The 57,671-nt window shown below is 71.6% G+C and carries 38 protein-coding genes (1 of these 38 cut by a window edge); 7 read left to right on the forward strand and 31 right to left on the reverse strand.

The annotated features are described in order from the left end of the window. Positions 1-724 carry the 3' portion of a methionyl-tRNA formyltransferase gene (locus ACZ4UU_RS35945; RefSeq protein ID WP_471907590.1) on the forward strand. 230 nt of this gene lie to the left of the window's left edge, so the window shows 724 of its 954 coding nt (coding positions 231-954); its start codon lies beyond the left edge, outside the window; the stop codon is at positions 722-724. An 86-nt stretch (positions 725-810) separates the two neighbouring features. Beyond that, positions 811-1,827 carry an iron-siderophore ABC transporter substrate-binding protein gene (locus tag ACZ4UU_RS35950; protein WP_471907591.1) on the forward strand — a complete coding sequence of 339 codons (1,017 nt, stop codon included), beginning with the start codon at positions 811-813 and terminating at the stop codon, positions 1,825-1,827. An 88-nt stretch (positions 1,828-1,915) separates the two neighbouring features. On the opposite strand, the gene ACZ4UU_RS35955 is transcribed toward ACZ4UU_RS35950, so the two are convergent. From ACZ4UU_RS35955 to ACZ4UU_RS35995, 9 genes are read right to left on the reverse strand one after another with little or no spacing between them, the layout of a single operon-like run. Next, positions 1,916-5,383, reverse strand: coding sequence for a non-ribosomal peptide synthetase (locus ACZ4UU_RS35955; RefSeq protein ID WP_471907592.1), 3,468 nt, complete (start codon positions 5,381-5,383; stop codon positions 1,916-1,918). A gap of 27 nt (positions 5,384-5,410) precedes the next feature. Continuing rightward, positions 5,411-13,243 carry an amino acid adenylation domain-containing protein gene (locus ACZ4UU_RS35960; RefSeq protein WP_471907593.1) on the reverse strand — a complete coding sequence of 2,611 codons (7,833 nt, stop codon included), beginning with the start codon at positions 13,241-13,243 and terminating at the stop codon, positions 5,411-5,413. After that, positions 13,240-17,826 carry an amino acid adenylation domain-containing protein gene (locus ACZ4UU_RS35965; protein WP_471907594.1) on the reverse strand — a complete coding sequence of 1,529 codons (4,587 nt, stop codon included), beginning with the start codon at positions 17,824-17,826 and terminating at the stop codon, positions 13,240-13,242. Before ACZ4UU_RS35965 ends, ACZ4UU_RS35960 begins: the two co-directional genes overlap by 4 nt. Continuing rightward, positions 17,823-21,023, reverse strand: a complete 3,201-nt coding sequence (locus ACZ4UU_RS35970; protein WP_471907595.1) for an amino acid adenylation domain-containing protein — start codon at positions 21,021-21,023, stop codon at positions 17,823-17,825. Before ACZ4UU_RS35970 ends, ACZ4UU_RS35965 begins: the two co-directional genes overlap by 4 nt. Beyond that, positions 21,023-21,241, reverse strand: a complete 219-nt coding sequence (locus tag ACZ4UU_RS35975) for an MbtH family protein (protein ID WP_471907596.1) — start codon at positions 21,239-21,241, stop codon at positions 21,023-21,025. The genes ACZ4UU_RS35970 and ACZ4UU_RS35975 overlap by 1 nt, the downstream gene beginning before the upstream one ends. A gap of 3 nt (positions 21,242-21,244) precedes the next feature. After that, positions 21,245-21,700: an aspartate 1-decarboxylase gene (panD, locus tag ACZ4UU_RS35980; RefSeq protein ID WP_471907597.1), complete on the reverse strand. Its 456-nt coding sequence runs from the start codon at positions 21,698-21,700 to the stop codon at positions 21,245-21,247. Positions 21,701-21,734: 34 nt separating this feature from the next. Then, entirely contained in the window at positions 21,735-22,580 is an 846-nt protein-coding gene (locus tag ACZ4UU_RS35985; protein ID WP_471907598.1) for an alpha/beta fold hydrolase, read from the reverse strand. A 31-nt stretch (positions 22,581-22,611) separates the two neighbouring features. Then, on the reverse strand, positions 22,612-23,907 hold the full coding sequence (gene entS / locus ACZ4UU_RS35990) for an enterobactin transporter EntS (RefSeq protein WP_471907599.1): 1,296 nt from the start codon (positions 23,905-23,907) through the stop codon (positions 22,612-22,614). Then, entirely contained in the window at positions 23,904-25,229 is a 1,326-nt protein-coding gene (locus ACZ4UU_RS35995) for a salicylate synthase (protein WP_471907600.1), read from the reverse strand. Before ACZ4UU_RS35995 ends, entS begins: the two co-directional genes overlap by 4 nt. Positions 25,230-25,377: 148 nt before the next feature. On the opposite strand from ACZ4UU_RS35995, the gene ACZ4UU_RS36000 reads away from it, so the two are divergent. From ACZ4UU_RS36000 to ACZ4UU_RS36010, 3 genes are read left to right on the forward strand one after another with little or no spacing between them, the layout of a single operon-like run. After that, on the forward strand, positions 25,378-27,006 hold the full coding sequence (locus tag ACZ4UU_RS36000; protein ID WP_471907601.1) for a (2,3-dihydroxybenzoyl)adenylate synthase: 1,629 nt from the start codon (positions 25,378-25,380) through the stop codon (positions 27,004-27,006). Further along, positions 26,996-28,069 carry a FecCD family ABC transporter permease gene (locus tag ACZ4UU_RS36005; protein ID WP_471907602.1) on the forward strand — a complete coding sequence of 358 codons (1,074 nt, stop codon included), beginning with the start codon at positions 26,996-26,998 and terminating at the stop codon, positions 28,067-28,069. The genes ACZ4UU_RS36000 and ACZ4UU_RS36005 overlap by 11 nt, the downstream gene beginning before the upstream one ends. Next, positions 28,066-29,157: a FecCD family ABC transporter permease gene (locus tag ACZ4UU_RS36010; protein ID WP_471907603.1), complete on the forward strand. Its 1,092-nt coding sequence runs from the start codon at positions 28,066-28,068 to the stop codon at positions 29,155-29,157. Before ACZ4UU_RS36005 ends, ACZ4UU_RS36010 begins: the two co-directional genes overlap by 4 nt. Before the next feature lie 2 nt (positions 29,158-29,159). Here ACZ4UU_RS36010 and ACZ4UU_RS36015 read toward each other — a convergent pair whose 3' ends face one another. Further along, complete coding sequence (locus ACZ4UU_RS36015) at positions 29,160-30,149, reverse strand: hypothetical protein (RefSeq protein ID WP_471907604.1); 990 nt, start codon at positions 30,147-30,149, stop codon at positions 29,160-29,162. Between the two features lie 188 nt (positions 30,150-30,337). Between ACZ4UU_RS36015 and ACZ4UU_RS36020 the strand changes: the two genes are divergently transcribed. Next, positions 30,338-30,553, forward strand: a complete 216-nt coding sequence (locus tag ACZ4UU_RS36020) for a heavy-metal-associated domain-containing protein (RefSeq protein WP_471907605.1) — start codon at positions 30,338-30,340, stop codon at positions 30,551-30,553. A gap of 67 nt (positions 30,554-30,620) precedes the next feature. Beyond that, positions 30,621-32,930 (forward strand): heavy metal translocating P-type ATPase, encoded by a 2,310-nt coding sequence (locus ACZ4UU_RS36025; protein WP_471907606.1) that lies wholly within the window; start codon positions 30,621-30,623, stop codon positions 32,928-32,930. Between the two features lie 57 nt (positions 32,931-32,987). On the opposite strand, the gene ACZ4UU_RS36030 is transcribed toward ACZ4UU_RS36025, so the two are convergent. From ACZ4UU_RS36030 to ACZ4UU_RS36130, 21 genes are all read right to left on the reverse strand, one after another. After that, the gene (locus tag ACZ4UU_RS36030; protein WP_471907607.1) at positions 32,988-33,440 is read right to left on the reverse strand and encodes a phospholipase; all 453 of its coding nucleotides are present in this window, start codon (positions 33,438-33,440) and stop codon (positions 32,988-32,990) included. A gap of 105 nt (positions 33,441-33,545) precedes the next feature. Next, entirely contained in the window at positions 33,546-34,136 is a 591-nt protein-coding gene (locus ACZ4UU_RS36035; protein WP_471907608.1) for a hypothetical protein, read from the reverse strand. Positions 34,137-34,141: 5 nt separating this feature from the next. Beyond that, positions 34,142-35,008 (reverse strand): carbohydrate ABC transporter permease, encoded by an 867-nt coding sequence (locus tag ACZ4UU_RS36040; RefSeq protein ID WP_471907609.1) that lies wholly within the window; start codon positions 35,006-35,008, stop codon positions 34,142-34,144. Continuing rightward, on the reverse strand, positions 35,005-35,949 hold the full coding sequence (locus ACZ4UU_RS36045; protein WP_471907610.1) for a carbohydrate ABC transporter permease: 945 nt from the start codon (positions 35,947-35,949) through the stop codon (positions 35,005-35,007). The genes ACZ4UU_RS36040 and ACZ4UU_RS36045 overlap by 4 nt, the downstream gene beginning before the upstream one ends. Beyond that, entirely contained in the window at positions 35,946-37,229 is a 1,284-nt protein-coding gene (locus ACZ4UU_RS36050; protein WP_471907611.1) for an ABC transporter substrate-binding protein, read from the reverse strand. The genes ACZ4UU_RS36045 and ACZ4UU_RS36050 overlap by 4 nt, the downstream gene beginning before the upstream one ends. A gap of 71 nt (positions 37,230-37,300) precedes the next feature. Then, the gene (locus ACZ4UU_RS36055; protein WP_471907612.1) at positions 37,301-38,053 is read right to left on the reverse strand and encodes a cupin domain-containing protein; all 753 of its coding nucleotides are present in this window, start codon (positions 38,051-38,053) and stop codon (positions 37,301-37,303) included. Next, positions 38,047-38,964, reverse strand: a complete 918-nt coding sequence (locus ACZ4UU_RS36060) for a DUF6807 domain-containing protein (RefSeq protein WP_471907613.1) — start codon at positions 38,962-38,964, stop codon at positions 38,047-38,049. The genes ACZ4UU_RS36055 and ACZ4UU_RS36060 overlap by 7 nt, the downstream gene beginning before the upstream one ends. Further along, positions 38,961-40,076, reverse strand: coding sequence for a Gfo/Idh/MocA family protein (locus ACZ4UU_RS36065; RefSeq protein WP_471907614.1), 1,116 nt, complete (start codon positions 40,074-40,076; stop codon positions 38,961-38,963). Before ACZ4UU_RS36065 ends, ACZ4UU_RS36060 begins: the two co-directional genes overlap by 4 nt. Positions 40,077-40,328: 252 nt before the next feature. Continuing rightward, the gene (locus tag ACZ4UU_RS36070; protein WP_471907615.1) at positions 40,329-41,582 is read right to left on the reverse strand and encodes an ROK family transcriptional regulator; all 1,254 of its coding nucleotides are present in this window, start codon (positions 41,580-41,582) and stop codon (positions 40,329-40,331) included. A 12-nt stretch (positions 41,583-41,594) separates the two neighbouring features. Then, positions 41,595-44,138, reverse strand: coding sequence for a beta-galactosidase (locus ACZ4UU_RS36075; protein ID WP_471907616.1), 2,544 nt, complete (start codon positions 44,136-44,138; stop codon positions 41,595-41,597). Beyond that, complete coding sequence (locus ACZ4UU_RS36080) at positions 44,135-45,070, reverse strand: carbohydrate ABC transporter permease (protein WP_471907617.1); 936 nt, start codon at positions 45,068-45,070, stop codon at positions 44,135-44,137. Before ACZ4UU_RS36080 ends, ACZ4UU_RS36075 begins: the two co-directional genes overlap by 4 nt. Next, complete coding sequence (locus ACZ4UU_RS36085) at positions 45,070-46,020, reverse strand: carbohydrate ABC transporter permease (RefSeq protein ID WP_471907618.1); 951 nt, start codon at positions 46,018-46,020, stop codon at positions 45,070-45,072. The genes ACZ4UU_RS36080 and ACZ4UU_RS36085 overlap by 1 nt, the downstream gene beginning before the upstream one ends. Before the next feature lie 6 nt (positions 46,021-46,026). Continuing rightward, positions 46,027-47,310 carry an ABC transporter substrate-binding protein gene (locus ACZ4UU_RS36090; protein WP_471907619.1) on the reverse strand — a complete coding sequence of 428 codons (1,284 nt, stop codon included), beginning with the start codon at positions 47,308-47,310 and terminating at the stop codon, positions 46,027-46,029. Positions 47,311-47,507: 197 nt separating this feature from the next. Next, positions 47,508-49,244: a DNA polymerase/3'-5' exonuclease PolX gene (gene polX, locus ACZ4UU_RS36095; RefSeq protein WP_471907620.1), complete on the reverse strand. Its 1,737-nt coding sequence runs from the start codon at positions 49,242-49,244 to the stop codon at positions 47,508-47,510. A 156-nt stretch (positions 49,245-49,400) separates the two neighbouring features. Further along, positions 49,401-50,639, reverse strand: a complete 1,239-nt coding sequence (locus tag ACZ4UU_RS36100) for a DegT/DnrJ/EryC1/StrS family aminotransferase (RefSeq protein WP_471907621.1) — start codon at positions 50,637-50,639, stop codon at positions 49,401-49,403. A 176-nt stretch (positions 50,640-50,815) separates the two neighbouring features. After that, positions 50,816-51,943, reverse strand: a complete 1,128-nt coding sequence (locus ACZ4UU_RS36105) for a GNAT family N-acetyltransferase (protein ID WP_471907622.1) — start codon at positions 51,941-51,943, stop codon at positions 50,816-50,818. Positions 51,944-52,115: 172 nt separating this feature from the next. Next, positions 52,116-52,901: a class I SAM-dependent methyltransferase gene (locus ACZ4UU_RS36110; RefSeq protein ID WP_471907623.1), complete on the reverse strand. Its 786-nt coding sequence runs from the start codon at positions 52,899-52,901 to the stop codon at positions 52,116-52,118. Positions 52,902-52,996: 95 nt separating this feature from the next. Then, entirely contained in the window at positions 52,997-54,214 is a 1,218-nt protein-coding gene (locus ACZ4UU_RS36115) for an aminotransferase class V-fold PLP-dependent enzyme (protein WP_471907624.1), read from the reverse strand. A 5-nt stretch (positions 54,215-54,219) separates the two neighbouring features. Beyond that, complete coding sequence (locus tag ACZ4UU_RS36120) at positions 54,220-55,542, reverse strand: pyridoxal-phosphate dependent enzyme (RefSeq protein WP_471907625.1); 1,323 nt, start codon at positions 55,540-55,542, stop codon at positions 54,220-54,222. Beyond that, complete coding sequence (locus ACZ4UU_RS36125; RefSeq protein ID WP_471907626.1) at positions 55,539-57,041, reverse strand: type III PLP-dependent enzyme domain-containing protein; 1,503 nt, start codon at positions 57,039-57,041, stop codon at positions 55,539-55,541. Before ACZ4UU_RS36125 ends, ACZ4UU_RS36120 begins: the two co-directional genes overlap by 4 nt. A gap of 210 nt (positions 57,042-57,251) precedes the next feature. Beyond that, positions 57,252-57,662 (reverse strand): VOC family protein, encoded by a 411-nt coding sequence (locus tag ACZ4UU_RS36130; protein WP_471907627.1) that lies wholly within the window; start codon positions 57,660-57,662, stop codon positions 57,252-57,254. Between the last annotated feature and the right edge of the window lie 9 nt (positions 57,663-57,671).

The raw sequence follows: 57,671 nt of genomic DNA on the forward strand, positions 1-57,671 counted from the left end.
GCCCGACATCCTCGTGGCCAACAACTGGCGCACCTGGCTGCCGCCGGAGCTCTTCGACCTGCCCCCGCACGGCACGCTCAACGTCCACGACTCGCTGCTGCCGTCCTACGCCGGCTTCTCCCCCATCATCTGGGCGCTCATCAACGGCGAGGAGCGCGTAGGCGTCACCGCGCACCGCATGAACGCCGAGCTGGACGCCGGGGACATCCTGGTGCAACGCTCGGTGGCGGTCGGTCCGACCGACACGGCAACGGACCTGTTCCATCGCACGGTCGACCTGATCGCGCCCATCGTGCGCGAGTCGCTCGACCTCATCGACTCCGGCCGGGCGGCCTCCCACTGGCAGCCCCAGGACCGCAGCCGCGCGAGCTTCTTCCACAAGCGGTCCCTGGAGGACAGCCGCATCGACTGGCGGTGGCCCGCGGAGCGCCTGGAGCGGCTGGTGCGCGCCCAGTCGGACCCGTATCCCAACGCGTACACGTTCCACCGCGGACAGCGGATCAGGATCGTCTCGGCCGCCGTCTCCGAGGGCCGCTACGGCGGCACTCCGGGCCGCGTCTTCATCCCCGAGGGCGACGGTGTGGTCATCGTGGCCGGCGCGGACGCGCACAGCGGCCGGCACCCGGGACTGGCCATCCGGCGGCTGCGTACCGACGACGGCACGGAGTACGCGGCGAGGGACTACTTCCGGACGATGGGGGGCTACCTCACCACCCACCCGTGATCAAAGATCGCCAACTACCGTCAAACACAAAGAAGTTGTCCGAAACGCATTGCTAAGGCAAGGCTTACCTTGCTTTACTGGCGCGCATGTCGAGAAAGCTCCTCAGCACCCTTCTCACCGTCGCCCTGGCCGCCGCCCTGGCGGCCTGCGGCTCCGTCAAGGACGACTCGAACACCTCCTCCGACGCTTCCGGAGACGCGAAGGCGGACTCCTCGTCCGCCTTCCCGGTGTCCATCAAGCACAAGTTCGGCACCACGAAGATCACCAAGGCGCCCGAGCGGATCGTGGTGATCGGCAACGGCGGCACCGACGACATCGACGCGCTGTACGCCCTGGGTGTCACGCCGGTCGCGGTCTCCAAGGACGCCCTCAGCAAGGACGGCGTCTACCCCTGGCTGAAGGACAGGATCGACACCAAGAAGACCGAGCTGCTCGACACGCTGACCGCCGTCGACTACGAGAAGGTCGCGTCCCTGCAGCCCGATCTGATCCTCGCCACCTCCGACTTCACTCTGGACAAGGACTACAAGAAGCTCGCCGCGGTGGCACCGACCATCGGTTACGAGACGGCCTGGGGGCAGCAGACCTGGCAGGAGCACGTCCAGGTGGTCGCCCAGGCCGTCGGCAAGGAGGAGCAGGGCGCGCAGGTCATCAAGGAGACCGAGGACAGCATCGCCGCCGTGAAGGAGAAGCACCCGAAGCTCCAGGGCAAGACCTACAGCCTGTCCATCGGCAACACCCCGGCGAAGATCTTCACGATCGCCTCCGAGGACGACTTCGCCGCCAAGCTGATGAGCCAGGTCGGGATGGGCCTGACCTCGTCGGTGAAGAACATCAAGACGGTCAACGGCAGCCCGACGGGCGAGCTGTCCTTCGAGCAGCTCGACAAGCTCGACGCCGACCTGGTCGTCATCGCCTTCACCACACCGGATCTGAAGAAGGCGTTCGAGTCCAGTGACCTGGTGAAGAACATGGCCGCGGTGAAGGACGACCGGTACGTCGTCACCGACGTCGCGACCATCAGCCAGCTCCGCAGCCCGTCCGCGCTGGGCATCCCGTGGGCGCTGAACAACCTGGAGCCGGGCTTCGAGAAGCTCGACTGACCGTCCGCGCTCGACTGACCCGCCCGAGGGGGGCGACGAGGGAGGGGCGGGGCGCCTATGGCACCCCGCCCCTCCCCCTTGTGTCTTCTCAGGTGTCGCGCAGCGCGGAGTCGATCTCTTCCGCCGACATGTCCTCGATCTCCAGGTGGATCGCGGCGACCTGTTCGAGCCGCCCGGCGGTCTCCTCCTCGGCGGAGAGCCGCTTGGCCATGCCGCCCGCCGTGAGGGTCGCGAAGAGGGAGCGTACGGACACCTCCGAGGTGTCCAGCGCCTCCCGCAGCCGGCCGACGATCACGGTCGCGAGGACCGAGTCGCCGCCGAGGGCGAAGAAGCCGTCGTCGAGGCCGACGTGTTCGACGCCGAGGACGTCCTGCCAGACGCGGGCCACGACCGTCTCCAGGGCGGTGCCGGGGGCCCGGTGCCGCTCCGCCTCGTCCACCTGCCACAACTCCTGTACGGCACGGCGGTCGAGTTTGCCGTTGGAGGTGAGCGGGAGCTCCTCGGCCACGGTGATCCGGGCCGGGACCATGTGCGGCGGCAGTACGGAGCGCGCCCAGTCCCGCAACTCGTCCTCGGCCGTACCCGCGTCGGCGGCCACGGCGGCCGCCAGCTGCACGCCCTGCCCTCGGGTCAGCCCGGCGACTGCGCGTCGGACGGCGGGGTGACCCGCGAGCGCCGACTCCACCTCGCCCAGCTCGATCCGGAAACCGCGCAGCTTGACCTGGTGGTCGCGGCGGCCGAGGAACTCCAGGGTGCCGTCCGGCCAGTACCGCGCGAGGTCGCCGGTGCGGTACCAGCGCAGCCCGTCCGCCTCGGTGAACTTCTCGGCCGTACGGGACGGATCGGCCCGGTAGCCGAGCGCCACCCCCTCCCCGCCGATCCACAGCTCACCCGGCACCCAGTCCGGACAGTCCCGCCCGTGGCTGTCGACGACCCGGCAGCGGACGTTGCGCAACGGAGTCCCGTACGGCACCGCCCGCCAGTGCGCCGGTACTTGGCTGTCCGTCACCTCACAGACCGTCGAGTGGATCGCGGTCTCCGTCGTCCCGCCCAGCCCGGTGAACCGGCACCCGGGTGCCCGCTCGGCCAACCGCCCGGGCAGGTCGGTGCCAACCCAGTCGCCGCCGAGCAACACCACCTTCAGGCCGGTGAGTTCGCCGGGGGCGGTGGCGAGCAGGAACATGTCGAGAAGCGCGGGTACGCAGTTGAGGACCGTCACTCCATGGGTGCGGACGAGGTCGGCCCACTGGCTCGCCTCGCGCCGGTCGTCCTCGTCGATCAGCACGACGGCTCCGCCCTCGCTCAGCAGCCCGAAGACGTCGTAGACGGAGAGGTCGAAGTCCAGGGCGGACAGGGCCAGACAACGGTCGGAAGTGCCCACGCCGTAGCGGTCGTTGAGGTCCTCGATGGTGTTCATGGCGGCCCGGTGCGGGACTTCGACGCCCTTGGGCTCACCGGTGGAGCCCGAGGTGAACAGCACGTACGCGGGCTGCTCCTCGTCGACCGCGACCGGCCGCGCGAGGGGTGCGGCGGTGCGCAGGGCCTCCGCGACCGGCAGGGCGTCGAGGCCGACGTCCTCGAACGGGCGTCCGTCGGTCAGCGCGACACGGAACCCGGCGGTGGCGCGGATGCGGTCGCGGCGGGCGGGCGGCTGCTCGACGCCGATCGGCACGTACGCGGCGCCCGCCGCCAGCGCGCCGAGGACTGCGGTGATCTGGTCGGGCCCCTTGGGAAGGCTGACCGCGACCGTGTCGCCGGGCCGCACACCGTGCGCCACGAGGGCGGCGGCCGTACGCAGTGCGCGATCCGCCAACTCGCCGTAGGACAGGGCACCTTCGGTGGCCCACAGCAGGGCCGGGGCTTTCGGCCGCTCGGCGGCGCGTTCGAAGAAGCCCTGGTGGAGCAGCCGGTGGCTGCGCGGGCCCTCGGTGGAGTTCACCTTGGCGCGGACCGCCGACTGCTCGGCGGGCAGCAGAGCGGGGAGCGTGCGCTCCCAGACCGTGTCGTCGGTGCCGAGCCGGGTGACGAGCCCGTGGAAGGCGGTGAACATCGCGTCGACCAGGCCGGCCGGGAAGGCGTCCTCCCGGACGTCCCAGTTGACCAGCAGTCCGCCGTCGACCTCGGTCACCTGGGCGTCGAGGAGTACCTGCGGCCCCTGGGAGATGATCCAGGCGGGCTTGCCGAAGGACTTCCGCACGCCCGCGTCGAAGAGCTCGCCGAGGTTGAGGGCGCTGGTGAACACCACGGGTGCCAGGACCTGTTCGCCGCCCAGCCGGGACAGGTCCCGCAGGACCTCGACACCCGAGTAGTCGGAGTGCGCCGCGTCGGTGTGCATACGGTCCTGGAGGCGCCGCGCGTGTTCGGTGAACGAGCCCGGTTCGGTCAGGTCGACGTCGAGCAGCACCGAGCTGGTGAAGTCCCCGACGAGGAGGTCGATGTCGGGGTGCGAGCCCCTGCGGTCGAACATCGGGACGTTCAGCAGGAACCGCGGCTGTCCGCTCCAGGCCGCCAGCACCTCCGAGAAGGCGGTCGCGACCGCCATGGCCGGGGTCAGCCCGTGCTGGTGGGCGCGGGCGGTCAGCCGCCGCTTCTCGTCCGGCGGCAGCCAGTGGTGCCGACGGGTCACCCTTGTCGGGTCGGTGCGCTCGGCCTCGGGGACGACGGGGAGTTCGGGGGCGCTGGGCAGTTCGGGTAGCCGCTGCTGCCACCACCGCTGTGCCTGCTCGCGGCTCAGCCGCCGGACGTCGGCGCGCTCGGCGAGGTACTCCGGATAGCTGGTGCGGATGGGCGGGAGCGCTGCGCCGGGGTCCTCGTAGAGTTTGGCGAGGTCGGAGAGCAGCACCCGGTAGCTGAGCGCGTCCGCGGCGAGCATGTCCACGTCGACGTGCAGTCGGCTCGCCCCGTCCGGCAGCAGCGACAACTGCACGGAGAAGACCTCACCGGCGGCGATGTCCAGGCGGGCGTGCGAGGAGGAGTGGCGGACGTCCTCCAGTGCGGCCGCGGCCGCGTCGGCGTCCAGCGTGCGCAGGTCGTGGAGGACGGTCGCGGGGCCGGTGAACTCGGGCAGGATCTGCTGGCGGCCGTCGTCGGTGAAGCGGGCGCGCAGCATGCCGTGCCGGGCCGCGAGGGCCCGTACGGCCGTGTCGAGGCGGTCGGGGTCGACGCCGGGGCCGTCGAACTCGACGTAGAGATGGGCGGCGACCGAGCCGAGGGTGGTCTCGTCGCCGCGGCCGATCCAGTACGCGTGCTGCATCACGGCAAGCGGGAACGGCTCGCGGGGTTCGGGAGCGGGAGGTGGCGGGGCCGGGGTCTGTTCGGCGGCCGGGACGTGGGCCGCGAGCAGCTCCCGCCAGGCGCGCAGCGTCGGTTCCTTGGCCAGCTCGGCGAAGCTGACCCGGACGCCCCGCTTGCGCCAGCCGCCCGCGATCTTCATCAGGGTGATCGAGTCCAGGCCCCAGGCGATGAGGCTGTCGTCCTCGCTCGGCGCCGCCTCCGCGCCGAATGTGTCGGTGACCGAACGGAGCAGCTCGTCCGCGGTCGGGTTGTGCTGCGTCACCGGTTCCTCCGAAGTCGTCCGTGGGGCTCAGAATTCGTCGAGGTCGTTCTCGAAGTCGTCGAGGTCCTCCTGGGTCAGTTCGACCAGGGGGAGGTCCGAGGGGGTGAGGCCGCCTGCCGGGGTGTGCCGGGCCAGGCCTTGCAGGGCGAGTTCCCAGAGGCCGAGCAGGTCCCGTGCCTCGGCCTCGGTCAGGAAGGAGTCCGGCCAGGAGACGGAGACGTGCAGCCGGACGCCGTCCGTCTCCTCCTCGACGGCGACGGCGTTGATCTCCAGACCGAAGACGGTGGTCGGAGTCGGCACCCGGAGCATGGGGGCTTCGGGAGCGAGCTCCCACGGCTCCTCCTTCGAGCCGGAGGCGGTGAAGCGGCCCAGGTAGTTGAAGAGGATCTGCGGCTGCGGCAACTTCTCCAGGGCGGGCGCGGTGTCGGGGTTGAGGTGGCGCAGGAGGCCGTAGCCGATTCCGTGGTCGGGGACGGCGCGCAGCTGCTCCTTGATCCGCTTGAGCGCGATGCCCGCGGCCGGCCCTCCGGACAGCGCTTCGTCCACGTCCAGCGGGCCGGGGTCGATGCCGAGGGGGTGGAAGGTGGTGAACCAGCCGACGGTGGACGACAGATCGACGCCCTCGGCGATGCCGTCCTCGCGTCCGTGCCCCTCCAGTCCGACCAGCAGCGCACGGCCGGTCAGGTCACCACGCCGCTCCCGCCAGGCCGAGGCGGCGAGGGCGAGCGCGGTGAGCAGGACGTCGGGGACGGCTGCGTGATAGGCGGCGGGCACCTCGGCCAGCAGGGGCTCGGTGAGGGCGGGTGGCAGCACCAGGCTGTACTCCTGTGACGTGGCCCTGGCGTCATGGCTGCGGTCGATCAGCGGACGTGCGTCGTCCAACGCCCTTGTCCACCAGGCCAGTTCGCGCACCCGGTCGGGCTTGCGGGCCTCCTCGCCGAGGAGCCTGCTCCAGGTGCGGAAGGAGGTGCCGCCCCGGGGCAGGGCACGGCCGGACCGCCAGGCCTCGGCCAGGTCGGCCAGGATGATCCGCCAGGACACACCGTCGACGACCAGGTGATGGGCGACGAGCAGGAGGCGTCCCGAGTCGGTGAACCAGACGGCCTGGAGCATGCGCCCGGCCGCCGGGTCGAGCCGGGCCACCGCGGCGGCCAACTCGTCGTCGAGAGCCGTGTCCCGCACCTGGCTGAGCAGGTCGCCCGCACGGACCGCTCCTTCGGCCGGTACGACCAGCTTGTCCGTCAGTCGTGCGCGGAGCACGTCGTGGCGGTCCAGTACCGCTTGGAGTACGTCGACGGCGGTGTCGTACGTCAGATCCGGCGGGGTCACGAGCAGCACCGCCTGGGCGAGCCCGGCGTAGGAGCCGTCGGGGCCTGCCGTCCAGTGCATGATCGGGGTCAGGTCCGCCTCGCCGACCGGCTCGTCCCCGAGGGCTGCGTCGGCGGGCTCGGCGGAGGCGGCCGCCGCGAGGCCCGCCGGGGTGGGGGTCTGGAAGACCTGCCGGGGGCTGAGGTTCAGGCCGGCCTTGCGGGCCAGGGTGACCAGTCGGATGGAGACGATGCTGTCCCCGCCGAGTTCGAAGAAGTTGTCGTCGACGTCGACGCCGCTCAGCCCGAGGACTGAGGCGAACAACTCGCAGAGCAGGCGCTCGCGTTCGTCGGCGGGCGCGCGGGTCGGTGTGCCGGAGACCGGGGTCCGCGGTGCGGGCAGGGAGCCTCGGTCGACCTTGCCGGAGGGCAGGAGGGGGAAGGAGTCGAGGGCGGTGAGGGTGCGCGGCACCATGTGTTCGGGGAGCCGTTCGCGGAGCCAGCCGGGCAGGTCGCCCAGGTCGTCGGCGGCCAGGTAGTACCCGGCGAGCTGCTTGACGCCCGGGGCGTCCTCCCGGATGGCCACCACCCCGCGCCGGACGCCGGGATGCTGTTCGAGGATCGCCTCGATCTCCTCCAGCTCGACCCGCATGCCGCGGATCTTCACCTGGTTGTCCGCCCTGCCGAGGAACTCCAGGGTGCCGTCGCGCTGCCACCGCACCAGGTCGCCGGTGCGGTAGAGCCGTTCGCCGGGCGGGCCGAACGGGTCGGCCACCCAGTGGTCGGCGGTGCGGCGCGGGTCGTTCACATAGCCGCGGCCGAGGTAGACGCCCCCGGCGTACAGCTCGCCCGGCACCCCCACCGGCACCGGCTGCAGGCGGCCGTCGAGGACGTACAACCGCGTGTTGCCGTTGGGCCGGCCGATGGAGACGGCGCTGCGGATGGCGCCGGTGCGGTAGACGACGTGGCTGACGCCGATGGTGGCCTCGGCCGGTCCGTACCCGTGGTACATGACGGCCGGGCTCGCTGCGCGGAAGCGGGCGAACAGCTCGGGGGTGAGCACCTCGCCGCCGCACCACACGTGCCTCAGCGAGCCGGCCCGGCGGGCGAAGCCGTCCAGCTCCAGGAGCAGGTCGAGCATCGAGGAGACGAGGTAGGTGAAGGTCACCCGGTGACGCTCGACGGTGTCGAGGAGGTAGTCGACGTCGCGTTCGCCGCCCGGTTCGGCGATCACCACACGGCCACCGTTCACCAGCGGCAGGAAGATCTCGTTGATGGAGATGTCGAAGCCGAGCGGTGCCTTGAACAGGGCGGCGTCGTCCGTCCCGAAGCCGAGCAGCCCGCGCTGCCACAGCAGGCGGTGCGCGATGGCCCGGTGCCGGATCATCGCGCCCTTGGGGACGCCGGTGGAGCCGGAGGTGTGGATGACGTAGGCGAGGCCTTCGGGGTCGACGGGGACGTCCGGGTTGTCCGGATGCTCCGGGCCGTCCAGGCGCACCTCCACGAACGGCGGTGCGTCGTCCCCGAGAACGGCGCCGTCGCCCTGCTTGCCCAGGACCACCGTCAACGCCGCGCTCCGGCACACCTCGGCCACCCGGCGCGCCGGCCACGACGGTTCCAGCGGCACGAACGCCCCGCCCGCCTTCAGCACGGCGAGCAGTCCCACGACCATCTCCACCGAGCGGTCCAGGTGGATCCCGACGCGGCGCTCGGGGCCGACACCGAGTGAAGTCAGCTGCTGGGCAAGGCCGTTGGCGCGGGCGTTGAGCTCGGCGTACGTCAGTCGCGTCCCGCCCTCGATGCCGTACTCCACGGCCGTGACGCGAGGAGTCCTCGCCGCCTGTTCCTCGAACAGCGCGGTGAGGGTGGTGGCCGGCATGGGGTGCGCGGTGTCGTTCCACTCCCCCAGCGTCAGTGCCCGCTCGCGCGGGGTGAGGACGTCGGCGAGGGCCACGGGCAGATCCGGGCGCCGGGCCAGGCCGCCGACCAGCCGCACGAACCGCTCGACCATGTCCTGGGCGGTTTCGTCGTCGTACAGGTCGCGGCTGTACACGAGCGCACCGGTGATGCCGGCGCCGTCCGGCTGTTCGAAGACATGGAAGGCGAGGTCGGTCTTCGCGGTGTAGAAGTCGACGCGCGGTTCGCTGAGCGTCAGCCCCGCGAAGTCCCTTGTCGCCTGCGGGGCCTGCTGGTGCGCGAGCATCACCTGGAACAGCGGATGCCGGCCCATGGAGCGGGTCGGGGCGAGCATGTCCACGAGCCGCTCGAACGGCAGGTCCTGGTGGGCGTAGGCGTCCACGTCCGTCTCGCGCACCCGGGCCAGCAGGGTCCGGAACGTCGGGTCGCCGGAGATGTCGGTGCGCAGCACCAGGGTGTTGACGAACAGGCCCACCAGGTCGTCGAGGGCCGCGTCGCCCCGGCCGGCGACCGGGGTGCCGAGGGGGATGTCCGCTCCGGCCCCCAGGCGGCCGAGCAGGACCGCGAGGGCGGCCTGGAGTGCCATGAAGACGGTGCCGCCCGCCTCCGCGGCGAGGTCGCGCAGCGCGCGATGGACCTCGGCGTCGAGGGTGAAGTGCACGGCTCCGGCCCGGTAGCCGGCGACGGCCGGGCGAGGGCGGTCGACCGGGAGCTGAAGTTCTTCGGGTATCCCCGCCAACTCCCGTGACCAGTAGTCCAGTTCGGCGTCGGCGAGGCCGCCTTCGTCGAGCAACCGCCGCTGCCACAGCGTGTAGTCGGCGTACTGCACGGCAAGCGGCGGCCACTCTGGGCGGGTGCCGCGCAGCCTGGCCGCGTAGGCCGTCTCCAGGTCCCGCAGCAGTGGCTCCGCCGACCATCCGTCGGTGGCGATGTGGTGGACGAGCAGGAGCAGGATGTGCTCGTCGGGGGCGAGAGCGTACAGCGTTGCCCGTACGGGGATCTCGGCGTCCAGTGCGAAGGAATGGGCGGCGGCCTCGCGCAGCAGGGCGTCGACCTGCCCGGCCCGGGTCTGTACGACCTCGAAGGGCACGGTGGCCGCCGGCAGGATCCGCTGGTAGGGCGTGCCGTCGTCGTCCGGGTAGATCGTGCGCAGCGCCTCGTGGCGGGCGACGACGTCGTTCAGGGCCGTGCGCAGGGCGGCCGCGTCGAGCGGTCCCGTGAGACGGACCGGGGTGTGGATGTTGTACGTCGGGCTGGGTCCTTCCAGCCGGTACAGGAACCACAGCCTCGCCTGTGCGGAGGACAGCGGCACCGTGGCCGGGCGGGAGGCCGGCCGCAGCGCGGGGCGCTGTTCGGCGGCCGGAGCCTCCAGGAGCGGGGCGAGCGCGGCGACGGTCGGTGTGTCGAAGACCGCCCGCAGGGGGACGACGGCCCCCAGCTCGGCCCGGATGCGGGCTATCAGGCGGGTGGCCAGGACCGAGTGGCCGCCGAGGGCGAAGAACTCGTCGTGGATGCCGATCGTGGGCAGCCCGAGCAGGTCGGCGAAGAGGGCGCAGAGGGTCGCCTCCGCCTCGTTGCGCGGTGCCGCGGCGGTGGTGAGGTCGGAGAGGTCGGGGGCGGGCAGGGCCGCGCGGTCGAGTTTGCCGTTCGGGGTGAGCGGCAGCTCGGCGAGGATGACGACGACGGCGGGCACCAGGTGTTCCGGGAGCGTCGCCTTGAGGTCCTGCCTGACCCGCAACGGCTCCAGCGGGGCCCCGGGGCGGGGCACGGCGTAGGCGACCAGCCTCGGTTCGCCCGGCTGGTCCTGACGTACCGTCACGACTGCCTGCGACACGCCGGGCAGTGCGGCCAGGGCGGCCTCGGTCTCGCCGGGCTCGACACGGAAGCCGCGGATCTTCACCTGGTCGTCGGACCGGCCGAGGAACTCCAGTGCCCCCTGTGTGTTCCAGCGCACCAGGTCGCCGGTGCGGTAGAGGCGGGCGCCGGGCGGTCCGTAGGGGTCGGCGACGAAGCGGTCGGCGGTGAGGCCGGGGCGGCCCAGGTAGCCGCGGGCGAGCTGGGCGCCGCCGAGGTAGAGCTCGCCGGAAACGCCCGGTGGTACCGGGCGCAGGTGTTCGTCCAGGACGAGGGTGCGGGTGTTCCACACCGGGCGGCCGATCGGTACGGACCCGGCGGCGGACCTCGTCCCGGCGGCGCACGGCCAGGCGGTGACGTCGACGGCGGCCTCGGTGGGGCCGTACAGGTTGTGCAGTTCGGTGCCGGGCAGCAACTCGGCGCAGCGGTCGGCCAGTTCGGTGGGCAGGGCCTCGCCGCTGCACACCAGCCGGCGGAGCACGCCGCGTGCCCGCCCGGTGCCCGGCTCGTCGAGGAAGACGCGCAGCATCGAGGGGACGAAGTGCGCGGTCGTGACACGTCGTTCGTGGATGAGCTCGGCGAGGTAGCCGGGGTCGCGGTGGCCGCCGGGGCGCGCGAGCACGAGGACGGCCCCGGTGATGAGCGGCCAGAAGAACTCCCACACGGAGACGTCGAAGCTTGCCGGTGTCTTCTGCAGCACCCGGTCGCGCGGGCCGAGTCGGTACGTGTCCTGCATCCACACCAGCCGGTTGACGATCCCGGCGTGCGGGACGACTGCTCCCTTGGGCCGGCCGGTGGAGCCGGAGGTGTGGATGACGTAGGCGGGGTGCTCGGGGCGCAGGGGCTGCAGGCGGTCGTCGTCGGTGAGTTCGGCGGAGTCGAAGGCGGTGGTGTCCGTGTCGAGCAGGAGGAGTGGTACTCCGGGCGGCAGGATCCGTGCCGTGTCCGGGGCGGTCAGGACGAGTGACGGCTCGGCGTCCTCCACCATGAACGCCAGCCGCTCGGCCGGGTATCCGGTGTCCAGCGGAACATAGGCCGCACCGGCCTTGAGCACCGCCAGCAGCGCCACCACCAGGTCGGTGCCGCGGTCGAGGGCCACCCCGACGCGGTGCTCGGGGCCGACACCGTGGGAGATCAGCAGGCGGGCGAACCGGTTGGCGCGGGCGTGCAGTTCGGCGTAGTCGAGAGCGGGTCCGCCGTCGTCGGCGATGAGGGCGGGCGCGTCGGGGGTGCGGGCGGCCTGCCGGTCGAGGAGGTCGGTGAGGTGGGGGGCGGCCGGGACGGGGTGGTCGGTGGCGTTCCACTCCGCCAGGACCCGGCGCTGCTCGGTCTCGGTCATCAACGGCAGGCGTGAGACGGGGAGGTCGGGCTCGGTGAGAGCCGCCGCGAGGAGCGTCTCGAGGTGGCGGAGCTGCCGGTCGACGGTGGCCGGGGTGAACAGGGCGCTGCGATAGGTGGCCTCGATCCGCAGACGGCCGCCGGTGAGGAACGCCTCCAGGGAGAGGTCGAACTGGGTGGTGTCGTTGTGGACGGTCTCCCATTCGGCGGTCACCCCTGGGAACTGCGGCCCTTCGAGTCCCTGGGTGAGGAAGAGGAGCATGACGTCGAAGTAGACGGCGCGTCCCGGGTGCCGCTCCGGCTTCAGCTGCTCGACCAGCTTGTCGAAGGGCATGTCCTGGTGGGCGTATCCGTCCGTGCACAACTTCCGGACCCGTTCGACCAGTTCGGCGAATCCGGGGTCGCCGTCGAGGTCGGCGCGCAGGGCGAGGGTGTTGCCGAAGTTGCCGATCAGCTTTTCGAGGCCGGGGAGGTCGCGGTTCATGACGGCCGAGCCGATGGGGATGTCGGTGGCGCCGGTGGTGCGGTGCAGCGTGGCGGCCAGTCCGGCGAACAGCACCATGAAGGGGGTGACGCCCGCGTCGCGTGCGAAGGTGGTGAGCCGGTCGGTGACGGCGGGGGCGAAGGTGTGGAAGCGACGGTCGCCGTGCGCGGTGGGGTGGGCGGTGCGGGGGGCGTCGATGGGCAGGGTGAGGGGGCGGGGCGCTGGGGTCAGGGCGGTGCGCCAGTGGTCGAGGTGTCCGGCCAGGCGCTCGTCGGTCCAGGTGGTGTGCTGCCAGTGCGCGAAGTCGCCGTACTGTACGGGTAGTTGCTCCAGGCCGGCGTCCTCGCCGGTGGCTGCCGCGCGGTAGAGGCCGGTCAGGTCGCTGGAGAGTGCGTTGAACGTGCCGCCGTCCCAGGCGATGTGATGCACGGTCAGGACCAGGGTGTGGTCCTGCTCCGTCCGCCGGATGAGCAGGGTGCGCAGGGGGTGGTCGGCGGCGAGGTCGAAGGGGGTGGCCGAGGCGGTCCTGGCCAGGTCCGAGGCTTGTCGGTCCTGCTCCTTCTCCGGCAGGCCGCGCAGGTCGGCCGTGGCGAACTCCAGCTCCGCGCCCGCGTCCACGATCTGTTCCGGCGTGCCGTCCTCGGCGGCCGGGTGGCGGGTGCGCAGCACCTCGTGGCGTTCGATCAGGCCCTGCAATGCCGTACGCAGAGCGGGCGTGTCGAGGGGGCCGCGCAGGCGGATCGCGAGGCAGACGTTGTAGGCGGGGCTGGCCGGGTCGAGTTGCTGGAGGAGCCACATCCGGGACTGGGCGTACGACAACGGCAGTCCGGCCGTGTCCGCCGGGCGCCGGGGGATCCGCTCGGAGCGGGCCGCGGTGTCGGTCAGGCCCGCGCTCTCCAGCCTGCGGCGCAGGAGTTCGCGCTTGCGTGCCGCGAGGTCGGCGGTGGGGGTCTGCGTCACTGGTCGCCGCCTTTCAGAAGCAGTTCGAGGGACGTGGTCCACAGCGCGGCGAGCCGTTGGATCTCCGGCTCGGGGAAGAGCCGTTCCGGCCACTGCCAGCACACCGAGAGTTCGGCGCCGGTGATCACCGCGTCGACGACGAGGGCGTAGGGGGCGGGCATCTCGGGGTCGGCGCCGCTGCCCATGGCACCGGTCTCGGGTGCGCTGGTGAACACGGCGTTCTCGCGGCGCTCGCCGATGGTCATGCGGCCCAGGTAGTTGAACTGGATCTGGGGCTCGGGGAGTTCAGCGAGCTTCCGGTTCGCCTCGGGGTCGAGGTGGCGGAGCAGGCCGTAGCCGACGCCCTTGTCGGGCAGGGCGGCGAGCTGGTCGCGGACGCGGCGCACCTGGTCCGCTGCGGGCGGCGGCCCGGGGTCCAGCCGGACCGGGAAGACGCTGGTGAACCAGCCGAGGGTGCTGGACAGGTCGGCTCCGGGGACGAGGTGCTCCTCGCGGCCGTGGCCCTCCAGGGCGATCAGTACGGAGGGGTCGGGGGCGCCGCGCCAGGCCGGTACGGCGAGTGCCAGCGCGGTGAGCAGCACGTCCTGGACGGACGCGGTGGTCGTCAGGGCCTCGGTGATGTCAGGGCCCAGGGTGGTCCAGTGCCGGCGGACGGTTGCCCGGGTGTCGTGGGCGGGGTCCAGGGGGCCGGTTCCCAGAGATGGTTCGGGCCGGTCCAGCACGCCCTTCCAGAAGGCGAGTTCGGGTGACCGGTTCGACGCCGGCACCTGGAGCCCCTGCGCCCACTCCCGGAAGGAGGTGCCGACGGGCGACAGGTCCCTGCGCTCCCAGGCGGCGGCCAGATCGGCGACGAGCACGCCCCAGGACGCGGCATCGGTCACCAGGTGGTGCAGCACGACCAGGAGCCGCCCCTCGCGACCGAATCCGGCGTCGAACCACAGGAACCGCGCCACCGCCCCGACGGCCGGGTCGAGTTCGGCGACCAGCTCGTCCATCGCCTCCGGCACCAGGGCGCCGATCGCCGTGTGGTCCAGACGCTCGGCGCCGATCCGGCGTACGCAGTCGGCGGCGCCGACCGTGCCCGCGGGTGCGGCGTGGAAGCGCCAGGAACCGTCGGCCGCCCGGGCGAAGGTGGAGCGCAGCAGGTCGTGCCGGTCCAGGACGGACTGGATGGTGCGGTGCAGGCCGTCGAGGTCCATGTCGGGCGGGGTGCGCAGAAAGCGGGCCTGGCTGAGCGCGCGGAACGGGCCGCCCTGTTCGGTGAGCCAGGTCAGGACGGGAGTGAGGGGGATGTCGCCGGTTCCCGCGTCGGGGTCGTTGGTGCGGAGTTCGGTGCTGCCCGCGAGGCGCTCGGCGGTGGCCGCGTGTTCGGCGAGTTCCGCGACCGTGGGCCGCTCGAAGACATCGCGGGGCGAGATCGGCAGCCCGGCCGCCCGTGCTTGGCTGACCAGTCTCATCGACACGATGCTGTCACCGCCGAGGACGAAGAAGCTGTCGTGCACGCCGACCGCGTCCAGCCCGAGCACCTCGGCGAACAGCGCGGCGAGCCGCTCCTCGACCGGGTTCCGGGGCGGCTGCGCGGCCGGCCCCGCGGAGCGGGAGGGTGCCGGGAGGGCGGCGGTGTCCAGCTTGCCGTTGAGGGTGAGCGGGAAGCCGTCCACCGGGACGAAGGCCGACGGGACCATGTAGTCGGGGAGTACGGCGGCGACGGCGCGGCGCAGTAGTTCGGCTGTGTCGTCGGCTGTGTCCTCGGCCGGGGGTGCGGGCGTCGGCGCGGTGGGGTGTGCGGGCAGTGGTTCGGAGAGGATGACGTAGGCCACCAGGCGCCGTACGCCGGGCGTGTCCTCGCGGACGACGACCGCCGCGCGCTCGACCAGGTCGTGCTCCAGCAGCACCGCCTCGATCTCGCCGGGTTCGATCCGGTAACCCCTGATCTTGACCTGGTCGTCGACCCGGCCCAGGCACTCCACCAGGCCGTCGGCGGTCCAGCGGGCCATGTCGCCCGTGCGGTACATGCGGGCGCCCGGGCTGTCCGCGAAGGGGTCGGCGACGAAGCGGCCCGCGGTGGCGGCGGGTTGGCCGAGGTAGCCCCTCGCCAGGCCCGCTCCGGCCACGTACAACTCGCCCACCACGCCGACGGGCACGGGGTTGAGGTGGCCGTCCAGGACGTAGAGGGTGCCGCCGGCCACGGGGCGGCCGATCGCCGGTCGCTCGGTGAGGGCGAGGTCGCAGTCCGCCGAGTCGACGGTGCATTCGGTGGGGCCGTAGAGGTTGTGCGCGGCGAGACCGGGCGTGTCGCGCAGGGTGCGCCACAGGTCCGGGGGTACGGCTTCTCCGCCGACGCCGAGCACCTTCAGCCGGGCCTGCCAGTCGCCGCCCTGGGCGACGAGTTCGCCCAGCAGTGACGGGGAGAGCTCGATGAACTCGATGCGGTGCCGGGCGAGGAAGTCCCGTAGGGCGGTGGGGTCACGGCGGACGTCCTCCGGGACCATGTGCAGTTCGTGGCCGGCGAACATCCACAGCATGGGTTGCCAGGAGGCGTCGAAGGCGGTGGGCCAGGCGTGGCCGACGCGGAGGGCTCCGCCGGTTGCTGTGGAGGCCGGTTGGTGGAGGGCGTTGTTGTGGGCCGTGAAGAGGTTGGTTATGGCTCGGTGGGGGATGACCACGGCCTTGGGGCGGCCGGTGGAGCCGGAGGTGTAGATGACGTAGGCGGGGTGTTCTGGGAGCAGGGGTTGGAGTCGGTCCGCGTCAGTGAGGTCGGAGGCGGGGGTGTTGGCGAGACGCTGCTGAGTGTCCGGGGTGTTCAGGAGGACGGAGCGCTCGGGTGGAGACGACGGTTGGCGGCTGCGGGTCCCGCGCCCCTGAAGGGGCGTTGCGGTCGACGTCGTGATGAATGCGACAGGGCCGGCGTCCGCCAACATGCCGGCTGTGCGCTCCTCGGGCCATTTCGGGTCCAGGGGCAGATAGGCCGCGCCCGCCTTCTGGATGGCCAGGATCGCTGTCATGGTGTCCGGAGTGGGTGGCAGCGCGAACGCCACGATCTGTTCCGGGCCCGCACCCAACTCGACCAGCCGTCGGGCCAGTTGGTTCGCGGCGGTGTTCAGTTGGGCGAAGGTCACGTGCTGGCCCTCCCCCACCACCGCCACGGCGTCCGGGGTTCGGGCCGCCTGGGCCTCGAACACCTCCGGCATCGTGCGGTACGACGGGGTCGGGAGCCTCTCGCCGAGGCCTCGCGTCAGCAGGGCGGCCCGCTCGCCGGGCGCGAGGACGTCCAGGGTGGCCAAGAGGGCGTCCGGGTCGGCCAGTACCGAGTGCACCAGCCGCTCGAAGCGTGCGGCCAGTTCCTCCACCGCCGTACGTTCGTAGCAGTCGGGGCGGAACTCGAAGACGACGCCCAACCGGCTCTCGGCGAGCACGGCCAGAGTCAGGGGATAGTGGGTGGCACCCGAGCCCTTGACGTCCACGATGCGCAGCCCGGCCGACGTCTGCGCCTGCGCGACCGACGCCTCGTCGATGGGGTAGTTCTCGAAGACCAGGAGGGTGTCGAAGAGGTCGCCGCCGCCCGCCAGGCGCTGGATCTCGGTGAGGCCCAGGTGCTGGTGGTCCATCAGGCGGGACTGTTCGTCCTGGACGCGGCGCAGGAAGGCTCCCGCCCGCTCCCCCGGCGGTACGGTCACCCGGACCGGCACCGTGTTGATGAACAGGCCGATCATGGACTCGACACCGGCGAGTTCCGCGGGCCTGCCGGCCACCGTCGCGCCGAAGACCACGTCGTCGCGGCCGGTCAGGCGGGCCAGGAGCAAGGCCCACAAGCCCTGCACGACCGTGTTGACGGTGACGCCACGGCGCCTCGCGAACTCCTGTATCCGGCCCGTGAGTCTCTCCGTGAACCGCAGGGTGTGCAGCTCAGGGAGTATCGGGACCAGGCCGGCGGCCGACGGCGACAGTACGGTCGGTGCCGCCCCGGCCAGCGCCTTGCGCCAGGCGTCGGCGGAGGTCTGGCAGTCGCGGGAGGCGAGCCAGGCCAGGAAGTCCCGGTACGGGCGTACGGCGGGCAGGGGGGGTGTGGCACCGGGGGCGAGCTGGGCGGCGTAGAGCTGGAGGAGTTCGCGGACGAGCAGGGGGATGGACCAGCCGTCCAGCAGGAGGTGGTGGTTGGTGAGGATCAGCAGCCATCGGTCGGTGGCGCGGCGGACCAGGGTCAGGCGGAGAAGGGGCGGGTCGGTGAGGTCGAAGCGGGCGGTGGCGTCCTCGGCGATCAGCCGGGCCGCCTCGTCCTCGTCCGCGGCGGCCGCCTCGGACCAGTGGACCGGAACCTGCTTGAGCACCACCTGAACGGGTTCGTCCAGGTCCTCGTGGAGGAAGGCGCTGCGGAGGTTGGCGTGGCGGGCGAAGAGTTCCTCGGCGGCGGTGCGCAGCAGGGTGGGGCGCAGGGCGCCCTCGATCTCCACCAGGGACTGCATGGTGTAGACGTCCTGGGCGCTCTCGTCGAACAGGGCGTGGAACAGCAGGCCCTGCTGGAGCGGGGAGAGCGGCAGAACGTCCTCGACCAGGGAACCGTCGTCCCCGGGTGCCTTGCTCATCGAGTCCTCCACCTCGCCTTGACGTTGTCGAGCTGCGACTGGCTGAGTGACACGAGCGGGGCGCCGGTCGGAGTGAACTCCTCGGTCGCCGGGGCGGTTTCGTCGGGTAGGGCGCCGGCGAGTCCGGCCGGGGTGCGGTGGGTGAAGACGTCCCGGGGGGACACGGTGAGGCCGGCTCTGCGGGCTCGGTCGGCCAGTCGGACGGAGACGATGCTGTCGCCGCCGCGTTCGAAGAAGTCGTCGTGGATGCCGACCCGTTCCAGCCCGAGCACGTCGGCGAACAGTCCGCACAGCACCTTCTCCGGTTCGGTGCGGGGAGGTTCGTAGATGGACGACGTCTGTGTGAAGTCGGGGGCGGGCAGGGCGCGTCGGTCGAGTTTGCCGCTGGGGGTGAGTGGCAGTTCCTTGAGGATCACCACCGCCCAGGGGACGAGGTGTGCGGGGAGCCGTTCGGCGAGGGCGCGGCGCAGGGCGAGGGCGTCGAGCGCGGCGCCGGGGGCCGCCACCACGTAGGCGACCAGGCGTCGTGGTGCCGAGCCGTCCTGCCCGGGTCCGCCCTTCGTGGCGACGACCGCGGCCCGGCCGACGTCCGGCAGTGCGCGGAGCGCCGCCTCGACCTCGCCGGGTTCGACCCGGAAGCCGCGGATCTTCACCTGGTCGTCGGCCCGTCCGAGGAACTCCACCGTGCCGTCGGGCCGGAGCCTGGCCAGGTCGCCGGTGCGGTAGAGGCGGCTGCCCGGGGGGCCGAAGGGGTCGGCGACGAAGCGCTCGGCGGTGCGGCCGGGTCGGCCGAGGTAGCCGCGGGCCAGGCCGGCTCCGGCCAGATACAGCTCGCCGACCGCCCCGACGGGGGACGGGCGCAGGAACGGGTCGAGGACGTGGACACGTGTGTGCGCGATCGGCCGCCCGAGCGGCACCGCGCCGTCGCCGCCGTCGTGGACGTGGATCAGGCTGTCGCCGGCCGCCTCCGAGCAGCCGTAGAGGTTGACCAGGCGAGCCTGCGGCCAGCGGCGGGTGAGGGCGTCGGCCAGTTCTCCGGGGAGGGTCTCGCCGCTGGAGATCCAGGTGCGGACGGTGCAGAAGGTGTCCGGCGGGGCGGATTCGACGAGGGTGGTGTAGAGGCTGGGCACCGCCGTGAGGAGGGTGGCGCCGTGGCGGTCGGCCAGTACGGCGAGGGCCTTCGGGTCACCGGTCGCCTCGTCGTCGGCGAGCGCCACGGCCTCGCCCGCGACCAGGGCGCCGAGCAGTTCGGTCAGACCGTCGATGAAGCTCAGCGGGCTCTTGGCGACGCGGACGCCTCCGGGGGACCCCAGCTCCCGGCCCCAGTGCAGACGGTTGGCCAGGGCGCGCTGGGTTCCGATGACGCCCTTGGGACGGCCGGTGGAGCCCGAGGTGAAGATGACGTACGCCGGGTGGTCGGGCGACAGGGGCGGGAGCCGGTGCTGCGGTGCGGCTGTCTCCGCGTCCGGCGGGCACACCAACTCCCCTTGGATGCCGAGCCGTCGTGCCGTCGACGTCTCGCAGATCACCAGCAGGGGCCGGGCTTCTTCGAGCATCAGCGTGATGCGGTCGGACGGGTAGCCCGGGTCGACCGGCATGCAGGCGGCGCCCGCCTTCAGTGCCGCGAGGAGTGCGGTGACCAGGTCGGTTCCGCGGGGCAGGGCGACGGCCACCACGGACTCCGGTCCGGCGCCGCGTGCGGTCAGGGCGGCCGCCAACCGATCGGCACGGGCGTCGAGTTCGGCGAAGGTCAGGGTGGTGTCGCCGTGGAGTACGGCGGGGGCGTCGGGGGTGCGGGTCGCCTGCTCCTCGAAGAGGGCGCGGACCGTGGAGTGCGGGAGGGGGGCCTCGTCCGAGGTGGGGAGTTCGCCGCTCGGAGCGTTGGCCAGTCGAGCCACGGGGGTCACCGGGCTTTCGACGAACTCCCGTATCAGACTGTCGAGTTGCGCGGCGATGGCGTTCACCGCCTCGGCGTCCAGCACGGAGGGTCGATGGCTGAGTGTCAGGGTCAGCCGGGGTCCGGGCAGGGCGGTGAGGGTCAGGGGGTAGTGGGTGGCGTCGTGGACCGAGACCTCGGTCATGCGCAGGCCTTCGGAGCCGAGGGCCTGGGCGATGCCCTCGTCGTCGATGGGGTAGCTCTCGAAGACCAGGAGGGTGTCGAAGAGGACGGTGTGTCCGGTGGCGCGCTGGATGTCGGCGAGGCCGAGGTGGCGGTGGTCGAGGAGGGCTGACTGCTCGGACTGGAGTCGGGTGAGCAGGTCGGCGAGGGGTTCCGCGGGGCGTAGCCGGACGCGGACCGGCAGGGTGTTGATGAAGAGGCCGACCATGGACTCGATACCGGGGACGTCGGCGTCGCGGCCGGAGACGGTGGCGCCGAGGACGACGTCCGTACGGCCGGTAAGCCGGCTCAGCAGGACGGCCCACAGCCCCTGGAGCACGGTACTGACCGTCACTCCACGGGCGCGGGCGGCGGTGTTGAGCGCCTCGGTCTCCCGCTGGGAGAGTTCCCACGCGTGCCGCTCGGGCTCCTCGGCGGGCAGGTCCCGGGCCTGGGGGGCGATGAGTGACGGCTCGTCAAGTCCGGCCAGGGCGGCCTGCCATGCGCGTTCGGCGGCGGCGCGGTCCTGTCGGGCCAGCCAGGCGAGGTAGTCGCGGTACGGCCGGACGCGGGGCAGGGTGTCGTGGTCGTGGGCGCCCCTGGCGTAGAGCTGGAAGAGTTCGCGCACCAGGACGGGCGCGGACCAGCCGTCCCAGAGCAGATGGTGGGAGGAGATCACCAGGCGGTGGTCGCGTTCGTCGAACGTGACCAGCCGGAAGCGGACGAGGGGCGGCCGGGCCAGGTCGAACCGTTCTGCGCGGTCGTCGGCCAGCAGCCGCTCGAAGGCCGCCTCGCGCTCCGGCGGCGTCAGCGCGGAGAGGTCGGTGACCTGCCAAGGGGTACGCACCACCCGCCTGATCACCTGGACCGGCCGCCCGGAGCGCTGGGTGCGGAACGCGGCCCGCAGGTTGGCGTGCCGGGCGAGCAGCTTCGCGACCGCCACGCTCATGAACAGCTCGTCGACCGGCCCTTCGAGGCGGAGGGTCATCTGTCCGGTGTAGACGTCGTGGCCCTGGGCGTCGTACAGCGCGTGGAAGACCATTCCCTCCTGCATCGGCGACAGGGGGAGAACGTCCTCCACGGCCGGGCGGCCGGCCATCAGCCCTCGGCCCGGCGCATGGCCTCGGCGAGGCTGCGCGGGCGCATGTCCGTCCAGTGCCGCTCGACGTACTCCAGGCAGGCGGTCCGGGCGGCGGGGCCGTGCACGGACGACCATCCCGCGGGTATCGGCGCGAAGTCCGGCCACAGGGAGTGCTGGCCCTCGTCATTGACCAGGACACGGAAGACGCCGCTGTCGTCGTCGAAGGGGTTGGCCATGGCTCAGTTCCTCTCCTGCTCGCCGGACGGGCGTGGCGCGGTGTGGGTGAAGGCTCCGGTGAACTGGTCGGGCGCGCCCGGTACCGCTTCGGCGGGGTCGGCGCCGAGCGCGACGATCCGGTTGGCCTTGTCGACGTGGACGACCCGGGGCCGGTGGGCGGCGCGCTCGGACTCCTCGAGCGCGGCGAAGGACATGATGATCACCAGATGGCCGGGGTGGACGAGATGGGCGGCGGCGCCGTTGATCCCGATGACGCCGCTGCCGCGTTCGCCGGTGATGGCGTAGGTGGTGAGTCGGGCTCCGTTGTCGATGTCGACGACCTGGACGGCCTCGCCCTCGACGATGTCGGCGGCTTCCATGAGGTCCTGATCGATCGTCAGGGATCCGACGTAGTGCAGATCGGCTTGAGTGACGGTGGCTCGGTGGATCTTGCCGTTCAGCAAGGTGCGGTGCACCATGACCCCCTGAGGAGACTACTTAGGTGAGGCTAACCTAATTCAAGACGCGCGGGTGGGGAAGGACGACCCCGGAAGAACGGTCACGGAAGAACTCCAGCAGCACCCGGTTCACTTCGTCGGGCCGCTCCAGGTACCCGTAGTGCCCGCAGCCCTTGATCTCCTGGTAGACGGCGCCGGGGACGGCTTCGGCGACCTCGCGCCCGAGATGCGGTGGCAGGATGACGTCGTCCGCGAAGCCGACGACCAGGCAGGGCACGTCGATCGCCCGGTACGCCGCGAGCCGGCCCTCCGGGACCTCCAGGTCCAGCTGGGCCCGGGCGCCGGGCCCGTCGGGCTGCGGTGAGAACTCGAAGAGCGCCAGCCAGTCCTGGATCCGCCGGTCGTCCTCCAGGGTGGCCGGGGACAGGCTCTGAAGGGCGCGGATCCAGGCGGAGTAGGCGGGCGGGAGCTCCGACTCGCTGTCGTACAGGGCGCGTTCGGCACGGGTCATCGCGGCGCGCAGTACGTCCGTACGGCCCCGGGTGGCCATCAGCACGCCCTGCCGGACGAGCCGGGGCCGGGCGAGCATCAGCTCCTGGACGACGTACGCACCCATGGAGACGCCGACGAACCGGCACGGCGCGAGGTCGAGGTGCTCGGCCAGGCCCGCAGTGTCGGCGACGAGGTCCCCGATGGTGAATCCTTCGGGGCACTCGTCGGTCGGGGGAATGCCGCGGTTGTCGAAGGTGACGGCCCGGTATCCGGCGTCGACCAGGGCCGGCACCTGGTGGAGGTGCCAGGCCCGGCCGGTGGCCCCCTGGCCCATCACCAGGACCACCGGCTCGCCCTCGCCGGTGTCCTCGTAGTGGAGCCGGATTCCGTTGATGCGCGCGCTCGGCATGGTTCTCCGCCCTGTCGTGGGGAGGCTTGCGTCAGTCGGCCGCCGGGGTGGCCTCGGCGGGCGCCGCCCGGTCGTCCCCGTCGGCGTCCGGAGGCCGGCTGAGCGTGGCCTTCCGCAGCCCCGGCATGGCCAGGGCCAGGGCGCCCACGCCCGCCAGACAGACCACTCCGCCGACCACCACGGCCCCGCTCGACGAGCCGAGCGCCCTGGCCACCAGGCCCGCCTCGACGTTGCCGACGGAGGGACCGGCGGTGGCCTGGGCCAGCCACAGGCTGCCGACGCGGCCCTGGAGCCGGTCCGGCGTGTAGTGCTGGAGCAGGGCCCGGCGCAGGATCTCCGAGGCGGTGTCCCCGAGTCCGGCCAGGGCGAGGAAGGCCAGCGCGAGCCACAGGTTCGGGCTGAGCCCGAAGCAGGTGATCGCCACGCCCCACACCGCGACCGCGCCGATCAGGGCCCGTCCGGTGTGGTGCACCCTGCCGGTCCAACCGCTGGTCAGCGCGCCGAAGAAGGAGCCCACGGCGGGCGCGGTGTAGAGCAGTCCGACGGTGGACGGGCCGCCGCCGAAGTGCTCGGTGCCGAGTTCGGGGAAGAGGGCGTAGGGCATCGCGAAGACCACCGCGCAGACGTCGATCAGCAGCAGTCCGGCCACGACCTGGTTGCCGCGCAGGAACCGCAGCCCCTCCCCCATCGCCTTCAGCGGGTGCTGCGCCTCGGCCGTTCCCTCTGGGGCGAGCCTGGGCAGGGGGGCGAGGAGAGCGAGCCCTACGACGTAGATGGCCGCGTCGATGGCGAAGCACCAGGCGACGCCGGGGCCGGCCGCGATGACGCCCGCGAGGGACGGTCCGATCATGCCGCCCAGCTGGGCGGTGAGGGTGGTCAGGGCGCCGGCGGCGGCCAGTTGCCCGGGGGTGACCAGGGCGGGCGTGGCCGCCATCAGGGCCGGACCACCCAGTCCGGCGGTGAAGCCCGCGAGCACGGCCGCCACGAAGACGAACCACACCTGCGGGTCGGGCAGCGCGGCGTTCACCGCGAGCCCCGCGATCACCACCGCGGTCGCGGCCCGGGTGACGAGCATGACCTTGCGCCGGTCGACCCGGTCGGCGAGCAGGCCGCCCGTGATCAGCCCGACCAGGAGGGACAGGCCCAACACCAGGCTCATCAGGCCGACTTGGACCGATGAGCCGGTGAGGTGGTAGATCTGCAGGCTGGCCGCCACCGAGGTGAGGTGGGTACCGACCATGGAGATCGCCTGGGTGGCGAAGATCAGTCTGAAGTCCCTGCTGGAACGCAACGGCGCTACGTCGACGACGACTTCTCCCAGCTTCACGCGCGCCCCTGCCTCTGCGCCGGGATGATGTACGGGGCGACGCTGCGGAGCTTCTCGCAGGTCTCCTCCAGCTCACGGGCCGGCGTCGACCCGGCGAGGATGCCGGCGCCGGCCCGCAGCCAGGTGCGGTCACCCTCCGCGAAGACGCTGCGCAGGACGAGTGCCGCGTCGAGGGCCCCGTCGCTGCCGGCCCGCAGCACCGCGCCGCTGTAGATGCCGCGCGGTTCCTTCTCCAGCCGGGCGATGCAGTCGTACGCGGGCGCCTTGGGGATACCGGAGGCGGTCACCGCGGGGAACACCGCGCGCAGGACGTCCCAGGCGGTGGCGGACTCGGCCAGCAGGCCGTGCACGCTGGAGCCGAGGTGCTGCACGCTGCCGCGCCGGCGGACCGTCATCAGGTCCCGCACGGAGACCGTGCCCGGCCGGCAGACGGTGGCCATCTCCTCCTCGGCGAGTTTGACCGACAGCACGTGTTCGGAGATCTCCTTGGGGTCGGCGAGGAGTTCGGCGCGCAGGCGCTCGTCCTCCTGCTCGCCGAAGCCGCGGGCGCGGGTGCCGGCGAGGGGCTGGGTGACGACCTCGCCGTCCGCGCCGACCTCGGCGACGGTCTCGGGGCTGAAGCCCGCGACCCGGCGCCCGCCGAGGTCCAACAGGAAGGAGCGGGCGGGGGTGTTGTGCGAGCGGCCGTGGACGTAGGTGGCGACGAAGTCGACCGGGAAGGGCACGTCCACGGTCCGCGAGAGGATGACCTTCTGGAGTTCGGTCGTCCGTATCTCCTCGATGGCCTGGGCCACCAGGTCCGGGTAGCGGCCCGCGCCGTCCGCGACCTCGACGGGGCGGGACACGGCGGTGCGTCCGGCGGGGACGCGGCCCAGTAACCCGGTCAGCGCCTCCAGCGTCTCCTGGTCCGCGCTGCGGATGAGGGCGCCCTGCCGGCCGAGCCTCACTTCACTGTGCGGGACGATCAGATGGAGCAGTTCGTCGTCGCCGGCCCGGTCGGGGCGGCCGGCGTGGAGGTGGGAGAACTCGAACGCCATCCAGCCGTAGGCGTTCCAGCCCTCGGCGGCCATCCGGTTCAGCTCCTCATGGACCTGGCGCAGCGGGTGCGGCCCGAGTGGGGCCGCGCTCTCCTCGTCCAGCCATCGGCGGCGGATCCCGGAGCGGTCGACCAGGATCTCGCCGAGCGCCCCGCCGGCGAACCAGAAGTCGCCGTTCTGTTCGTAGATCACGTACTGGTCGAACAAGCCCGACTCCGCCAGCTCTGCCGCCAACTGGACGGGGTCTCCCGGCAGTTCCGTCTCCGCGCTCCGATAACGCAGCAAGGACCTACCTCCCTGGACTTAGGTTAACCTAACCTAATTCACCAAGACCCTAGCCTCCACAGCGCGGTGCCGTCCAGATCACACCCCCAGGCTTGACCCCGATGAATCATTAGGCAAGCCTTTCCTAAACAGCAGGCGGGAGTTGAGGATGCTCGACGGTTGGGTGCCCTGGCCGGAGCCGTTGGCCGAGAAGTACCGCGCAGAGGGCTACTGGGAAGGCCGGCCGCTGGACCGGCTGCTGAGGGACGGCGCCGAGCGGGCGCCGGGGCGGACCGCCCTCGTCGATGCCGACGGCAATCGATGGACGTACGCCGAACTCGATCTGCGCGCCGACCGGACGGCGGCGGGACTGCGGCGGCTCGGCATCGGGGCCGGCGACCGAGTGATCGTCCAACTGCCCAACACCGACGCGTTCGTGGTGCTGTTCTTCGCGTTGCTGAGGGCGGGCGCGATACCGGTGCTCACGCTGCCCGCGCACCGCGAGAGCGAGATCGCGCATGTCGCCGAGGTGTCCGGCGCGACGGCGTACGCGATCCCGGACCTGCACGACGGCTTCGACCACCGGGTGCTGGCCCGGGCGCTGCGCAAGACCGTCCCCGGGGTCGAGCACGTCCTCGTGGCGGGCGAGGCCGCCGAGTTCACCGCGCTCGCCGACCTCGACGCCGATCCGGTCCCGCTGCCCGTCCCCGACTCCGGGGACGTGGCCGTACTGCTGCTGTCCGGCGGCACGACCGGCAAGCCGAAGCTGATCCCGCGCACCCACGACGACTACGCCTACAACGTCCGCGCGAGCGCCGAGGTCTGCGGCTTCGACCGCGACACCGTCTATCTGGTGGTGCTGCCGACCGCGCACAACTTCGCGCTGGCCTGCCCCGGTCTGCTCGGCACGCTGATGGCGGGCGGCACCGTGGTGCTCTCCCCCACGCCGAGCCCCGAGGACGCCTTCGCGCTGATCGAACGGGAGAAGGTCACCGCCACCGCCGTGGTCCCGCCGATCGCGTTGCTGTGGCTGGACGCGGTGGAGTGGGAGGAGGCCGACCTCTCCTCGCTGGGCCTGCTCCAGGTCGGCGGCTCCAAGCTGGGCGCCGAGCCCGCCGCCCGGGTCGCACCGGCCCTCGGCTGCACGCTCCAGCAGGTGTTCGGCATGGCCGAGGGCCTCCTCAACTACACCCGGCTCGACGACCCGCCCGAGCTGGTGATCGGCACCCAGGGCCGCCCGCTGTCCCCCGCCGACGAGGTGCGCGTGGTCGACGAGGACGACCACGACGTACCGCCGGGCGAGAGCGGCGAGTTGCTCACCCGCGGCCCCTACACGCTGCGCGGCTACTACCGCGCCGCCGAGCACAACACCCGCGCCTTCACCACCGACGGCTACTACCGCACCGGCGACCTGGTCCGCGTCCTGCCCTCCGGGCATCTGGTCGTCGAGGGCCGGGCCAAGGACCAGATCAACCGGGGCGGCGACAAGATCTCCGCCGAGGAGCTGGAGAACCACATCCTCGCCCACCCCGGCGTGCACGACGCGGCCGTGGTCGGCATGCCCGACGAGACGATGGGCGAGCGCACCTGCGCCTACCTCGTCCCGCGCGGACAGGCCCCGGGCCAGCGGGAGTTGGCCGCGTTCCTCACCGAGCGCGGGGTCGCCGCGTACAAGCTGCCCGACCGGGTGGAGGTCGTCGAGGCCTTTCCCCGCACCTCGGTAGGCAAGATCGACAAGAAGGCGCTCGGCCGGCTGATCGCCGAACACCTCCGCGCGGAGGGCATCGGTGGCAACTGAGGCCGGCTCGACCCCTCTTGTACGTACGGACAGGACGAGCAAGCAGTCCAGGCAGTCCCCCGGGCGCCGCAACTCGACCCGCACGCTGGCCGTGCTCGGCGCCCTGCTCCTGCTGATCACCGCCGCGACGCTCAGCCTCGCGGTCGGCTCGCGCGCCCTGTCGCCGGGCGCCGTGTGGGACGCGCTGCTGCACGACGACGGATCGACCGCGGCCTCCGTCATCTGGGACGTCCGCGTGCCGCGCACCCTGGCGGGCATCGCCGCCGGGGCGGCTCTCGGTGTCGCGGGCGCGCTCATCCAGGCCCTCACCCGCAACCCGCTGGCCGACCCGGGGCTGCTCGGCATCAACGCGGGCGCCGCCACCGGCGTGGTGCTGTCCATCACGGCTCTCGGCATCACGAGCCTGTGGGCTTCGGTGTGGTTCGCCATGCTGGGCGCCGTGGTGGCGGGTCTGCTGGTGTACTCGCTGGCCTCGGGCGGTCGCGGCGGCGCCACCCCGGAGCGGCTCGCTCTCGGCGGTGCGGTGATCGCGGCCGTGTTCACCGGCATCAGCCAGACCCTGATGCTGCTGGACGCCCAGGCGCTGGACCAGTTGCGGTTCTGGAGCGTGGGTTCGCTCGCCCGCGCCGACGACGAGACCCTGACGACGATCACGCCGTTCGTCGCCGTGGGCCTCGTCCTCGCGCTGGCGCTGGTGCGTCCGTTGAACGCGCTCGCGCTGGGCGACGACGGCGCCCGGGCGCTGGGCGCGCACGTGGACCGCACCCGCTTCCTCGGCCTCGCGGCCATGACGCTGCTGTGCGGCGCGGCGACCTCGGCCGTCGGGCCGCTGGTCTTCGTCGGCCTCGCCGTCCCGCACATCGCCCGGATGATCGCCGGAGCCGACCAGCGCTGGACGATGCCGCTGTCCATGCTCCTCGCACCCGCCCTGCTGCTCTTCGCCGACGTGCTCGGCCGGGTCGCCGTGCGCCCCGACGAACTCGACGCCGGCGTGGTCACCGCCGTGGTCGGCGCCCCGGTGTTCATCGCCCTGGTCCGCTACCGCAGGGCGGTGACGGCATGACGCCCCAGGCACCGCCCCAGGCACCGACGCGGACCACCGGCCGCTCACGCACCCGCTCGCATGTCGTACGAAGCCGCTCGCACCGTTTCTCCCTACGGTTCGACGTGCGCGCGGTGACCGTCTGCGTCCTCGTGCTGGCCGCCACCGCCGGAGTCGGCGTCCTCGCGCTCGGCACCGGCGAGTACTCCATCTCCCCGCCCGACGTGATCCGCACCCTGCTGGGCAACGGCAGCCCGCGCACCGACTTCGTGGTCAACGACCTCAGACTGCCCCGTCTGCTGACCGGCATCCTCGTCGGCGCCGCGCTCGGGCTGAGCGGGGCCCTCTTCCAGAGCCTGACCCGAAATCCGCTGGGCAGCCCCGACATCGTCGGCTTCACCTACGGCTCCGCCACCGGGGGCCTGCTGGTGGTGCTGCTCGTCGGCGGCACCGGTGGTCAGATCGCCGTCGGCGCGGTCGGCGGAGGCCTCGTGACCGCCGTCCTCGTCTATCTGCTGGCGTGGCGGCAGGGCATCCACGGCTACCGGCTCGTGCTGGTCGGCATCGGGGTGAGCGCCCTCCTCCAGGGAGTGAACGCCTACCTCCTCGCCAAGGCCCGCTTCACCCAGGCCGCGCAGGCGATGGTCTGGCTCAACGGCAGCCTCAACGGCCGGGGTTGGGCGGACGTACGTCCCGCCGCCCTCGGTCTCCTCGTCGTCCTCCCCCTGGTCGCGCTCGCCGCGAGCCGACTGAAGATCCTGGAGATGGGCGACGACGTCGCGGGCGGCCTCGGCGTCCCGGTCCAGCGCACCCGGCTGGTCGTCCTGGTCCTGGCCACGGCCGCCTGCGCGGTGGCCACCGCCGCGGCCGGCCCCATCCCCTTCGTGGCCCTCATCGCCCCCCAGCTCTCCCGCCGCCTCACCCGGTCCCCCGGCCCCAACCTCCTCGCGGCCACCTGCACCGGCGCCCTCCTCGTGGTCACCGCGGACTTCGCGTCCCAGCGCATCCACGAGTCGGCCCAGCTGCCGGTCGGCGTGGTGACCGCGGTGGTCGGCGGCGTGTACCTGGGGGTGCTGCTGCGGAGGCAGCGGCGGGCCGGGCGGATCTGAGGTCAGTGACCGTGACCGGGCTCGCCCTCGTGCTCCCCTGAGGACGAGCCCGAGGGCGCGTCCGAAGGCGCCTGTCCGGTGGCCGTCGCCGCGCCCGCCCGGACCGTGAACGCGGCCGTGTGCACCTGGCCCTCGTGCTTGAAGTCGAGGAACAGCCGGTACGTGCCGCTGCTCGGTGCCGTCGCCGTGAACGAGATCTCCGGGCCGGGCCTGGTCGTGCCGTCGCCGGGTTCGCCGTTCGGGTGGACGTGGAGGTAGGCGAGGTCGCCGGAGCGCAGGGCGACCAGGTGGCCGTAGGCGCCGAGATAGGGCTGGAGGTTGGTCACGGGCTGTCCGTCCCGCGAGACCTTCAGCTTCAGTTCGCTCTCCTTGCCGGGGCGCAGGCCGCCGTCCAGTCGGACGTCGTAGCCGTCGATCCGGGCGGTGGTGTTCGGTGTGGGCAGTCGCTGCGGCTCGTAGGTGCCGGAGGCTGCCAGGTCGGCGCCGAGGGTGAGGTTCTCGGCGTCCTTCTTCGCCGGGGTGAAGTCGGCGAAGACGCGGTAGCCGCCCGCGCGGGGCAGGTCCACGGGGATGCTCCAGGTGCCGTCGGCGGCGCGCGTGGGGTGCAGATGGCGGTAGGTGCCCAGGTCGCGGGAGGCCACGATGAGGTGGAGCTCCTTGTCGTGCTCGCGCCGGTAGGCGGTGACGGCGCGGCCGTCGTCGTCGCGGATGACGAAGCTCAGGTCGGTGCGCCGGCCCGCCGTGACGCGCTGGGTGCGCAGGTCGAGGGTGTAGCCGCTCTGGGAGATCTCCAGCCCGCCGGCCGGCTCGGTCTCGTGTCCGCCGTGGCCGGGGCCTTCCTCCGGTTCCGGTGACGCCTCGCTGTGGTTCTGGTGGCGGGCGGGCGCGGGGTCCTCGACGACGGGGTCGACGGCCTCGCCCACGCCGTAGGCGGTGCCGAAGGTCGCGGCCAGTGCCGCGGCGAACGCGGCGATCCTCAGTCCGGCATGCATGGCGGTCTCCTGCGGGTCGGTCTCCAGGTATGGTTCTTCACTGCACTTCACCATACCCCTGGGGGGTATGAAGTCAACCCGGATCAGCACTTGCCTTGCCTACCCCCTGGGGGTATACATGGACACCGGAAAGGATACCCCTACCCCGTATCCTGGTCGACCGCGGCCCCACTCGTCAGGAGGAACCCATGTCCATCACCACGTACGCCGTCTCCGGAATGAGCTGCGGCCACTGCAAGGCCACCCTCACCAAGGCCATCGGCGAGCTCGACGGAGTCACCGAGGTCGGCGTCGATCTCGCGACCGGCCAGGTCACCGTCACCAGCGCCGCCGAGCCCGACGACACCCTGATCGCCGAGGTCGTCGACGAGGCCGGCTACGAGCTGACCGGCCGCGCCGCCTGACCCGCACCCGACCCCGTAGGAGCCCGACCACGCCCGGCTCCGCCCGCACCCCGCACCAGGAGCAGTGATGACCACCACCGCGTCCCACCCCACGGCCGAGGTAGAGCTCGCCATCGGCGGCATGACCTGCGCCTCGTGCGCGGCGCGCATCGAGAAGAAGCTGAACCGCATGGACGGCGTGACCGCCACGGTCAACTACGCCACCGAGAAAGCGAAGGTCAGCTACGGCGACGAGGTCTCCGTCCAGGATCTGATCGCCACCGTCGAGGCGACCGGGTACACCGCGCAGCAGCCCGCGCCGCCCGTGCGGGACGCGAAGGACGCCCGGGACACGCCCCGAAGTGACGGCGGGCACGATGAACTGCGGTCGCTGCGGGAGCGGTTGATCACCGCCGTCGCGCTCGCCGTGCCGGTCGTCGCGATGGCGATGATCCCGGCGCTCCAGTTCGAGTACTGGCAGTGGCTGTCGCTCACGCTGGCGGCGCCCGTCGTGACGTATGCCGCCTGGCCCTTCCACAGGGCGGCGTTCACCAATCTGCGGCACGGCGCCGCCACCATGGACACGCTGATCTCGGTCGGCACGTCCGCCGCGTTCCTGTGGTCGCTGTGGGCGCTGTTCCTCGGCACGGCGGGCGAGCCCGGCATGACGCACCCCTTCGAGCTGACGATCTCCCGCGGCGACGGCTCCGGGAACATCTATCTGGAGGCGGCCGCCGGAGTCACCGCCTTCATCCTGGCCGGGCGCTATTTCGAGGCCCGTTCCAAGCGCAAGGCGGGCGCCGCGCTGAAGGCGCTGATGGAACTGGGCGCCAAGGACGTCACCGTGCTGGGCGCGGACGGCGGTGAACGGACCATACCGGTCTCGGAGTTGAAGGTCGGCGACCGCTTCCTGGTCCGCCCCGGCGAGAAGATCGCCACCGACGGCACGGTGGTCGAGGGCTCGTCGGCCGTGGACGCGTCGATGCTCACCGGAGAGTCCGTGCCGGTCGAGGTCGCCCAGGGCGACGCGGTCACCGGCGCCACGCTCAACGCGGGCGGCCGTCTCGTCGTCGTGGCAACCCGGGTCGGCGCCGACACCCAACTCGCCCGGATGGCCAAGCTGGTGGAGGACGCGCAGAACGGCAAGGCGGCGGCGCAGCGGCTCGCTGACCGGATCTCCGCCGTGTTCGTGCCGGTCGTGATCGTCCTCGCGCTGGGCACCCTGGGCTTCTGGCTCGGCAACGGCGCCGGGCCGGCGGCCGCCTTCACCGCCGCGGTCGCCGTACTGATCATCGCCTGCCCGTGCGCCCTGGGGCTGGCCACGCCGACCGCGCTGCTGGTGGGCACCGGGCGGGGTGCGCAGCTCGGCATCCTGATCAAGGGGCCGGAGGTGCTGGAGTCCACGCGCGAGGTCGACACGATCGTCCTCGACAAGACGGGCACGGTGACCACCGGCCGGATGACGCTGCTCGCCGTGCACACGGGCGACAACGCCGAGGAGGGCGAAGTCCTGCGGCTCGCCGGGGCGTTGGAACACGCCTCCGAGCACCCGATCGCCCGTGCCGTGGCCGACGGGGCACTGGAGAAGCTGGGTTCGCTGCCGACGCCGGAGGACTTCGCGAACGTGCCCGGTCTCGGGGTGCAGGGCGTGGTGGACGGGCACGCGGTGCTGGTGGGCCGGGAGCGGCTCCTGGCGATGGGGGTCCCCCCGCTCGAGGGAAGCCGAGAGTGGGGGAGGGCCATGGAACTGCCGGAGCAGCTCGCGCACGCAAAGTCCGACGCCGAGGCGGCCGGTCGTACCGCCATCGCGGTCGCCTGGGACGGCGAGGCGCGGGCGGTCCTGGAGGTGGCCGACGCGGTCAAGGAGACCAGTCCGGAGGCGATCCGGCGGCTGCGCGACCTCGGCCTCACCCCGATCCTGCTGACCGGCGACAACCGGGCCGTGGCCGAGTCCGTGGCCCGCGAGGTCGGCATCGCGCCGGAGCACGTCATCGCCGAGGTGCTGCCGCAGGACAAGGCGGATGTCGTCAAGCGGCTGCAGGGCGAGGGCCGTTCGGTGGCGATGGTCGGCGACGGCGTCAACGACGCGGCCGCGCTGGCCCAGGCCGACCTGGGGCTGGCCATGGGCACCGGCACGGACGCCGCGATCGAGGCGGGCGACCTCACCCTGGTGCGGGGCGACCTGCGCGTCGCGGCCGACGCCATCCGGCTCTCCCGCAGGACGCTCGGGACCATCCGGTCGAACCTGTTCTGGGCCTTCGCCTACAACGTCGCCGCCCTGCCGCTCGCCGCCGCCGGACTGCTCAACCCGATGATCGCCGGAGCGGCCATGGCCTTCTCGTCGGTGTTCGTGGTCGGCAACTCGCTGCGGCTGCGGTCGTTCCGGGCCGTCGACTGAATCCGCCGTACGAAGGGGGCGCCGCACCTGCGGCGCCCCCTTCCGTTCGCCGGCCTCTCAGCCGAAGGCTTTCACGGCCTGGTAATACGTCCATGCGGTGCTGTTGCAGGCGGTCTTCGTGCCCCCGCCGTAGCCCGCGCACACGCGCTTGAGGTCCTCGTAGAAGGCGCTGTCGAGGCGCGACTTGTTGGCGCTGAAGGTGCCCAGCGCCTTGTAGTTGCGGTAGCCGAAGTCGTGCCGGGCACAGGACGTGGAGAACGGGAAGCCGAAGGGGTTGTCGGGCGAGGAGGAGCAGTAGTCCGTGGACCAGTCGAAGCCGTAGGCGGACCAGGCGGACTGGTTGGCGCGGGCGGCGACCCAGGCGTTGTGGCTGGACGCGCTGGTCTGGGTCCAGCCGGCGAGGACCTGGGGCTTGTCGGCGGGTGCGGCCCCGGCGGCCGAGGCGGCGCCGAGGACCGTGCCGAGGGCCAGGGTCGAGGTGGTCAGTGCGGTGGCGAGTCTGCGGTGCATTCCACACCTCCATGAGACTGCGACCCGTCCGTCGGGTCGCAGGTTCATGACAAGATGATTGACGCGCCAACCATCCTTCACACCGCATGTACCTCAAATGCGCCCTTAACTCTTGGACATGCCGGTCCGTCGGACATGAACGGCAGTCAGCGCCAAGGCCAACGGACCCGGGGCCAGGAACGCGAGCGGCACCAGCATCCACGCGCACAGCACCGCCGTCGCCACCGCGAGCAGCACCAGTCCGCTGCCGCCCGGGTCCCGCACCGAGTCCCGGGCGGCCTGCCGCAGCGCCGCCGGCCAGTCGGTGAGCGACTCGGGGCGGGCGCAGGCCCCGAGGCCGACGACCAGGGCGGCCGCGCCGATGGCAGCAGCCGCCACCGCGAACAGCGGCGCCCCCGGCAGCCCCGCCCCGGCGAGCGCCAGATCGGCGGCGAGCAGCAGCGCGCCCAGGAGGGCGAGGGCGCCCGCCGCGAGGTCGCCGGGCCGCAGCCGCCGCCGTAGCAGCGCGAAGTACCGTCCGGCGGTCGCCGGTTGCCCCTCCCCGGCGCCCCGCAGCACCGCGCACGCTGTCGACAGCGCGGCCGGCGCCGTCACGAGGGGCAGGCATGCCACGGCCGTGGCGAGGCCGACGCTCAGCACGTCGGCGAACAGGGTCATCCGGGGCCCGAAGACCTCGCCCGGCTCACGTGTTCCCATGCCGTTCACCCCTTGAGCCCGGAGCTGGCCATGCCCTCCACCAGCAGCCGCTGGAAGGCGAGGAAGAACAGCACGATCGGCAGCAGCGCGATCACGGACAGCGCGAACATCGGGCCGAACGCCGAGGTGCTGGACGCGTCCACGAACGACCGCAGGGCGAGGGTCAGGGTGAACTTGTCCGGGTCGAAGAGATAGATGAGCTGGGTGAAGAAGTCGTTCCAGGTCCAGATGAAGGTGAAGATCGCCGTGGTGATCAGCGCGGGACGGGTGAGCGGCAGGACGACCTTGAAGAAGCTGCGGAAGGGACCGCAGCCGTCGATGCGGGCCGCCTCCTCCAGCTCCCGCGGCAGTCCGCGCATGAACTGGACGATGAGGAAGACGAAGAAGGCCTCCGTGGCGAGGAACTTCGGCAGGATCAGCGGCCAGTAGGTGTTCACCAGGCCGAGCTGGTTGAAGATGATGTACTGCGGGATCAGCACCGCGTGGTGCGGCAGCATGATCGTGGCGATCATGAAGGCGAACAGCGGCCCGCGGAAGCGGAAGCGCAGGCGCGCGAAGGCGTAGGCGGCGAGCGAGCAGCTGATGACGTTGCCGAGGACCGCGCCGCCCGCGATCAGCAGCGAGTTGCCGAGCAGCCGCCAGATGGACACGTCGTTGACGCCGTCCAGGGCCGTGGAGTAGTTCGACCACTCCAGATGGCTCGGCAGCAGGTCGAGGCTGGCGATGACCTCGTCGGCGGGCTTGAGGGAGGTCGCCAGCAGCCAGGCCAGCGGGTACAGCATGACCAGCAGCGCGGCCAGACAGCCGACGTGCAGGGCGATCCGGCCCCAGGCAACGGGCTTGCGCATGACGGGAGTTGTGGTACTGGTCATCGGTCCCCCTCGGAGGCGTAGAAGACCCAGGAGCGCGAGGTGCGGAACAGCACCGCGGTGACGGCGCCGATGACGAGCAGCAGCACCCAGGCCATCGCGGAGGCGTAGCCCATGTGGGAGGCGACGAAGCCGCGGTCGTAGAGGTAGAGGGTGTAGACGAGGGTCGAGTCGGCGGGGCCGCCCTTGCCCGCGCTCAGCGCGAAGGCCGGCGTGAAGACCTGGAAGGCCTGGATGGTCTGGAGCACGAGGTTGAAGAACAGCACCGGGGACAGCATCGGCACCGTGACGGACACGAACTGCCGCCACTTCCCGGCCCCGTCGACGGCCGCCGCCTCGTACAGCTCGCTCGGGATCTGCTGGAGCCCGGCGAGGAAGATGACCATGGGCGCTCCGAACTGCCACACCGTCAGCAGGGCCACGGCGAGCAGCGCCCAGCCGGGCTTGTTGACCCAGCCGCCGGTGCCGAGCAGGTTGTCCACGGTGCCGCCGTCGTTGAAGACGGCGCGCCAGACGAGGGCGATCGACATCGACGCGCCGAGCAGCGAGGGCGCGTAGAACGCGGAACGGTAGAAACCCTTGCCGCGTTTCATGGACTTCAGGGCGAGTGCGACGGCCAGCGCGAGGGCCAGTTGCAGGGGCACGGCGATGACGACGTAGGTCAGGGTGGTCACGACCGAGCGCCAGTAGCGCGGGTCCTCGGTGAACATCTGGACGTAGTTGCGCAGGCCGACCCAGCGCGGCGGGTCGAACAGGTCGTAGTCGGTGAAGGACAGGTACAGCGACACGGCCATCGGCAGCAGCGTCAGGACGATCGCGCCGAGCACCCACGGGGAGAGGAACACCCAGGCGGGGCCCTGGCTTTCGCGCTTGGGGCGGCGCTTCGGGGCGGTGGTGGCCCCCGGCTTCCTGGCGGCGGGCGCGGGGATGTCGGTGGTGGTCATGACCTCAGCTCCGCCTTCGCCTCGGTGACGTAGTTCTGGGCCGCCTCGCGGGGTGACATGCGCTCGTACGACACCTGGTCGTAGTCGCGCTGGAAGGTGGCCTGAAGGGCGTTGTCGCCGGAGGGCGGGGCCTGGGGCGGGTCCTTGAGTGTGCCTTCCAGGGAGGACTGGTAGTCGGCGATCGTCTTGTCGAAGTCCTTGAGCTGCGGCTCGGTCTCCTCGCGGATGGACTCGTTGACGGGGATACCGCGGGTGGCGCCGAGGATCTTCGCCGCCTGCTCGTCGTTGATGAGGAAGTCGACGAGCCGGGCGGCTTCCTTCGGATGACCGGTGGTGGCCCCGACTCCGAGGAACATCGACGGCTTGAAGTACTGGCCGGGGGTACCGTCCTCGCCGGACGGCATCGGGGCGAGTGCGACGCCGGTCGGTATGAGGGCGAGGAAACCGCTGGCCGGGGCGTCCCAGTTGGGGTCGGAGACGGCTTCGCCGCGGCCGAGCGGGGTGTTCTCGACGGAGCCGTCGAGCTGGGTGGTCTGCTCGGCGGGTGAGACGACGCCCTCGCGCCGGAGCTTGTCGGTGAAGGTCCACCAGCGGGTCAGGTCGTCGGCGGTGAAGCCGAGCCCGCCGTCCTTGGTGTAGAGGGACTTGCCCTGGCCGCGCAGCCAGACCTCGAAGCAGTCCTCGCTCTGGCCGGGGTCGGTGGAGCCGGGCTTGCCGGTCTTCTTCGCCAACGCGCGCATGGCGTCGGCCCATTCGCTCCAGGTCCAGCTCCGGCCCGGGAGCGGAACGCCGGACGCCTTCCACGCCTCGACGTCGTAGGCGACCGTCTCGGTGCCGCGGCCCTGCGGGATCGCGTACTGCGTGTCGTCCAGCCGGCCGGTGGCGAGCAGCCCCGGGTCGATCTCACCGGTGCGCAGTACGGCCTTCTGTTCGGCGAGGTCGAGCAGGACGCCGCCGGAGGCGTACTGGTCGATCTGCCGGTAGTCGAGCTGCATCACGTCGGGCGCGTCGCCGCCCGAGGCCTGGACGGCGAGCTTCTGTTTGTAGGCCTCGTAGGACGAGAACGACGTCCGCACCTGGATGTCCGGGTGCTGTTTCTCGAACAGGGCGACGGCCTGCTCGGTGCGTTCCGCGCGGTCGGGGTTGCCCCACCACGTGTAGCGCAGCACGACCTTGCCGCCGCCGACCGACTCCCCGGATCCTCCACAGCCGGCCAGCATCGCGCAGAGCACGAGTGCGGCGGCCGACGCGCAGAACCCCTTTGTCCTGTGTCCGGGCATGCCGAGGTCACCTCTTCTCTCCTCGGTCCTTCTGTTGGCCCCCCTCGGCCCCCCTCGCTCCTCTGGGCGAGCTACTCGCTTTGGTACGGCAGCGTGACCCCGGGCAGGTTGTACTCGTCCCGGCGGCCGCACATCCCGAACCCGCCGAGCCTGGTGGGCCCGGCCTCGTGCGCGGTCGCGTCGACGAGATACGCCGGCTCGCCCGCCTCCAGCGCGTCGAGCTGGGCGCCCGTGCGCTCAGCCGTGGCCAGCGCGCCCGCCCGCCACAGCTCCCGCCAGTTCGGCACCTTGGCCCGCACCAGCCGGGCCGCGGCCCGCTGGAACTCCAGATACGGGCCGCTGTCACCGGCGACGAGCGCCTCGCGCAGGGCGAGATAGCCCTCGACGGCGAGGTCCCTGCGGCGGCGCGCGGCAGCCGCCGTCTCCGGGCCGGTGCCGGGTGGCAGGGTCGCCACCGCCGCATACCGCTCCGGATCCGCGAGCACCTCGGGCGGGAAGGTGAACACCGCGTCCCCGGCCTCGGGCAGCCCGCTGTTCTGCATCAGCACGGTGATGCGCAGATCACCGCCCTGCACCATCCGGTGCACGGTCCCGGGCGTGAACCAGGCGACCGAGCCCGGCTCCAGGGGGATGTCCCGGTAGCCGTCGGGGCTCAGCGTCTGCACGGCACCCCGGCCGCCCGTGACGACGTATGCCTCCGTGCAGACCAGATGGAGATGCGGGCTGCCGCCGCAGACGCCGTCGGCGGCCTCCCAGTCGTAGGCGCTGAGGTGGGACAGGCCGACGGCGCCGGGCAGCGGGTGGGGCAGGTTCGGCTTCACCACGGCAGTCCCTCCAGGTGGGCGGCCACCTGCTCCCGGTCCCAGGCCCCGTCGGCGAACACGACGCGGTAGCGGTAGCTGAAGGACTCGCCCGGCGGCAGCGCGAACTCCTCGAAGAACGCCCAGGAGAACGCGACCGTGGGGATCGGTTCGGAGCGCACGAACCAGTGGGACTCGTGGACGGCGTCCGCGTTCTCGGGCGCGTGCGCGAACACGAGCGTGGAGTGGCCGTCGATGTCGTCGTGCTCGGTGGTGAAGGCGAGCCACGGTCCCTGACTGCCCATCAACTTGTCGGCGTCGGCGTCGGATTCCGGTGCGAAGGCGGTTCCGCCGGTGAAGTCGCGCGGGCCGCGCCACTGGAGGCCGGTGTAACCGGCCAGCTCCCGGCCCTCGGTGGTCGGGGACCCGAACCGCAGGGCCTCGGCACGGACGTTGGTGAGTTCGATCGACCAGTCCAGCGCCCAGGCGCCGGCCTCCTCGTCCACCGAGTGGACGGTCAGCCCGCGCAGCTCGCGCGCCCACTCCGCGCCGCCGTGCTCCACCCAGGTGAGCTCCTCGGTGAACGCGAGCCGGTCGTCCTCGACCGTGAACTCGCCGAAGCCGTCGTGCCGCATGGAGCCGACCCGCTCGGGCAGGGGCAGGTAACCCTGGCCGTGGACATAGCAGTTGCCGCCCCAGAAGTTCTGCCCGGACAGATGACTCGCCGTCATCTGCAGGCCCTTGTGCCAGCGGTGGTCGCTCGGCCGGTAGCCGGTCACGGTGTGTCCGGCGAGGGTGCGCACGGGGTGGGCGTACGGCTTGCGGGACTCGAAGGCCTCCGGGTCGGGGCGGTAGACGTACCGCAGGATCTCGGTGCCGTTCGCGGCCGTGACGGCGACGTGGTCGCCGTGCGCGTGGGTGACGCGGATGCTCATGCGCGCTCCTTGGGGGCCCAGTGGGGGTGGTCTCCGTGCATGGCCGGGTAGAAGGGGTCGCCGGGCCGGATCTCCCCCGCGTGCACCGGGCTGCCGGTGAAGGCGGCCTTGTAGAGGGCGGCGGCGAAGTCGAGGGTGGCCCGGGCGTCGGGGCCGCTGCCCGGGGGCCGGACACCGTTGTCGTGGGCGTCGAGGAGGGCGCCGAGCTGTGCCGTGTGCGAGCTGGGCAGGTCCGCGGCGGGGGTGCGCCAGGCGGTGGCACGCTCGGAGGGGACGTGCGGGGCGGGGGTGTAGACCCAGTCGTCGTTGCGGTGGCCGTACAGGTGGGTGAGTTCGACCGTGGCGTCGGCGCAGTCGACGCGGATGCGGCTCACCTCGTGTGGGGAGAGGACGCTGTTGACGACGGTGGCGAGGGCGCCGTTCTCGAACCGGACGAGGGCCGTGGAGACGTCCTCGCTCTCGGTGTCATGGACCAGGCGCGCGGCCATGGCCCGGATCTCCGCCCACGGCCCGAGCAGATGCAGCAGCAGGTCGAACTGGTGGATGCCGTGGCCCATCGTCGGCCCGCCGCCCTCGGTGGCCCAGCGTCCGCGCCACGGCACCGCGTAGTACGCGGCGTCGCGGTGCCAGGTCGTCTGGCAGTGCGCGACCAGCGGGGCGCCCAGCTCACCGCTCGCGATCAGCTCGCGGGCGTGCACGGCGCCGGAGCCGTAGCGGTGCTGGAAGACGACCGAGGCGTACGCGCCCGACGCCTCCTCGGCCGCCGCGATGTCGTCGTACTCGGCGAGGGACAGGCACAGCGGCTTCTCGCACAGCACCCAGGCGCCCGCCTTGAGCGCGGCGACCGTCTGCTCCCGGTGCAGGGAGGGAGGCGTGCCGATCAGGACCAGGTCGGGGCGTACGGCGTCCAGCATGGCGTCCGTCGAGGTGTACCCGGCGACGTCCGCGCCCGCGAGCTCCCGGAAGGCGTCCAGCCGGGCCTGGTCCACGTCGACGGCGGCGACCAGCTCCACGCGGTCCGCGTGGTGTCTCAGGGCGGAGAGATGGCTGCCGCTGACGATGGCGCCGGTGCCGATCACGGCGACGCGACGGCGGGCAGGGCGTGGGGACATGCAGTTCTCCTCGGACGGCCGGCGGACAGCCCGCTCAGAAAGCGCTTGCACTTCGAGGGCGACCCTAGGCAGGGAGCGAATGTCAGGACAACCCCTCTGCGGCGACATGAGCAAAGCCTGACTGTTCGGCTCGGCTCACCCCCGGCACGCTCCCCTTCCGGGCGGGCACTCAAACGGGATGAAGATCACGAACGGTCGAGGAGCGGCGGGGTGGCGTGCCCCGGTACGGCGGCGGGCCGTCGGGCGGGCGCGTCAGCCGATCGGCTCGGCGGTCTCGGCAGCAGGCTGCGGCCGGGTCCTGGCCTGGCTGACCAGGCCGAGCCGGGCCAGGAACTGCTCCAGGGTGAAGGCGGCCATGCCCAGGCCCACGGAGTTTCCGGGCACCTCGGACACCTCGACGGTCAGACCGGGCAGGGAACCCGGCAGCACATGACGGGGCAGTTCGTCCCGTACGGCGGGGACCAGCCACGGGGCCAGCATCATGGGCAGCCAGCCGGTGAGCGTCACCTTCGGGACGTTGAGCAGATTGACGAGGTCGCCGAGGGCGGCGGCGAGACAGCGGCCGGTGCGCCGGACGAGCTCGCGCAGCACCGGGTCCCCCGCGGTCAGACCGGCGGCGACGGACGCGACGAAGTCCCGCTGCCCGGGCTGTCCCAGCGCCGGATGGGACGGGTCGATCTCGGCCAGCGTCGTCTCCAGGCCGGGAGCGCCGACGTACGCCTCCACGCACCCGCGTCGGCCGCAGCGGCACGGGCGGCCGTCCAGCATCAGGAGAGTGTGTCCCCATTCGCCGGCGTTGTTGGTGATGCCGCGGACCAGGGTGCCCTCGATGGCGATGCCGGCTCCGGCTCCGGTGCCGATGTTGACCACGGCCATGCTGTCGACGACGCGTCCGACGCCGAACCACATCTCGGACAGGATCGCCGCCTTGAGCGGGTTGTCGACGTACACCGGCAACCGCAGCCGCTCGGCCAGCAGTTCCTCGATGTGGACGTCGTGCCAGTTCCAGTTCGGCGCGAAGACGGAGACCCCGGCGTCGTGCTGCACATGGCCCGGCATGCTGACCCCGACTCCCACGATCCGCTCGCGCCCGGTCCCGTCCGCGTCCAGGGCGGACTCGATCGCGCCGACGATGCCGTCGACGACGTACGGCTGATCGTTCTGGTGCTCGTCGAGGGACACCTCGTGCCGTGCGAGGACGCCGAGCGCGAGGTCGTACACCGTGGCGTCCACGTAGGTCTCGGCGACGTCGACACCGACGATGCGGCCGCGGTCCGGGTTGATCGTGAGCCGTTCGTACGGCCGTCCCACGGCGTTGCGCTCCACGGCGGCGATGTGCAGGACGCCCTCCGCCAGGAATCCGCCGACCAGCGTCGTCACGGTGGCCTGACTGAGGCCCGTGTGCCGGGCGAGTTCCTGGCGGGAGGACGGTCCGAGGTCGAACAGTGCGTGCAGCACCTCGAAACGGTTCTCGCTGCGGACGTCTCGGGCCGTGTGCCGGGCCACCGGTGCTCCCCCTCAGTCGGTCGGTCCCCCCAGCCACAGCGTACGGATCTCCGGCGTCTCACGCCCCTCAATACCCTGGGCGAGCAGGGTCAGGCCCGGCCAGTTCGGCGGTACCCAGAGCGCGTCGGGGTCACCGCCCGAGAAGTCGGGCCGGTCGCCGGACCAGACGCGCCCCACGCACTCGCCGCCGGCCCATCCGGTCACCCGGACCTGCGTGGCGTCGAGCCGGACCAGACAACCGTCCGGCGAGACCGGGAGGTCGACGTCGAGCCATGCCTCCTCCCCCGGTTTCAGCGCCAGCGGGAGTCGTACCTCCTCGGTGCGGCCGGAGCCGGCGGCGAAGGCGGTCAGCAGTTCGTCGTCCTGCGCCGCGCACGACCAGTCCCGTACGGCTTCGAGCGTGAGCAGTTCGGCGCGCAGGCCGGGGCCGCTCGGGTGGTGCGGCAGCGTGACCGAGATCCGGTGGGTGCCGGCGGTCAGCGGCACCCAGGGGTTCTCGGTGTGGACGGTCTCCGGCTCCCCGTCGTCCACGCCCACCCGCAGTGGCTCGACGACCCCGCGCAGATGCAGCGCGGAAGGGGTGGGCGAGTGGACGGTACGGGTGTAGGTGAGCGGTGCGGCGACGCGGGTGCTGCTCCAGCCACCGAGCACCCGGGTGGGCGCGGGTGTCCCGGCCCAGTGGCCGTGGACCGTCCACAGGGCCGAGACGTCCGTCGTGTCCCTGACCTTCCAGAGGGTGCCGAGGCCTCGCAGTGCGCCGAGTCGGAGCGCGGGCAGACGGGCGTCGTCGAAGTTGGCGTGGCCCCAGATCTCCACGACGGCCTCGATCGCGACGCTGCCCGTCACGTCCCGCACGTCGATGCGCCGCGCCGCGCCGAACCCGGCGATCGGCGGGTGCGTCCGGCCCGCCACCGTCAGGTCGACGATGTCGGCGGCGCCGGTGAGCAGCAGCGCGTCGACGCCCGTCAGATCCGTGGTGGTGCGGTAGACGCCACGGCCCCGGTACAGCCCGAGCGACTCCAGCGTGGGCGGCAACGCGTGCAGCCCGGCCGGCTTCTCGGGTGCCGTGTCGGACCGTCGCCGCACCTCGCGCACGGCGGTGCGCGCGGCCTTCTCCGGCTGCTGCGGCGCGTCGGTGAGGTGCACGGTGCCGTCGGGGTCGACCGACCGCAGCCGCGCGGCGTCCGCCGACGACAGCACGACGAGCGTCACTCCCGCCACGGCCATGCTGTCGGACACCGGGATCTCGGTCCGCGCCCCGTCCAGTACGACGGTGACCGGCACGTCGGAGGAGAACACCAGCACCCCGTCCGTCGCGGCTACGAGATCCGCCGAGGCGAGCGTCAGGGTCGCCGCCGAGCCCCAGGGGCGCAACGGTACGTCGACCGCCATCAGCGGGCACGATCCCGGCGCGACCGCGACCTGCACGCCCCGAACGACCGCCGTGCCCGGCTCCGTTCCGAGATGCGGTACGGCCACCAGGCGGCCGCCCTCCGGCAGGTCCAGGGCGGCCGACTCCGAGCTCGTCGGGAAGTCGCAGGTCACCTCGGTGTCCGCCGCCCCCGGGACGGCGAGCGCCAGCCGGTCGCCCCACACCTCGACGACGCGTGCGAGCACCTGCGCCTCGGCGTACTCCGGGCGGGCCACGCCGGTGGACGTGACGTATCCGCCGAAGTCGTAGCCGTGGCTCATGAAGTTGCCGGGGCGGCCCCAGTTGCCGCTCGACGGGGTGTACCCGAAGTTCCAGCCGGACGACTGGAGATACGGTGCGATCAGCTTGGCGCCGCTCGCCAGCAGCCGCCGCAGCGTGCGGTGGCGCCGGTTGGTCTCGGTGACCAGCAGCGGCACCCCGCGCTCCGCGACCAGGGCCGCGTAACGGCGCACCTCGGCCTCGATGTCCGGGGAGTCGTCGTCCGGGTAGAAGTTGCAGGCCGGTACGACGGCGTCCACGTCACCGGTGGCGCCCGCGAGGTCGCCCTGTCCGGAGCAGGCGATCAGCGGCACGGTGATGCCGTGCCGAAGTGCCGTGTCCCGCAGGGCGGTCATGTACCCGGGGCGGTCCGCGCAGTCGAAGAAGTCCAGCTCGTTCTCCAACTGCACCATGATCACCGAACCGCCCGCCCCGTACTGGCGCTCCGCCAGCAGCGGCAGCACCTGGTCGAGCCACGCGGTGACCTTCTCCAGGTAGCGGGGGTCGTTCTGGCGGACCCTCAGTTCCGGGTCCAGACCCAGCCATGCCGGCAGCGCACCGCCGTCCCACTCGGAGCAGATGTAAGGGCCGGGCCGCGCGATGACGTACAGGCCCGCCTCCCGCGCGAGGTCCAGGAATGCGGCGACGTCCCGCCGGCCCTCGAAGGACCAGCGGCCGGGCGCCAACTCGTGGAAGTTCCAGGGCAGATAGACGTCGATGCACTGGTACCCCGACGCCCGGACCTGTGCGAGCCGTTCGCGCCACTGCTCCCTGGGGAGGCGGAAGTAGAACAGGGACGCGCACAGCAGCGTACGGGGACGGCCGTCGATCCACACGCCCTTGCCGTCCACATGAATGGTGGTCACTTCACTCCCGCGCTTCCGCCGCTGATGTCCATCTCGTACAGGTACTTCTGGCCCAGGTAGTAGACGATGATCATGGGCAGGGCGAGCAGGACCGAACCGACCATGACCAGGTTCCACGCCGGTGACTGGCCCGCCGCCGAGGTGCTGGTGATGTACTGGATGCCCAGGGACAGCGGCATCTTGGACTCGTCGTTGAGATAGATCAGCGGCCCCATGAAGTCGCCCCAGGTGTGGGTCAGGGTGAAGATGCCGATCGCGATCAGCACCGGCCACAGCATCGGCAGCATGATCCGCCGGTAGATGCCGAAGAACCCGAGGCCGTCGACCATGGCCGCCTCGTCGAGCTGGCTGGGCAGCCGGGAGACGAACTGCCGTACCAGGAAGACGTTGAAGGCGTTGGAGAAGAAGTTCGGCACGATCAGCGGCAGATAGCTGTTCACCCAGCCCAGGTCCCGGAAGAGGATGAACTGCGGGATCATCGTGATCTGCGTCGGGATCATCATGGTGGCTATGACGATCAGGAACAACGCGTTCTTGCCGGGGGCCCGCAGCCGGGCGAAGGCATAGCCGACCAGTCCGCTGGAGAGCATCTGGCCGGCGACCGAGCAGAGCGAGATGATCACGGAGTTGATCAGGAAGCGGCCCATCGGCAGTTCGGAGCCGAAGACGCGACTGAAGTTCTCCCAGTGGAACTCGGTCGGGAACAGGGTGAAGGAGTTGGTGTTCACCGTCGCGTCGCTGGAGAGCGCGATGGAGCCGACGAACACCAGCGGCATGGTGAGGATCGCCGCCACGATGATCAGCGTCGCGTAGGTGAACGGGGTGGCCCGGAACGCCCGTACCGTGCCGGGTCCCGGTCCCCCACGGGCCTTGCGCTGCGAGCCGTTCCCTCGCGTCCGCTGCGGCGCCGGGGTGGTCAGGAGGCCGGTCATCACTTCACCTCGGTTTCGTAGAACACCCAGCGCCGGGCGGTGCGGAATGCGATCAGTGTGAAGACGAGGACCACGAGGAACAGCAGCCAGGAGATCGCCGACGCGTAGCCCATGTGGTAGTTGCCGAAGGCCTCGTCGAAGAGGTAAGGCACCATCGTCTCGGCCCCGTCGTAGGCGGCGCGCAGCTTGCCCTTCGGCACCAGGATGTACACCTGGGCGAAGACCTGGAAGGCGCCGATCATCCCCATGATCAGGTTGAAGAAGATGATCGGGGTCAGGTGCGGCAGTGTGATGCTCCAGAACTGCCGTACCGCGCCCGCTCCGTCGACCTCGGCCGCCTCGTACAGCTCCTTCGGGATGCCCTTCATGGCGGCGAGCAGCAGCACCGTCGCGGCGCCCGCGCTCCATGCCGACATCACGACCAGTGCGGGGATCGCCCAGTCGCCGTCGAGCAGCCAGGCCGGCCCGGAGACGCCGAACAGGCCGAGGGCGTCATTGAGCGGGCCGTTCGGGGCAAGTACCTGACGAAAGATCATCGCCGTGGCGACGAGCGGCACCAGGGTCGGCAGATAGATCAGGGTACGCAGCAGTTTCCGGGCGCGTACCTGCTTGTTGAGCAGATTCGCCAGCCACAGGCCGAGCACCAGGCCGAGCGGGACGGAGACCGCCGCGTAGTAGAAGGTGTGCCACAGCGTCCGCCAGAACCTGGGGTCGTCGGTGAGCAGCGTGACGTAGTTCTGCAGCCCGATCCAGGTGGGCGCGGTGAACGAGTCCCAGTCGGTCATCGAGTAGTAGACCGACGCGATCATCGGCCCGAACAGGAAGACCAGGAATCCGATCACCCACGGCGAGACGAACAGATAGAACCAGAGCGCCTCACGGCGTCGCCGCTTCGAGGACGTCCCGGTCTTCGGGACCGCCGTCGAGGCCGTCTTCGTCAGGGTCGCCATCGCCGGTCATCCCGCGGACTTGATGATGGACTCGAGGTCCTTCTGCAGGGCGGTCAGCGCCTTCTTGGCGCTCTCCTTGCCGAGCCAGAAGTTCGCCAGGCCGGAGTCGATGGCCGACGTCATCTCGTTCCACTCGGGGATGAACGGCGCGCGGAAGATGAAGTCGCTGGACTCCGCGAACGCCCCCATGTTGACGTCGTTCTTCATCCACGCGGGCTTGAGGAACGCCTCGCTCTGCTGCACCGCGAGGCTGGCCGGCACGTCCTCGCCGTCGTCGATGATCTGCCGCTGCGCCGCGTCCGAGGTGAGGAAGTCGATCGCCTTGAAGGCGTTGTCGCGCTGCTTGCAGGTGCGGGAGATGGCCAGGCCGCTGCCGAAAGCGGACACGGCCTGCTTCTTGCCGCGCCAGATCGGCGCGATGTCCCATGCGAACTTGGCGTCGGTCAGACCGGCGGTGACCCAGAAGCCGTTGGCGTGCGTGGCGCACTTCTGCATCGGGAAGGCCTGGTCGCCGCCGACCTCGGAGCCCATGTCGGCGTAGTCCGCCTTGCTGGGCGCCACCTTGTGCTTGAAGACCAGGTCGCCGGCCCACTGCAGCGCCTCGACGACCTCGTCGCTGTCGACGGCGGGGCGGCCGTCGGCGTCGATGATGGTGCCGCCGTTCTGGTACGCGAGGCTCCACCACTGCGGGAACCACTCGGCGCCCGTGTAACCCCACTGCTTGCCCGGGACGGTGAGCTCCTTGAAGGCGGCGAGCGCGTCGTCCCAGGTCCACTCGGCCGTGGGCGCCTCGATGCCCTTCTTCGCGAACAGGTCCTTGTTGTAGTACACGGTGATCGCGCCGGAGCGGTCCGGGATCGCGTACAGCTTGTCCTCGTACGTGTAGATGGACCCGACCGGGCCGAACCGCTTCCCGGTGTCGAGGCCCGCCTTCTTGGCGAGGTCGTCGAGGGGCAGGAGCTGGTTCTTGCTGGAGTAGGTGTTGACGCTCTCGGCGACCTGCATGATGTCCGGGCCGCCGCCGCCCGCGATCATCGTCTGCACCTTCTGCGCGTACGCGTCGCTGGGTATCAGCTGGAGCTTGACCTTCAGCTCCGGGTACTTCTTCACCAGCAGGTCGATGCGCTTCTGGTACGTCTTGCGGTCGGCGTCGCCGCCCCAGACGGTCATGACCAGCGGGCCGCTCGAACTTCCGCTGCCCGAACCGCACGCGGTGAGCGTCACGACCCCGGCCGCGACTCCGATACCGAGGAACCCTCGGCGCGACATCTGGACCTTGTCTACTGGCATGGCACGACTCCTCGGTGAAAAGGCGAACACGCAGGGAACAGCCCTCGGGAGCCCGGGCCCGGCTTCGAGTGACGGTTAAATTAACCCTCGTCAAATCTCGCTACAAGCCCTTGATTCCTACGAGTTTCAACCTGCACGACTTGAACACGAGCGAGGGCGGGCCGCCTTCGACGCCCTCCGCAGCCCGTCCCCGGAGGTCAGCCCTTGTTCAACAAGCGCCGCAGCCGGGTCAGCGGCCAGGTGTTGATCACGTCGTCCTTGGTGAGCCAGCCGCGCTGTGCCGTGCCGACGCCGTAGCGCAGGTTGGCCAGGTGGACGACGGCGTGGGCGTCGCTGTCGACGGCGAACTTCACGCCGTGCCGCCTCGCCCTCAGGATGTCCTCGTCGCGCAGGTCGAGCCGGTCGGGATGGGAGTTGATCTCCAGCGCGGTGCCGGTGCGGGCGCAAGCGACGAAGACGGCGTCGAGGTCGACGTCGATGCCGGGGCGCTTGCCGAGGAGGCGGGTGGTGGGGTGGCCGATGATGTGGACGTGCGGGTTCTCGCAGGCCCGGACGATCCGTCGGGTCAGTGCGTCACGCGCCTGGTTGAAGTGGGAGTGCACCGAGGCCACGCAGAGGTCGAAGCCGGCGAGGAACTCCGGCGGCCAGTCCACGTCGCCGTCGGGCCCGATGTTCAGCTCGGCGCCGTGCAGCAGCCGCATGCCGCCGCGCCTGCCCCGCTTGCCGTACGCGCCGTCGAGCTCACGGACGCGTTCGCGCTGGGCCAGGATCCGCTCGTCGGTCATGCGCTGCATGGCCATGTCGGGGCCGTGGTCGGTGACCGCGTAGTAGGCGTAGCCGCGCTCGGCGGCCGCGGCGACCATCTCCTCCAGCGGGGCGAGCCCGTCGGTGAGGTCGGTGTGGGTGTGCAGATCGCCGCGGATGTCCTGCTCCTGGACCAGCTCGGGCAGCTCGCCGCGCAGCCCGGCCTCGATCTCGCCGCGGTCCTCGCGCAGGGTGGGCGGGATCCAGGGCAGGCCGAGGCGGGCGTACACCTCTTCCTCGGTCTCGGAGACGATCTTCTTGCCGGTCTCGGTGTCGAAGAGCCCGTACTCGGAGAGCTTGAGCTTCTGGTGTACGGCCATCTCGCGGGTGCGGATGTTGTGCGCCTTCGAGCCGGTGAAGTACTGCATCGCCGCGCCCCAGGAGTCCGGCGGTACGACCCGCAGGTCCACCTGGAGGCCCTTGCTGGTGCGAATCGACGTCTTCTTCGCGCCGTGCGCGATGACCTCCGCGACGTACGGCAGCTCGGTGAAGGCCCGCATGACCGGCTCCGGCTTCTTCGCCGCGACGAGGATGTCGATGTCGCCGACGGTCTCGCGCACGCGGCGCAGGGAACCGGCGTAGGAGCAGCGTTTGCAGCCGGTGACCTGCGACATCTCGGCGACGATGTCCTCGGCGAGGCTCATGGCGACGTCGATCAGGACCCGGTCGCCGGAGGACTGGAGCAGGCCGATGCCGTGCAGGATGTTCTCCTCGGTCTTCGGCCCGAACCCCTTCAGGTCGCGCAGCCGCTCCTCGTGGATGGCGTCCGCCAGTTCCTCGGTCGTGGAGATGCCGAGCTCTTCGTAGATGACCAGGGCCTTCTTCGGGCCGAGCGTCGGGATCGCCGTCAGCTGCCGGACACCGGCGGGGATCTTCGCCCGCAGTTCCTCGACGGCGGACACCTTGCCGGTGGTGAAGTACTCGATGATCTTCTGGGCGGTCGACTTGCCGACGTTGGGGATCTCCTGGAGTTTCTTGACGTCGAGCGTGGACACGTCGGCGTGATAGCCGCCGATCGACCGGGCGGCCTTCTCGTAGGTACGCGTCCGGAACGCGTCTCCTCCGGTGATGGAGATCAGGTCCGCGTACTCCTGGAGGAGCGCGGCGACCTCGTCGTTGGACCGGGCCACGTTTTCAGGGTAGGCGGGGGAGGTGGGTGCCGCGATTGGTCGTCGCCTGTCTGCGGGTTCGTCGCGGCTGGTCGCGCCCGCGCGGCGGAGCCGCATATCGGTACAGCCCCGCGTCCCTTGGCGGCGCGGCCGAACCGTTCTCGACTTGGGCAGGGCCTAATGGCCCAGGGGCGTCGGTGGAGCGGTCGTCGGGTCGGGTTCGGGCAGGTGGGCCGACAAGGGTGGGTGGGCCGGGGTCGCTCGTTCCTTCGTGAGGGCCGCCTCGATCCTGCGGGCAGCGAGGGGGTCGGCCGGAAGCGCGTGTGCGGCGAACCAGCGGGCCGCTTCGGGGGCGGGGGACGGTTCGGTGAACTCGGCGCCCGCGTAGTCGTCGAGCGGGGGGTCGTAGACGTAGCCGGCGACCACGCCGTGGTCGACGAGGCGTTCGAGGAGTGCGTCGCGGTCGTGGACCAGGAGCGGCACGCGGAAGAGGGAGGGCGGGCCGTCGTCGGGGTGATCGCGCAGCGCCTGGGTGGCCCAGGTGGTGCCCGACAGGAGCGAGACGCCGGCCCTGCGTCGGGCCAGATCGCCGTCGAGCAGGGCCAACCGCAGCTCCAACTGGCCCCGGACCAGGCTTCCGTGGCGGGTGCGGAAACCGTGCAGGTCGACCCGTACCCAGGGTTCGTAGGCGGCGAGGCTGGGCGCGTGGTGGGCGCTGCCGGCGAGGCGGGGGGCGTGCAGGGCCATGCGGAAGGCGTCGCGCTCCAGCAGGCCGAGACGTTGCATGGTGCGCCACACGGGGCGCACGAGGTGGAGGGTGCGTACGGCGGAGCGGGCCAGCGGGCGCAGAGTGGTGGACAGGTCGTCACGCAGGCGGCGTGGGGTCAGCAGGTCGTCGCGCAGGAGTTCCAGCTCGCGTCGGGTGCGTGCGTCCTCGACGGCCAGGAAGCCGCCGGCCATGGCCGCCACGTGCTTGGACAGGCTGAACGCGGCCGCGCTTCCGAAGGTGCCGATGGGCTGCCCGTCGACGTGCGTGCCGATGGCGTGGGCCGCGTCCTCGAAGAGGGGGATCCCCAACTCGTCGCAGCGGCGGCGCAGTTCGACGACCCGGTCCGGCAGGCCGTACAGGTTCGTGGTCAGGACTGCGTCCACGTTGCGCCAGGTGGAGTCGGGCACGGCGGCCGGGTCGATGTTCCCGTCCCAGGGGGACACGGGGGCCTGGACGGGGCGCAGTCCCGCCGCGAGGACGACGAAGAGGATCACGTCGTCGTTCACCGGGGACATCAGGACCCGTGCGCCGGGCCTGCACCAGCGGCGCAGCGCCAGGTACAGGGCCAGTCGGGCCGAGGGCGTGTAGACGCATTCGCGTCCGATGCGCCGTGTCATCATCGCGGCGAGCCGCGATCCGTACGGCATGGTCACCTCTTCCGTGGAAGGGTCCGGCGAAGGGTCGCCCTGGGCGGGCTTGCGCGCGCGAACGTCGTTCGGGGCCGCCCGCTCGGGGTGACGGGGACCGCGAGGGGGCGTGGCGGAACGACGGCGGGGCGCGGGAAGGACTCGGAGAAGGGAAGGGCGGGCGGGAGTGGGCCCGTTCAGCGGGCGCGGGCTCCCGCTTCGCCCGAGTGGGTCAGGCCCGAGGTGCGCAGGGTGCCCACGGTCTTCAGCAGCCGGTCCGCGGGCTCGCGCAGCCTCGGGTGGGCCAGGACCGTGTTTCTCAGGCCGCGCACCGGTCTGCGCCACAGCCGGTGCGCCGCAGCCACCGGGTGCGGGCGTACCGCGAATCCCTCGGCCACCCGCAACTCGCGGGTCTTGAGCCAGTCCTTGTACTCCTTCTCGCCGCGCCCCCAGTCCATGAGGGTCACGCCGTCCCGGCCGGCGGCGTCGGCCAGCCGTAAATGCATCATCAGTCCGGGCGAGTAGTAGCCGAACTCGGGGTCGTACGCGGTGAACCAGGCCGCGAAGACCGTACGCGACCTCGGTCCGAAGTGCGCGGCGACCGGCCGGTCCCCGGCGTAGACCACGGACAGGATGCCGGTGAAGTGCTCCTCACGGACCTGGAAGAGATGGTCCACGAGGTCGACGATCCACGGCTTGGAGAACCGGTCCATCCGCCCTGTCCTGCGGTACTGGGCGGACTTCCAGCGCATGAGGGTGCGCAGCATGCGTGGATCGCGCTCGTCGTACACGAACCGCACTTCGCCCACGTCACGGCCCAGGCGGCGCTCCTTCTTCAACGTCGTCTTGGCCTGCCCCGGGTAGGTGGCGCGCAGCCACTCGGCGTAGCTGCCGTCGCCGGGCCGCAGATCGAGCACGGGGGAGGCGAACGTCCCGGTGACGTACGGGGCGAAGGGCTTCTGCTCCTCGACGAGGTGGTCGAACTCGAACACGGACAGTCCGCAGGCCCGCAGGAGTCCCCGGGTGTCCCAGGTGACGCCCGGCCGGTGCACCAGGGCCTGGCAGTCGGAGAGACCGAGGCCGATGGCCCGGCCGACGCCGAGCGGAGTGCGCTCGTACGGGAGGAAGCCGACGGCCTCTCCGTTCTCGTGCAGCACCGCCACCTGCGCGCCGCGGCGGTGTCTGCCGACTCCGGTCGCGAACTCCGGCGCCAGGAAGGGGTTGGCGTACTCGGGCGACTCGTCCATGGCCCGGTGCCACGCCCGGCGCAGCGACTCGTCCAGCTCCTCGGGTCTGTGAATCGTGATGGCGTGCGTGGATCGCATGGCGACCGCTCCCCCCAAAAAATCCCCCAAGAGACGCTTTTTGGGCGCCTCGCCACTGATTCCCCCATGTCGAACTTTGTGGCGAGCTCAAACGTCGCGAAACAGCACGCACACTGTCAAGGTGGATGATGAATCCTTTAGCTGTGCTTGGTAACGCGCGGTCCCGGTCCGGTCAGCGGATCGCGACGAGGACGTGACTGTCGCCGTACTGCCAGACGGCGCCGACGTGACTGAATCCCGCCTGCCGCAGCAGCCGTTCGTGCGCGGACACGGACAGGCAGGGGGCGCCGCCGGTACCGGGGCTCGCGCCGCCGCCGGTGACGGCCGCCTGCCGGCGTCGGCGCTCGGCGAGCAGGTCGGTCAGCTCCGGGTCCCGCGCGACAGCCGTCCACCAGGCGGCCCAGTCCTCGTGCGCCAGGACCTGTCCACGCTCGGCGTGCCGGCGGCCGACGCACCCGGCCAGCGCGGCGAGCGCGGAGTCGTCGTGCGGAAAGTGGTCGCCGTTGACCAGGACGCCCCCGGGGCGCAGCAGGCCCGCGAGCTGCCGGTAGGTGCGGTGCAGGGCGTCCGGGTCCAGGTAGTGCAGGGCCGTCGTCGACACGGCCGCGTCCAACGGGCGGTCGAGACCCAGGGCGTGGGTCCAGTCCGGCGCGCCGATCATCACGTCCACGTAGCGTGCCGCGTCCGCGTGGTGGGTGCGGGCCAGCTCCAGCAGCAGCGGGTCCATGTCCACGGCCACGATGTCGGCGTACGGCATCCTGCGGGCGAGCCGGGCCGCCAGGGAGCCGGGTCCGCAGCCGAGGTCGACGACCGACGGTCGGCCCGGGACTCCCGCCACGGACTGCTCCACCACGTCGGCGATCACCGTGAAACGCTCCTCGCGGTCCACGGCGTACCGCTGCTGCTGACGCTCCCAGCGCTCCACCCACCGCTCCGCCGTCGCCAGGCTCAACCCCATCCCGTAGTGCACCTCGCCGTTCCGCACCTGTCCCGCACCGTCTGCGCCAGACCCTACAGGTGGAAACGGTTCCCATTCCCTCTAATGGCGGTACGTCACCCGAGCGCGGCGAGGACCTCCAGCAGTCGGTCGATCTCCTCGGCGGTGTTGTGGACGTGCAGACTCACCCGCACCGAGCCGGTCCGCTCCCCCGCGCCGCCCTGGCAGTGCTGGTCGGAGCGGACCATGAAGCCGTGGCTGAAGAGGATGAACCCGAGGTCCCCGGAGTCCACGGCGTGGTGGCGGAAGGTGACGATGCCCTGGCGCCGCTGCACGGACGAGTCGGCGGCCAGGCTCTTCTGGCAGCCGAGGATCTCGTACGCGTCGAGGTGGCGCAGGCCCTCGGTGAGCCGGGCCGCCAGGGCGAGAGTCCACCGTTCGATCCGGTCGGTGCCGGCGGTGTCCAGCCAGTCCAGGGCGGCGGTGAGGGAGGCGATCCCTACGGTGTTGGGGGTGCCCGACCAGCCGCCCGGCGCGAAGTGCGGTCCACGTGACTGACGGGCCCAGACGGCTCCCGTGCCGGGCAGTGCCATGGCCTTGTGCCCGGAGAAGACCAGGAAGTCGACGTCGAGGTCGGCGACGGACACGGGCAGATGGCCGACGCTCTGGGCGGCGTCCAGACAGATGACCGCGTCCGGGCCGACGGCCTGGCGGATGCGATGGACGTTCATGTTGCCGCCGTACACGTGGTGTACGTGGCTGACGGCTACGAAGCGGGTGCGTGGGCCCGCGAGTTCCGCGAGCGCGATGTGGTCGTAGTCGCCGGACGACCGCTGGTACGGCATCGGCCGTACGCGGATGTGGACGCCCCGCGCCGCCAGGTGCCGTTGGACCTCCAGCCAGGGCGCGATGTTGGCCTCGTGGTCGGCGACGGGGACGACGATCTCGTCCCCGTCGGCGAGGAGTTCGGGCAGCCAGTCGCGGGCGACGGTGTGCAGGCCCTCGGTGGTGCCGCTCGTGAAGTGCACGGTCGAGCGTTCGGGAGCGGCGTCGTCGAGGAACCGCTTCACCCGGTCGCGGGCCTGCTCGACCAGGTCCGTGGTCCGGTTGGCCCAGGGATAGGTGCCGCGGCCGGCGTTGGCGTTGGTGGTGGTGAGGTAGGAGTGAACGGCGTCCAGCACTGCCTGCGGCTTCTGGGCGGTGGCCGCGCTGTCCAGATAGGCCAGTTCCGGGTGTGCGGTGATGATCGGGAACTGGGCGCGCAGGGTTCGCTGCCACTCGCCCAACTCCACGATGACGGACGCCCCTTCGGTGTCGCTCCCGGGTGTGGTCATGGGCGTCAGTCCCGTACGAGGGGTGCGCCCGCGTCGCGCCAGGCGATGATGCCACCGGTCAGGCTGCGGACGTCCGGGTGCCCCATCCGGGTCAGCAGGGCGGCGTGCCGGGCGGACTTCTCGCCGACCGGGCAGGCCAGCAGGACCGGGCGGTTGCGGCTGAACGGCAGTCCTCCGTGGAGGAGTTCCTCGAAGAGCTCGTCGACGATGTTGACCGACCCGTCGATGTGCAGCGCGGCATAGGCGTGCGGGCTGCGCAGGTCGACGACGAGCGGTGCTCCGGTGGCGATCCACGCCTGGGCGTCGGCGACACCGACGGCCGGTGCCGTGCGGATCTCGGCGGGCGTCAGGTCTGCCGGGGAGTTCCGGCGACGCGGGCGGCCGAAGAGGTCGGGGCGCCGCTGACGGACGTAGCTCAGATAGCTTTCGACGCGGTCGCAGACGATGAAGACCGCCGACTGCCGCTCCGTCGACTCGCCGTCAACAGCGCGCAGTTGTCGTACCGCACCGAAGAACGCGGCGCCTCCCGTGGGTCCGGCGAGGATGCCGCAGCGGCGGTTGAGGGTCAGCATCCCCTCGATCGCCTCGTCCGCGGTGACCGTGTGGATGCTGTCGTAGGTGCCGGGGTCGAACAGGCCCACCTCGTGCGCCTCGTCGATGGTGCGGATGCCGGGGATGAAGTCGGACTTGGCCGCGACCAGGCCGGCGACACGCACGGCGGGGTCGTGTTCGCGCAGGGCGCGGGCGACGCCCGTGGAGGAGCCGGCGGTGCCCACGCAGGCGATGAACCAGTCCGGGGCGCGGCCGTCCAGGTCCTTGACGATCTCCGGGCCGGTGCCGGTGAAGTGGGCCTCGGTGTTGCGCGGGTTGAAGTACTGGTCGGTGTGCAGATACGTGCTGTCGGGTGCGGAGAGGGTGCGGTGGAACAGGGTGAGCGGGTCGTCGGTGGCGGTCGGGTCCAGGCACTCGCTCTGGCCGGGCAGTTCCTCGATCTCCGCGCCGAGCAACAGCAGCAGGTCCTTGATCTCCGGGATGCGCATCCGGTTGGTGACGCTCTTGAAGGTCAGGCCGTGCATGCCCGCGAGGACGGCGAGGGCCTTGGCGGTGTTGCCGCTCGACAGCTCGACGACCTGGCCGCCCCGCTCGGGTGCGGCGGCCTCCAGATGCGGGCGGGCCATGTTCCAGGCGGCGCGGTCCTTGACCGAGCCGAAGGGGTTGAGCAGCTCCAGCTTGGCGTACAGGTCGATGTTTCTCAGGCCGTGCACGGCCGGGTCGATGCGCACCAGCGGTGTGTTGCCGATGGCCTCGGTGATGCTGTCGTACCTCACTGCGCTCCCCCCACGGGTGTGGTCGGCCAGTACTGGTCGTCCAGGCACCAGCGCCAGGTGTCGCCCTCCTGCCAGGCGGCGACCTTGCGCGCGGCGGGCTGGTGCTGGGCACGGGTGGCGTGGAAGTCCATGCAGTATCCGGCCGTGTTGGCGAAGGCCAGCAGGTCGCCCGGTGCGGGGCGGCGGGGCAGGAAGACCGTGCGGCGCGTGATCAGGTCGGATTCCAGGCAGCGGCTGCCGAAGAGGTGCACGCCGACCGGTTCGTGGGCGGCTCCGGGACCGGAACGGGCCCCGGAACCGGTCGCGTGTCCGTCCGTGTCCCGGGGGACGACCACGGGGTCCATGAGTACGCCGTGTTCCTCCAGGGCCACGTCGTCGGCCTTCGCCGCGAGCCGTACGAGGAGGGGGCCGCCGGTGTCCTGGTCGCGTACCTCCACCACCTTCGTCAGGGTGAGCCCGCACTGGTCGAGCAAGGCCCGGCCGGGTTCGGTGTGCAGGTCGTAGAGGTGCTCGAGGAGCAGGGCGGCCAGAGGGCTGCCACCGAGGGACGCTGCCGGGTGCGCGAGCAGTTCGTCGAGGTAGCGGGCGCCGGCGACCGGACGGTGAGCGGGGTACAGGCCGAGCGCGCCGCGCAGGGTGCCGGCCTCGTTGCGCAGTCCGTAGCCGTGGCCGCCGTAGGTCAGCGGTGGGCGGGTGCCCAGGACGGCTTCGGTGAGCCCGGTGGTGTACCGCTCCCATTGGCCGCCGTCGGCCAGGTAGTCGACGCCGAAGCCGCCGCCGATGTCCACGGCCCGGGGCCTGAGCCCTCGGCTTCGGCACTCCTCGAGCACCCGCAGACAGCCCTCGAGCGCCGCGGCCTTCTCGGTGAGGCTGGTGGTGTCCAGGTGGTACGCGACGCCGACCAGGTCGAGCACGTCGCCGTTCCGCTCGACGGACTCCAGGAGTGGGTCCGACTCCCTTACGGCGGTACCGAATCGGCTGCGGCGGCTGAGCACACGTACCCCGGACGTCTCGAACCCCGACAGCCGCAGCAGGACGCGGGTCCTGGGCAGGGCGTGTTTGCGTACCAGCGTGGCGAGCTGCTCCAGCTCGCCACGCGTATCGAGGCTGACGGTGACCGATGTGCGGGCCGCCAGCCACAGGAACTCCGGGTTCTTCGGGCCCGTGGCCGTGATCCGGTCCGGGGTGAGACCCGCCCCCAGGGCGTGTTGCAGCTCGCCCAGCGAGGCGACGTCCACGCCGGCGTCCGTGGCGGCGAGCCGTCGCAGCAGGGCGCTGGACCGGTTGGCCTTGTGGGCGAAGAACACTTGGCCGGAGAGGTGATGGGTGCCGTACACGGAGCGGAACTGCTGGAGATTGTCGGCGAGTTGGTCGGGGACGACCACGTTCAGCGGGGACCCCAGGGCTTCGGTGAGGGTGTGCAGCAGGACCGGCGAGTTCAGCAACGACCGCAGCCGCGATTCCAGCCGCGGTTCGAGATACAAGGGCTGCCCGCCCATGCCCGGCCCCTCCCCAGCGCTTCGGGCCCGACACTCCGGGCGCTGACGACCACTCCCCGCGGTTTGCCGTATAACTCCTTTCCCTGCCCACCGGTGCTTTACGCCCTGTTGCTACCCCCATGGGCGATCAGGTCAGCAGACGGCCGGAACCCGTCGGGGCGGCAGCGGAGCGGTCGGTCATGACGGACCGCTCCGTCGAGGAGCCCGCGCTCAGCCGGCCTCCCCGGCGATGTTGACCATCCAGGTGATGCCGAAGCGGTCCGTGCACATGCCGAAGACGTCGCCCCACATCTGCTTCTCCAGCGGTACCGTCACCGAGGCGCCCTCGGACAGCTTCTCCCAGTAGCCGCGCAGCTCGGTGTCGTCGTCGCCGCTCAGGCTCACGGCGATGTTGTTGCCGGGCCGGTGGTCGTCCGTCGGGGTGTCGGCGCCCATCAGGGTGAGGCCGCCGGGGGACTCCAGCATGCCGTGCATGACCTTGTCGGCCATCGGGGTGTCCTGCTGGCCGTACTCGCCGTAGGTGTTGAGCACCAGGGTGCCGCCGAGGACGTCCTTGTAGAACTCCATCGCCTGCCGGGCGTCACCGGCGAAGGTGATGTACGGGTTGAGACGCGAGGCCATGAATCCTCC

Source organism: Streptomyces sp. NPDC028907, assembly GCF_055564995.1.

Bases quoted from the DNA above. Each gene is read 5' to 3' on its own strand.
- ACZ4UU_RS35950 (WP_471907591.1), top strand. From the start codon at position 811: ATGTCGAGAAAGCTCCTCAGCACCCTTCTCACCGTCGCCCTGGCCGCC.
- ACZ4UU_RS35965 (WP_471907594.1), bottom strand. From the start codon at position 17,826: ATGAGCAAGGCACCCGGGGACGACGGTTCCCTGGTCGAGGACGTTCTG.
- ACZ4UU_RS35970 (WP_471907595.1), bottom strand. From the start codon at position 21,023: ATGGCCGGCCGCCCGGCCGTGGAGGACGTTCTCCCCCTGTCGCCGATG.
- ACZ4UU_RS35975 (WP_471907596.1), bottom strand. From the start codon at position 21,241: ATGGCCAACCCCTTCGACGACGACAGCGGCGTCTTCCGTGTCCTGGTC.
- panD (WP_471907597.1), bottom strand. From the start codon at position 21,700: ATGGTGCACCGCACCTTGCTGAACGGCAAGATCCACCGAGCCACCGTC.
- ACZ4UU_RS35985 (WP_471907598.1), bottom strand. From the start codon at position 22,580: ATGCCGAGCGCGCGCATCAACGGAATCCGGCTCCACTACGAGGACACC.
- ACZ4UU_RS36000 (WP_471907601.1), top strand. From the start codon at position 25,378: ATGCTCGACGGTTGGGTGCCCTGGCCGGAGCCGTTGGCCGAGAAGTAC.
- ACZ4UU_RS36010 (WP_471907603.1), top strand. From the start codon at position 28,066: ATGACGCCCCAGGCACCGCCCCAGGCACCGACGCGGACCACCGGCCGC.
- ACZ4UU_RS36015 (WP_471907604.1), bottom strand. From the start codon at position 30,149: ATGCATGCCGGACTGAGGATCGCCGCGTTCGCCGCGGCACTGGCCGCG.
- ACZ4UU_RS36020 (WP_471907605.1), top strand. From the start codon at position 30,338: ATGTCCATCACCACGTACGCCGTCTCCGGAATGAGCTGCGGCCACTGC.
- ACZ4UU_RS36025 (WP_471907606.1), top strand. From the start codon at position 30,621: ATGACCACCACCGCGTCCCACCCCACGGCCGAGGTAGAGCTCGCCATC.
- ACZ4UU_RS36030 (WP_471907607.1), bottom strand. From the start codon at position 33,440: ATGCACCGCAGACTCGCCACCGCACTGACCACCTCGACCCTGGCCCTC.
- ACZ4UU_RS36035 (WP_471907608.1), bottom strand. From the start codon at position 34,136: ATGGGAACACGTGAGCCGGGCGAGGTCTTCGGGCCCCGGATGACCCTG.
- ACZ4UU_RS36040 (WP_471907609.1), bottom strand. From the start codon at position 35,008: ATGACCAGTACCACAACTCCCGTCATGCGCAAGCCCGTTGCCTGGGGC.
- ACZ4UU_RS36045 (WP_471907610.1), bottom strand. From the start codon at position 35,949: ATGACCACCACCGACATCCCCGCGCCCGCCGCCAGGAAGCCGGGGGCC.
- ACZ4UU_RS36050 (WP_471907611.1), bottom strand. From the start codon at position 37,229: ATGCCCGGACACAGGACAAAGGGGTTCTGCGCGTCGGCCGCCGCACTC.
- ACZ4UU_RS36060 (WP_471907613.1), bottom strand. From the start codon at position 38,964: ATGAGCATCCGCGTCACCCACGCGCACGGCGACCACGTCGCCGTCACG.
- ACZ4UU_RS36065 (WP_471907614.1), bottom strand. From the start codon at position 40,076: ATGTCCCCACGCCCTGCCCGCCGTCGCGTCGCCGTGATCGGCACCGGC.
- ACZ4UU_RS36080 (WP_471907617.1), bottom strand. From the start codon at position 45,070: ATGACCGGCCTCCTGACCACCCCGGCGCCGCAGCGGACGCGAGGGAAC.
- ACZ4UU_RS36085 (WP_471907618.1), bottom strand. From the start codon at position 46,020: ATGGCGACCCTGACGAAGACGGCCTCGACGGCGGTCCCGAAGACCGGG.
- ACZ4UU_RS36090 (WP_471907619.1), bottom strand. From the start codon at position 47,310: ATGCCAGTAGACAAGGTCCAGATGTCGCGCCGAGGGTTCCTCGGTATC.
- ACZ4UU_RS36100 (WP_471907621.1), bottom strand. From the start codon at position 50,639: ATGCCGTACGGATCGCGGCTCGCCGCGATGATGACACGGCGCATCGGA.
- ACZ4UU_RS36105 (WP_471907622.1), bottom strand. From the start codon at position 51,943: ATGCGATCCACGCACGCCATCACGATTCACAGACCCGAGGAGCTGGAC.
- ACZ4UU_RS36110 (WP_471907623.1), bottom strand. From the start codon at position 52,901: ATGGGGTTGAGCCTGGCGACGGCGGAGCGGTGGGTGGAGCGCTGGGAG.
- ACZ4UU_RS36115 (WP_471907624.1), bottom strand. From the start codon at position 54,214: ATGACCACACCCGGGAGCGACACCGAAGGGGCGTCCGTCATCGTGGAG.
- ACZ4UU_RS36125 (WP_471907626.1), bottom strand. From the start codon at position 57,041: ATGGGCGGGCAGCCCTTGTATCTCGAACCGCGGCTGGAATCGCGGCTG.
- ACZ4UU_RS36130 (WP_471907627.1), bottom strand. From the start codon at position 57,662: ATGGCCTCGCGTCTCAACCCGTACATCACCTTCGCCGGTGACGCCCGG.